Source organism: Mucilaginibacter sp. SG538B, assembly GCF_013376065.1.
GTDB classification, from domain to species: Bacteria; Bacteroidota; Bacteroidia; order Sphingobacteriales; family Sphingobacteriaceae; genus Mucilaginibacter; species Mucilaginibacter rubeus.
Window position 1 is genome coordinate 922,742 of record NZ_JABMJI010000002.1, and the last position, 57,671, is coordinate 980,412.

Below are 57,671 nucleotides of genomic sequence, written 5' to 3' on the forward strand. Positions count from 1 at the left end.
AGTAAAGTTGCACAAAGGATACAAAATGAAACGCCGGAAGAGGTGCGTATTTTTGTACGTCAATATACAGACATCGTGGTAAGAATTAACGAGATTCTTCAAGAAAAGGGTTATACCCAAAAAGATTTGGCAACGAAAATGAATAAAAAGCCCTCTGAAATTAATAAGTGGTTAAAAGGGAATCATAACCTGACACTTAAAACGCTTGCCAAACTGGAAGCCGAATTAGGGGAGCCATTGATATATACTTCACGTGAGCATGTTCACGCACATGTTTAATAATTAATGTATAATTTGAATGATGCGGATCGAATTTTCACATATCGGCAAACAGCTTTCCACTCGCGTCGCTGGCTCCGCTATGCGTAAACAGATCATCCGTGGAATTGAAAAAAATGAAAAGATTGTATTTGATTTTTCCGGTGTGGAAATCGTCTCTAATTCTTTCGCTGACGAATGCTTCGCAAAGTTAATGATTCATTTCGACCTCCCGGTTGTAAAAAAACATACCACCTTTCAGAACGCCTCGCCTTTTATAAAGGCAGTTATCGCCAATTCTTTTAAGGAGCGGCTACAGATGATCCACTCCCATTGATTATTGGCACCACCTATGCTATCTTAAATAAACTTGTGAAAATTACTCCTCAAAAGGGTCATTAAAGGGTTTAATTGAGAAATACAGAATCACCAATTGCTCTTCGGGGCTATTGCAAACTCTTTCATTCAAAAATAAAGACATTATAAACCTCAATCAATTTCTTCTTCCGTTAGAAAGAGCTCTTGGCCAATATATTTTTTCTTTAGCGCCTTCATGTCCCTGCTGACCTTGGTATCGGTTATGCGTGCATATAACTGGGTCGTATTAATGCTCTTATGCCCAAGCATTTGTCCTACAGTTTCGATTGGAACTCCGTTAGTCAGAGTTACCGTAGTTGCAAAAGTGTGACGGGCACAATGAAAAGTCAGCCGTTTTGTCCAACCCATCAGGTTAGTTATATCTTTAAGGTAGGCATTAGCCTTTTGATTACTTATTTTAGGCAAGATAAAATCCTCATCCAGAATTCGCGGATAATCTTTATAGTGTTCAACAAGACGCAAGGCCGGGCTCAATAGGGGAACTCTTACGCGATTGTTATTTTTAGTTCTGTAGGTCTGAATCCAAAGTCCGCCATCCTCGCCTTTCAATATATCGGCCCTTTTAAGCTTAACGGTATCTGCATTCGCGGATAATTTTTATAGTGTTCAATAAGACGCAACGCCGGGCTCAATAGAGGAACTCTTACGCGATTGTTATTTTTCGTCCTGTACGTCTGAATCCAAAGCCCGCCATCTTCACCTTTTAATATATCGGCCCTTTTAAGCTTAACGGTATCGGCATAGGAAAGACCGGTGTAGCAACTAAAAAGAAACAAATCCCTTACAATATTAAGCCGGCTCTTCCTGAGCCGTTTTTTTGCAAGCTCATTAAGTTCATTGCTGGTCAGATATTCCCTATGTACTTCTTCATGTCTTACGCGGTAGGCGATGAATGGATCGCGTTTTACCCATCCGATCTCATAAGCTATTTTTATCACAGTCCTTAATTTTTTGACCATCTGTATAGCAGTATTTATCTTAACGCCGTAGTCTGTTTTAAGGTAGTATTCGAAATCACGCACAAACCGATAATCTATCTCATCCAAACGAATATCGTCAGTTTTATTTTTCAGGGCGACATACTTTTTAATAACTCTATATACCGTCTTGTATTTGGCAAGTGTTCCTGGAGTATAATCTTTCCCCAGTAGCCCGGCTATTTGATTTGTATGATAGCTCCACGCTTCTGACAGCATTTTTGGCGGATCAATTTCCTCGCCCTGCATTAACTTGCGGATATGCACTGCCTGAAATGGCTTTCCCGAAGTGTAAAGCCCAAGCCTGCAGGAATAGGCTCTTGCATAGAGCAAATCTAACCAGGCATTGGTAACACGGGTATTCTCTTTATTCCCTGTGAGTCGTTTGGTCTGAACATTCCATTCATCACGCTTGCATCTCTTGCCGGTTGACCACTCCTCGCGCTGTCCATTAACATTGAGCCGAATGTAGATGGGTAATAAATCGTTCAGCTTATTTTTAGGTTTCCTTAGAAGAAAAAGTACACTGAATGTCTGGGACTGCGCAAGCGTTATGCTTTCTTTTTCGGACTTTTTTTTTCAGCCCCGGAAAGCATTTTGTCAATGTCCTCCGCTTTGTAAAAGAAGATCTTACCTACTTTATTATGACTTATGGTTCCGGCGATCCGCATATTCTGCAAAGTGCCGGCAGATATATTTAAAAGCTTTCGCACATCTTTACTCCTAAGCCATTTCTGCTGTTGCAGGGTTTGGGCTTCCTTGAGTGGTTTTAGGATTTCGAACAGCTCGTTTTTGAAATTCTCAAGGTCCTTTTTGGTCAATAAATCGTCTGGGGTCACATTTAGATATTTAGAAAAACAGGACAAATGTAACGAAAAGTCGGACATAAAAAATGAAATTATTTAGACTTCCCAAACATATGTACATTAAACTCATAAAATAATCCAGAAAAACGTTATTCATGACAGAATTCGGTCTTTATCTTGCCAAAAAATCCGTTAATAAAGCGGAGATTTCCCGTAAGACAGGAATAGGCAAATCAAGATTAAGCGAATTAGCCATGAATCCCTCGGCAAGGTTAAGAGCAGACGAGTTGTATTTGATCGCGCTTGCAATTGATTCAGATCCGGCCGAAATTTTAAACCACTTATTTAAGGGTCTAAAACTTAAGGAATAATCTGCCATTTAACAACGCATTACGGTTCTTTTCCCAAAACTGAGCTCTTTTTGCAACAGCAGATAATGTATCTAATAATTATTCTTCGCAAATGTTAATACAAAAGTTGTTATGCATGACAACATTAAACCGAATTATCGATTAACAAAAAAAGCTGTGCGTAATTAAAACATCGCATTTACCGAAAATGTAACGGTCTTAATTGCTTAGGTCAGGTAAGCCGATGATACAGGAGGCTACCCGACTCCACATGTTGACGATTAGTGGAGCATCATTCAATATTTTTTGCAAGAGTTCATCAGTCAAGGCAACCGATTTGTCTTTGCGCAGGTCTAGCAGAGATAAGACCTTTTTGTCTTTCTTTTTTTGCGCCCGCTTTTTCTCAGCCAAAATTGGAGTGAAAATATCCAACCACTGTTGCGAGAAATGGTAATAGTCAATATTATATTCTTCGTTAACGATCCGCGGTTCGAACATTTCCAGCACCTGCCGGATCAGTTTCCTCCGTGGCAGGTCTTTTTCAGCAAGTTTAAACTGTTTCTCCAGGATAAATTTGGCAACTTCTATCGCTCTTTTCCGTTTACTGGGTAGTATATTGATTTCGTTATCCAATAATAGTTTAATATAGTGATCTAGTTCTTTTTGGACAGGCTCGGACCACTTCATTTCCCAGTGCTTGGTGCCACTAATGTGTTGCCGTAATTGCTGACAAACCTCACCAAGTTCGACCGATATTTTTTTCTCAGCATCGACGAAATACCAACGGGGCGATATGGCTTTGATTCCTTTAACCGCTAAGAAGATCCAAGGGCGTTCTGAATGACCGATACTTAATTTTACTTTTACGCTGGCATCAACATCCTTCCAGGCTTCATAAGTTTTTAAATCGATCAAGGTATCTTCACCCTCATACAGATCGTGAACACTGGTAAAAGCGTCCTTGACACCCGCCCATAAATACTCCTGGTCTTTATTTTCCTTAATGGCCTTGATCATCTCTTCTGGCTTGATCACATGGTCTAAATGCTGCCCCATGATTTCGTCCGGAATAGTGAAATTTGAGCCGATCAGGCTTTCGGTATCAAAAGAAGTTTTGATGAGGCGCTCGTCAGAACGCAAGGCAAACTCAACGCTATCCATCGGCCAGTAAACTTTGACTTTACTATGTGGGCTATCGAGTCGGTCAATGCGGCCAATGCGCTGCTCGGCGATACGCAACACGCTGGGCATATCCAAGAACATTAGAGCCGAGGCTTGCTGCAAGTTGACTCCTTCGGACATGGAATCTGAGCACAGTGCCAGGACATTCTGACTAGTCGAGCCCAAGTCGAATTTTTTGAGAATACTGGCGATAGCCGTTTTAGTGGAGGCCCCGGTAACCACATAGTGCTCGATGCCATTATCCGGGTGATAGGTTCGAATTAATTTACCCAGGAAGTCGAGTGTCAGTACCGTGCTGTCAAAAGCTAATACCAAAGCGTGTTCATTAAATAATTTAAGTAGCTCGCTGATCTTTCTTAGTTCTCGCGAGAGGCTCAGCTCGATTGACAACTTCGCTATCTGCTCATAAATATTGATCTCTTCCCGGCAAGCCTGCTGGTAGGCGGTTAGATCAGTAAGCCATTCCGGGCAAACAGACTTCAACTGATTTTTCGGCAGTGCTGTGCTGAGTTTATTGATGGTCGAGATCACATTACCGGACTTATCCTTGCCAGACTTGAACTTGTATTCTTCCAAAGCGGCATCCGTTCCTTTTAAATGCTCGAGTAAGGCTGCTTTAGAAGAACGCATCTTAGCCTGAATATTATATTTGGATAAAGCCTTAGCTGCCCGCAAACGCAAATCGATGTGATACTGTTCGTCTTTGACCTCCAAGTCATCTGGCTTCATGACACTTTGCAAATAAATCAGTCCTTTTAATTCTCCGGCAAGCCGGTTGATTTCTTGGGCAATGCGTTGATCTTCTTTGGTTTCCCCAGTCTTATAAATCTTGGGGGAATTTTCAGGGTAACGGCATTGTTTACCTTGCCGGTTAATATACAGTTCGGGTTCGCGATCGATCAGCTTATTCAATTGTGTTTTAGTCCGGCGAACGATGAATTTTTCGATATAGGTTTTAAGTGCGGCGAACTCTGGCGAATTGCTTTTAATGTGCCGCTGCCTTTTTAGCTTTTTGAAATCTTCCAGTTCTTGGTCGCCTAGGTTATCCACGCCTAGCAGTTCGATCAGCCGCATTAAATCTTTTGGCCGTTTATTGATCGGGGTAGCGGTTGCCAGAATAATATTATCTGAAGTGTGCTCTGCCACGCTCATGCTCCGGAAAGAATGCAAATTCAAGAAGTTATGAGCCTCATCTACAACCAAGATATTGGCGTTACGTATTTCCTTCACATATGTTCCGTGACTGTGTCCTTTAGTATAACTCAAAGCTCCCATAGAAATCTGGCCGCTTTGTGAGAATTCAATATCTACAAACTCCTTATGCCAGCTGTCCTTAACCAAGGGTGGGCAGATCGTGACTGCGTAAGACCTATTTCGCCGACCAGTCTCCCATAACCAATGGTACAGTACTAATTGCAAGGTACTGATCATCTTCGTCTTACCGGATCCGGTTGGATCAGCGATCAGTACACATCCCTGAGTTTGTAGAATATACATTGCCTGACCTAAACCTAAACGCTGTGATGGCCATAATTTCAAACTGTTTAGTTTATTATATAGCTCTGGAATATCATTTAGCCAGGGTTTGTCCACCAATTCGGAGATCGCGCGTGCCAGTGCCTCCTGCCAAGTCACCAGCTTGAGCAAATTTTTCAATAACTCAATAATAGTATCGTTATAGGGTTTGCCGAGCTGATAATAATTTTCCGCAATCTGTTTAATCTCCTGGTACTGTTTATGCTCTCCCGGTTGCGACAAATCATTCGCGATCCTGATATTAGCCTCATGTTGCAAGGTCAGGCCATTCTTGCTAAAATTTGCAGAACCCAGGATCGTATGTTTGTCGCCAACATAGATCTTGGCATGGAGCCCATCCGATAAACGAAAACAGATCCGGCCGCCTTTAATCAACTCAATCACTTTGATCACGACCCCACCGTTTAACAAAGAATAATGTTGACCCGCCCAATACTCCCTTACATCCTTATCGAGTTCCGCACTCTTCCAAAGCTTACGTTCCCGAAGCTCCGGCTCAAAACCCAGTACGATCCGCACATCCTTCAAGTGCCCGAACACTACTTTCCCCCCAAACAATTCAATAATATGAGCCAGAGAAGTGAACCCAGTTACCACCAAATAATTCTCGCTTTCAGCAATGTCTTCCATCACTACCTCTAGCACTGTGCGTCTATCAACAAAGTCCTTTAAATTCAACGGAAAAGCATGATTATCTGGCCATACCACCAAAGGTGGTGGCGGATTATCGAAGTCCATGACTTGCTGGATTATCGGAATATTGAGCTTAGGTCGTGACACTTTATTGGATTAGATCATTGAAGATAATGAATTATAATATTATATAATACATGTAGAACAACACTGATAAATTCGTATACAAGACTTATAATGACCAGACGATCCAGAGGGCTGTAGACCGCCAATTTGTGCCGATGTGAAATTAACTTAGCTATCAAATACTCAGTTGGTCGAGGTGTTGAGAAATTAATTGACCGCGATTCAGAACGGGGGTGATTAACAACTGAGAAACATTCACAATATCGCGAATATCTGTTACTTTGATAATGTTCAGTTATCCTTCGTTGATGTATAATAGTTATATCTTTATATCATTTTTTGAAATACACATTCCATACGTCGTTAAGCTTTGCAAGGTTCTTGAATGCAGCGACATTGATCTGGCCATGATATATTCATGCTCTCTTTTATAAATTAGATTTGCCAAGTTTCGTTACTAAGTTTGCAAGCGATGGATTTCTGCCTTTTACTTTAAATGACCAATACAGGCAGCATAAGCCCTTTTAAATTATTAGCAGAAAGAAATAAACTCGACGGAAATTGAGCCCGGTGTTTATCGAATATCTTTAAGAATCTAAAGCATCAACAGCTAGTCCAAAATGGATTCCTTCCCTGCGGTTTTGCCACAAATGTCCGGGTAACCCGTTACTCCATTAAAGCACACAATTTTTTGCATTTCCTCATGTTGACTGAAGTAACCCAGTTGGTGCGATAAAACTAATTCCATAACAGCCTGGATGTTTTCATAGGTAAGCGCAGTCATTAATGAGCCGGCATTACTGGTAGCATCTAACCAGTAATGTTTACCACAAATATATGTCTCCACTAAACTATCGAGACTACCGAAATATAAATTGATCAGCTTCCGGTTTACGCCGGTTGCATTGGCAATGTTAGATTGGTTTAATGAAATATAGCCTGAAGTTTTTATGATAGAGCCAACGGCCTCGATCAGTTTTTTTGAAAACTCTTTGTTATTGGTTGTACCGCGATAAGTATCTCTTGCCATATCAAATATGGACTTTTGATTTTTTGACATGAAAAATCAGGAGTCTGGGAATGAAAGTCAACAAGTTTTTTTCTGTTAGGTTATCTTTTAATCAAAATCTGACGGGATCGGAATGTTTTCCTGGCTGGCAATACTAATAAAAGTTTGCTTGACGCCCGGTTTTTTAATGAAAAGGTTTTGCAATTCCCGAATCAGCCATTCTGACGGGTATCCGCTTTGTGCATTCTTGCAAATAGATCTTACCGTTTCCACGCGTACAGGACAGTATTCTACCATCATTGCAATAAGGTCACACTTTTTATTTACCCATAAATACATTTTCAGATCTTCTCTGATGATGGCTTCATCAAAGACGGTATTGAAAAAGCCATTGCTTATTAATGTGGATATGTCCGTTTCATTCATCGGCAACTTGTGGTTGTTTTGCTGGTCATAGATATCGAAAAGAACTGTATTGACAGTCGTGATTTCGCCCGGAGGGATTAAGTTTTCGCGTAACAATCCGCAATAAATGGTGAAGGGATTAATGTTGATGTATTTATTGAACATTCTTTTTTTCCAGATTTCCCTGATATCTGCTGTATCGTAACCCATATGCAGTATCCGAGCCGGAAAAACATTTAGGAAACGCAGGTCCCTGTCTTCATCTTTAAGATAAACCTGCAACCCGGTAATTACCCGCTCATCAGTAAGGTTTAATATTTCGTTGAAAACAGCTGATGAGGCAGCATCGTCATACCACATCCTGCCGTCAATCACAATTTTAAGCCTCGGAAAAAATTGCGCGTATTCGTCAGTCAGGATGCTTGAAGGAATTTCCCGGATCAATGGACGGACATCTGTACCCGGAATGGTTCTTTCATCATTAAAGTGATCGGAAAATTTATTAAGCAAACCTTCCAAACCACCGTTAACAGCCATTTTAGGGACATTACTCTTGATGAAACTCCAGAAGGCTTCCGTGTAGTGCCCGTTGATTTCATTGTCCTTGTAATGCGCAGCATCGTTCCTGCGGCTTCTCCAGTATGCCAGTTGTTGTTTAATGTCTTCGGATAAACGGAAGATTTCTTTGGCGCTGGCACTGGTTCCCTGTTTAAGAGAATCAAATACTGCATTTTCCCATTTATCGTGATTGTTAATATCCCGGAGTTTGGTCTGCCATTCAGCCTCCACAAAGTCGGCGGGTAGCTTTGACCGGTTCATCCTATCTTTGATAATAGAAAGAAATCCGATATAAGTAGTCAGTAACGACGCCCGGTAAGCGCCGTTTTGATAACATATTACAGCCTCATGGAACAACTCAGCGATATTATCCGAAAAATGCTGCTCTTCGATCCACGTTTCAATGGGTAGTTTCATGGCGCAAATTTAGCAGTTCATGTTGTATCTATTTCTATCAACGGCTATGGAACCAGCTTTTTATAAATGATGACATGACTCGGATACTGAGCAGCATGGGATTCCATAGTTGCCCTCATGACATCTTCACTTACCCAGAAATAATTAAGGTCGCCGTCAGTTTCGCAATAGGCCTTGTAAATCTTCGGCCCGTCATCAATGCCTTTTGACAGTTCCATAATGTGCGATTGTTTTCTGGCTTTAATTGCTTTGAATTCTTCCATGGTGATTTGGTTTTACAGGTTATTTGAATAAACGGTTGAATGGTACTGTGGCCCTAACGCCGAATTCATTGGAATCGCCGAAATGCGGGCTTTTGCCAAGGTTGTTAAAAGCATCCCCGACGATAAGATAAGCCTCCAGATTCAGCTTTGCTGTGAGGTTTTTACTGTCTTTAAAAGAAAACAGAACACCTACGCCGGTGTCCATGTAACCGGTTTGGTTATCCGGTTTGTACAAGGTTGGGAAAAAATGGATAGCCGTATTGCCGCCATTAAACAGCCAGTAATAATTGGCATAGACGCTCCATTGCTGGTAACTTTTGATCTTACCTGGGTCCGTGTAGGCGTTGAACTTCTTTGCGGCTTTCCGTGTGGTATCCCCGGCAGCATTTTTGAAACTGGCTTCCTGGCTAATCTCCTCGGTTTGTAAAAGATCGATATTGTTATCCTTTGACCGCAGGGCACCTATACTTAACTGCCAGGCCCGGCCTTTCAGGTCGTTTTGTTTATAGGTGTTGAAAGCCAGACCCAGCTGGAAAGTGGGCAGATTGGGGTTTTGCAGCTGTTGACCAAAAGGCAGGCTCTTGTCAAAGATATAATAGTCTTTCTTTCCGGCTCCGGCGATCAGTGTGAACCAGTTAAAGGTGTAATCCATCAGCGTAAGTGCCGCCTGTATCTTGTCGTTCTTATCATTGGTCAGCTGCACCTGCTGATTCCGGTAAAGCCAGACCGCATCAACATTTGCTTTAAGGACTGACATAGAATCGATCTGATTGTTCATTTTTATTGTGCTCTTGTCAATCTTGGGAATGTCCGTTTGCAGCGTTTGATATTCTGTCGCGGCTTTATCCTTATCAGCAGCAGTGACACTCGTATCGCTGAGTTTTTTTAATGCGGATGCTGCCAGCGCTTCTTTCAGAGCCTTCTGTTGCTGGCTGACTTGAATTTGCTGTCGGAGTCCTGCAACCTTACCATCTATTGCCTTGAACTCGTCCGAATAATGCTGTATGGTGGTGTTACGGAGGATGTTATTATAAGTCATTTGCTGAACCGCATCTGACGCCTGCTGTCCGTCAGTTACTTTTTGATTGTCCCACAGCCGGAAATTCCACTCTACAGATATGCCTGCTGTGGTGTTCAACTTTGTGTCCTTGAACACAGTCGCAAAGTTTCCGTCAACAAGCGCGCCACGGGCAGTAACAGACAAAAAAGAAGATCGGGCACTGTCGGGATTTCCTAACGGGATAGTGCCTTTGAACGTCAACACGCCGTTCACCGGCTCAAGGGAAGCGTAGCTGCCGATAACACCCGCATTGTTACCGGAACCAAGCAGGGTGGAAAATGAACCATTATCGAGTTTCCGCCAGTTGATCGTGACCTTTTCGATTTTAGCTGCCTGAAAAGTAACTGGGACCGGCGATTTGGTACTATCGGTTTTTAAAATCTTTTCCTGTGCGATACCTTTCGAGACAGAACAGATTAGAATTAAACATAATGGCAGGCCAATGATTCACCTGTTGTTAAAACATAGTGATACCGGTTTCATTGTGTTGGTTATTAGGTTTTTAAATATACTAATAAACAACTTTCACAAGAAATTCAAGACTGTTTTTATTTATAAACCGGTTTTATTGGCCAGTCACAGGAAAACTGTGCTGTTTGATTTTACTTTGGTTTCAGTTTGATGCCAAGTCTTTGCATAAAATGTTTTGTAAGCAGCTCTGACCAGGCGATTTTCTATAGCCATTTTGCTGTTGATAAAAGTACTGATGGCATAAGCCCTGTAAGATCTGTGACCGATTTTCTCTTCAAGCCATTCAAAGACCGGCTGATCCTGGTCCAGGGCATTTCCGATGGCGTCAATGTCCGTTATGGTTGCCAGTTGCAGGTTAGATGCAGCCGAACCATAATGCCGATCAAGAATAGGCAGCAAACTGGAGTTAATCACAAAAATATCTTCATATCCCACCAGGGCATGAATGATTTTAGTTACCCCTTGAAAACGGGTATCGCTGATTTGCCCGTTCAGAACGCTTGCACCGAACACTGTCAATTGCTCCATAGCCTTATTTAAACTCCCTTTTTGCACCTCTGCATCGAGCTTCTGGTGGTCAAAAAAAGTTCTCGCCTCAACAGTTAACAGCGTAGTTTTGACCTCGAACAAAATGCAGGTTTTACCTTCGATAACGGCAAAATCCGGTAGTTTGGCTTTCGGTAATGGTACAAAGTCGTAGTCAAGGTCTATGAAGAACTTATTTCCTTTAGCCATTTTGAGTTGTTCACCTACATACGTGCGGTAAATTTCCCCGAAGGCGTTGCGGAAATGGTTTTGTAAGGCCTTGTTCGATTTTGCAGCATTTTCCCTTTCCTTATCACCCAACAAATAGAACATCCCGAGGCTAGCCCGGTCCAACAGGAATTTTGCTTGGGGAACAACATAGCTGTCCCGCCGGAAGTGATCAGAACGTTCTACGGCGATGGCCGGCATCTGGTTGAAAGGATCGAGAAAATAGATATCGAGCAGTTTGTTCGGTGTTTTCCAGTCTTCACCCCGTATAGCCCTGCGGTAATCTTTTACAGTGCCACTGGAAAGCTCCAGGAATTTAAGCTGGGTCTGTTTGGTGACGATGTTTTTTAAATCGGGTATTTCAACATTCATTTCGTAATCAAGTGTACCGTTCGACATCATCCAGAGCGCAGCCCCGGTTGCCATAAATCCAAATGCATCCATCTGGAAATACTCATTCATTTTTGCATCGATATCATAATTTAATTTCATACGGGAAGGAATGTCTATGAACAGCAGGTATGCCCGCCCGATAATAAATAAACGGTCTGTCTGAAGCGAAATTTGCCAAACACTCTGTCGTCCGAAGAAAACATCCCAATCCAGTGTATCACCATTTTTTACTTCCAGATCGTCCTCTAATAGATCCTGCACCATATCCAGAGCTTTCTCAAACGTACCGTTTCTGACATCCAGCACGGGTGCACCGTTCCGGTGGCCATTGGCTCCCGACAGAATCAAAAAACGGGCAAGCCGCGTGGTGTAAACGCTGATGGCTTTATAACCCGACAAATTAGGCGATGCACGGAGCAGCCAGTTATAAATTACTGGTGAAATATTTTCTTTATGCCATCCGCCGGCCTCTCTGTATTTTAAAACGGCATTGATAGCACCAGTGAGATACAGGCTTTCCGACAAGTGAAATTTCCGGAGGTATTCATAAAGCTCTTTGAGCTGATAGGTTTCTTTCATTGGATAAGGGTTCGGTATTGAGTTATAATGTGATACTACAGCGGGGATTGGGGAGAGGGAACAGCGGTGAATGTGCAGACCAGCGCCCTGCATTTATTTATTCGGTCAATCTCCATTTCAACAAACCGGTAATGTGTTTCTTCCGTAAGCTGGACCCCGGTTTCGGCGATGATAACATTCAGGTGTACCAGCCACCGTTGATCTTCGAGACCGATAGGAAACAACACAAAGCCGACAATCAGCGGGGTACTGCCTGTTTTCCGGCTGTCGCTGATGATCGACCGGATATTTTTGGTAATGGGTTTGGTTGCTGCCCGTACGCCCGCAATAGACCAGTTGGTATTAGATGTTTTTAACTCGATGCGAAACCGCTCACCTGCATAGGTTTCAAAGGCGATATCAGGCCGTCCAGGCTGGCCGTCGTCTGACCGCTCAAGCTGAATATTTTCGTACTGGTTTTGAGTAAGGTAATGCGCCAGTTCAAATTTCAGCCAGCCTTCAAACTTGGCTTTTTGCTGCATGGCAAGCCTTAATAATGATTTGTTGTCATTCAGGATGGCGCAGATACCGGTCAGTATCACTTCATTCATGGCTGCTTTCGGGATTTGATTTGTTTGATATAGTGGAAGTACAGCTCTTTTTTGGAGAGTTCACCGCCAAGTTTTTCAAAGTGATGACCGAATTGTTCATCCCATAATTCCAGCCCCATACAGGCAAATCCCCAGGACAGTTCATTGTCCACGTCGGGCAATTGTTCCAGGGCGTTGGTCAATCGGTCCTCCGCGTCGGGATGCTTTTCACCGCTGGTGGTAGCTTTGAAAAAAAACATGGACAAGATTCCGATAATAATGCCGCCGGATACCGCATATATAGAATCTTTTGTGGCGCCCTTTAACGAATTTTTGATCGCTGCATTATCGGCTTCATATTCAAATGCCTGGTAATAAGATTCAGGGGTGTTTTCGTCGATTTGATCAATGTGTAATTTAAGGTGGGTGTATTCATGTGATAAAATGAATTTTACTGCATCAGTATAAAACAGCGATGTCTGTTCCGGATAATTCCTTTCTTCTGCCAGGTATATTTCGGGATTGGGCAATTGCTCCTTATCCCATCCTGAATAAAAAGCGATCAGTGATTTTCCATAGTCGAACAATGCTCTCGCTTTTGCAATGTTCGATTCGCTTACCGGGTATTTTTCATATCCCGCAATCTTATTCATCGCCGGATAGTCGACGGTTTCAAGGTAAAGGATATAAATCGCATAGGTAATGCACCATAAATAGGATAAAAACGTTTCGTGCAACTGGATCATTCTACTTTCTTTAGCTACACGTGGTGTGTGAAACCCTGTGTCATGACGTATGGCTTCTTCCGCAAATACAAAATCTATTTTGGGATTGAGTTTTCCTTCTTCAATCTGTTTTTTGAGTTCAGTCAGAAAACCGGGATAGCTATGCCCGAACATCATCACCAGCATATTATTATTCACACGGATGGGCTGTGTGCCGGGATGTGTCTTTTCATTATACTTATTAATAGTTCCTTTTTTCTGGTACACCCAACTGTTCATCAGTTCTTTAAATTCTTCTGCCGTCATATATATTCAAATATAACTTATTTCTGTCCCGTTGCCTGCGGCTCGGGTTCTGCGCTGTATCTGTCAGGTAGGATGCCGCTGCGATCCATTAGGTGCACCCTTAATTTTCACTGTCGTTCAAAACAAGTGCTTTTCTGGCGCAACAGCACCGGCGTTCAGGATTTGCCCTGAATACCTCCGTACTTACGAAACACCGCGAGAAGTCCGGCTTTTTACCGCTGTTTCCAAAAGACGGAGAAAAAGGAAAAAAGTTGGGCATTTGACAATAAATAGTTATCAGTGACCGGTTCAGAAAATGAAAAAGGATAATTATTGAGTGGTATTTCATACAGTAGCTTTAAAGTTATTAACCAATAAACATAACTGTTCATAAGTCTTTTAGGTATTTAATTACGGTAGCGTCAAATATTGTTAACTTTGATAATGCAAAAACTTCAATTTTCTGGTCACGAATCTTTTGTGTGTAAGCAACTATGGCTTAAAAAAGGTTATGATTTCGTAATCGAAAATGGTGATTTCAGTAGCGAAAACGCCGTAATACAACTCGGTGTAGGAAAAAACATGGTGGGTTCAATTGCTCATTGGTTAAAAGCTTTTAATATTGTTGATGCGGATAACCAACCTACAACTTTGGGCCGTTTTTTATTCGATGCCGAGAGCGGTGCAGATAAATATTTAGAGCACTTATGCTCAATTTGGCTATTGCATTACCATCTGGTTAAAACAGGCAAGGCTTCTATATATTATTTGTTTTTTAACGAATTCCGAAAAGGAAAACCCGAATTTACCAAACCTCAATTATTGAGCTTCATCAGGCATAAGTACCAGGAATACAATCAGAGGACGTCAAACGATAATACTATCATGTCTGATATTAATCTCTTTATCAGGCATTATTTAAAACCATTATCAAAAACCTACAAAATTGATATTGAAGAAGATTTCTTGGGACTGATGATCGATCTTGAAGTGATGGAAACTTTTAAGTCTTTAGACGCCGACGACCATCTAGTTGACTGGTATAAAGTGGAAAACAAGCTCCAAACGGATATTCCCGCTGAGTTGATCCTCTATAGCATTTTAGACAATGACGGTTATGGGGACTCTATATCATTGAGAGATTTACTCGTTGGACCTAACTCGCCAGGAGCGATATTTATGTTATCAGAAGAGGGCTTGTATAACAAATTATTGTCTATGTGCACAGCGGATATTACACTGACCGATACTGCTGGCATCCGGGAATTACAATTTAAAACTAAACCTAACAAGTGGAACATATTAAATGGGTACTATCGCAATTAAATATTCACCCTCTGTAAATATATTAAGGGATCGAGAACAGAAGTTTGATTATATACAAACCGCTAACGCTCAAAAGACGTTTCAAACTGTCTTTAACAGCTTGGCTACAGGTGCGAAATCCCACATCATTATTGGGGCCTACGGAACTGGCAAGTCTTCCTTTTTGCTGGCATTTGAGCAAACAATATCAGGCAAAGCAAATTATTTTAACGACAAACATCAACTACCGGGTGCGAGCTATCAATTTCTGAACATAGTTGGCGAATACGACTCCTTAGAAAGGCATATCGCTTCACTGTTAAACTTATCTGCTCCACATTCGGTAAATGATATTTTGGCGGCACTCGATCATCAGTATATTTTATCCGAGCATTCTGGCAAAGGCTTGATCATCGTAATAGATGAGTTCGGTAAATTTTTAGAGTATGCTGCAAAGACCAATCCTGCTTCGGAGATATATTTCCTTCAGCAGCTAGCAGAATGGGCGAACGATCAATCAAAGAACGTTGCGCTATTAACTGTCCTGCACCAAAATTTTAGCGCTTACTCTCTATCCTTGAATAATTTGCAAAGGCAGGAATGGGAAAAGGTAAAGGGGCGCTTCAAGGAGTTACCTTTTAACGAGCCGGTAGAGCAATTGCTATTCCTAGCATCGGAGCGCTTAAATGAAAAATTTCCGATCAAAGTCAGCGATAAAATTTTTGATAAATTATTCAAGATTATCGCAGATGCGAAGGTTTTTCCATTAAAAAACTACTTCGCTAAAGACTTTGCAAGTAAGTTATATCCTTTTGATATTTTGTCAGCCGCGGTACTTACGCTGGCATTGCAAAAGTATGGGCAAAATGAACGCAGCCTGTTTTCATTCATTGAAACTATCGGGCAATTTTGGCCGAACTCATTAAAAAAAGAGTCGGTTGATTTTATTAGTGTCACAAATCTGTATGATTTACTCTTGAATGATCATTACACTTTTCTAACGTCGAAATACAATCCCGACCATGCCCAGTGGTCAGCAATGAGGCGCACACTCGAACGCATTGAAGGTGTATTTAGTAATGCAGATCAGCAACATCAAGCGGAGAGTTTAATAAAATTGATTGGACTACTCAATATATTTGCCACTTACAGCGCAAGATTGGAACCGCAATTTTACTATGACTACGCAAAATTGGCGCTTGGCATAAAGCAACCTGAAGATATTATTCGGCAATTGGATAAAAGGAAGCTTATCCGGTTTGTTAGCCATAATTTTCGGTATGTGCTTTTTGAAAGCACCGATCTTGATATCGAAGTGGCGATTGATAATGCAGGTAAACTAGTAGAAAAGGTTACCAATATTGTTAATCACCTGAATCAATACTTTGAATTTCCATTTATTTCAGCAAGAGCGGAATATTTTCGAAAAGGTACACCGAGATTTTTCCAATTTAAATTAACCGAAGCCCCGGTGGCGGTAACACCAGAAGGCGAGATTGATGGCTTTATTAACTTGATTTTTTCGGAAAGCCCCGAAATGGAAGCGCAGGTTAAAGAGTTTTCTTCAAAAACCGATGAGGCGATTTTATACGGCTGCTACCGTAATACAAGTCAGATCAAAGAAGTTTTGTTTGATATTCAAAAAGTAAAAAAAGTTATTGAGTCAAACCAGGATGATCGTGTTGCCTTAAAGTTACTTGATGAAGAGTTGCAAATCAAAATTAAGCAACTAAATCATTATGTTTTAGACAGCCTTTACTCAGATAAAAAGCTGATCAAATGGTATTTTGCAGGCAAACCTTGCGATATCACCAATCGGCAAACTTTCAATCAGATATTATCAGGGATTTGCAAAGATGTGTATCCCGATGCACCTGTCTATAAAAATGAATTAATCAACAAGGCAAGGGTATCAGGGCAAATAGCACTTGCACGAAATAAATTAAATTTAAAGCTACTTCAGGAACTTAATTTAGCCAACGTTGGGTTTACTGACCAGGAATTTCCGCCTGAAAAATCAATTTATTTATCATTGCTGAGGCATACCGGTATCCACCGGATAATAGGGGGGCAAGGGTATTTGGGTACGCCAACCGATACTTCATTTTTGCCGTTATGGGAAGCTGGATTGAAATTCTTGCAATCAACGAAAAGTAAAGCAAGGAGTATCGAAGAGTTTATTCATGTTTTGTCAGCTAAGCCGTACAAATTAAAGCAAGGCTTGATTGATTACTGGATACCGATTTTTTTGTTAGCAAATAGAGACGAATATGCGCTTTATGCCAATCAAATCTACGTGCCTGAAATCGAATATGACGTGTTGGAGTTGCTGAACAAAAAGCCGATGCAATTCACCGTCAAAGCTTTTAATATTGATGCAACAAAACTTAAATTATTTAATCAATATCGGATCTTAATCAACCAACCTGAAAATAGCAGGCCGACTAATAGGGCGCTGATACAGACGATTAAGCCATTTTTAGTGTTTTATCGCGATTTGCCGGATTATTGCAAGAAGACGGAGCGGTTAAGTAAAAAAACGCTGGCGCTAAGAAAAGTTATCGAATTAGCTAAAGATCCTGAAAAGGCATTTTTTGAAGATTTTCCTGCAGCGTTAGGTTACAGTTTGGAAGACCTACAGAAAAATACAGGGCTTGCAGAAGTCTACATCAAGCAAATCCAAGATGCTATACGTGAGATACGTTCAAGTTATGATTTACTGATAGATAGATTCGAATCACACTTAAAAAGTAGCATTGGAACTACTGAACTTTTTCCTGCTTACCGTGATGTATTAAAAGAGCGCTACAATAAGATCAAATTTCATTTATTGCTATCTCAGCAAAAGCCATTTATCACCCGGCTACAATCTGACCTCGATGATCGCACTGCCTGGCTGAGTGCTTTGGCGCAAGCTTGCGTGGGTAAACCACTCGCTTCTATTAATGATAATGATGAGGTGTTGCTCTTTGATCGTTTTAAAGACTTACTATATGAGTTAGACAATCTTAATGATCTTCATCTAAATTCGGTTGATCCTGAAAAAGAGGAAGTTATCAAAATAGAGTTAACATCGGTAGCGCATGGCTTAAATAAAGGAATTTTGCGAATATCTAACGAACAAATTAAAGAAGCTGAAGCGGTAAGTAGTCAAATCAAAACTATTTTAGGTAGCGATATTGGTTTAAATTTGGCGGTATTGACGGGACTGTTAAAAGATTATTTAAATGAACAAAAAGGTTAGACACGTATTGGGTATTTCGGGAGGTAAAGACAGTGCGGCTTTAGCGATATATCTCAAAAAGAAGCACCCTGAGTTGGACATGGAATATTATTTCTGTGATACAGGTAAGGAATTAGATGAAACCTACGCGTTAATCGCAAACCTGGAAACCTTTCTAGGGAAAAGTATTACCGTTTTAAAAAATGCGGCTAAAAGTACGGAAGACCCTTTTGATCATTTTTATAATGTTTTCGGCAATTACTTGCCATCTTCTAATATCCGCTGGTGTACTAAATATCTTAAACTGCATCCATTTGAGGAATTTGTAGGTAATGATCCGGTGATTTCTTATGTTGGAATACGGGGTGATGAGGATCGTGAAGGTTATATTTCGCGCAAAACAAACATTCAATCAATATTTCCTTTTAGACAAAATATTTGGAGTGAAGATGTTATAGCTAAGGTATTAAAGCCAGAAAATATCGGTAGCCTCAATACCTTGATCTCGTTAAATAATTATGGCCTATCAGCGAGAGCTTTGGAGATTATTGATCGGCCTTTAACGATGGGTTTTACCTCCGACCAAAAACTGGCATTATTACTCAGCGAAGGTGTTAAGGAATTTAACAGATTGGTATTTGATTTTCTCAAATCAACGAGCTACCCATTGTCCATGGAAGAATCCTTTGCTTTAGTTGAAAACGATGACATCCTGGTTAGAGATGATATCTTTGATATTTTACGTAACAGTGGTGTCGGGGTACCTCAATATTATGAAAAGATAAAATTTGAAGTGGATGGAGTGGTTGGCGAATATGCTAGGAGCCGTTCAGGCTGCTATTTTTGCTTTTTCCAGCAAAAAATAGAGTGGGTTTGGTTGTTTGAACAACACCGGGATCTATTTGATAAGGCCATGGCTTATGAAAATGAGAAAGAAGGGTTTACCTGGAATCAAAAAGAAAGCCTAGTGGAGTTAAGCAAACCCGAAAGGATTGCTACGATAAAAAGAGAATTCCTCAATAAAAAGCGTAAGAGTAATTCGCCATACCTGCGTGATATTTTGGATGATTCAGAGGAAGAGGGCTGCGCCGCATGTTTTATTTAAATCTTTTCAATGGCAGAGCAGCATTCAGACCAACTCAGTGTAGATAATTTTAGGTTCATCGAGAACTTACAAACAACTGCCAGACAGCTAGCAGTAGTCACTGAGACTGTCCGACAGTTGAATAATAAGCAGTTGCCAAAACGATTGTTGGATGAGATGCTGATTTCTTGGAGCTTAAACGAGGAACTCAAAAACGAAGCTTATCGGCAGAGCAAAGGCAAAATCACCAATAACGGAAAGAAAACAGCTGCCTTAAGGTATTACTACGGATTGGCTGAATCATTAGGACTTATTCAAGGATTCAATAATGTCTTTATAGATACGAATATTAGCTACATTTTGCTCTATTTATTAAGCGTCAATGAAGCTGAGCAAACTAGTCAGTTACTGTCATTTCAAGAGCGTATATTTTATCTATTTCAACTTCTACAAACTGATGCAGATGGTATTCTGCTATGCTTAGATCAGCTAACAGAAAGCCTCGGTAAATCCCAGAGCGACCTTCAAAAATCTTTTAAAGAGGTTTTAAATAAACGGCTAGCTACTAAGCAAGAGCGTATATCACCATCATATCGGCATTTGATTACCAATAAACTAAGAGCCGTAAATTATATCTGGCGTAGCCCAGAAGTTTACGCCGAACACATCATTGCGCCTCGCTATGAGTGGCTTTCGACCCTTGGCTTAGTGGAAATTTTAAGAATAAAAGGATCAACTAAATATAAACTTTCGGAAGTTGGAAAACGCCTGTTGCAGCTCTTACCCAATATCGGGCAAGAACATAGAATAACGGATATTTCTGAAGTGTGGTTAAATAAAAGCTTCTTTGATACCGTCGGACATATATATTCCTTAAAAGACATTGAATATTTTTCGGCACTACCAATACAGACACGAAATCATTTGCTTGGCGAAGCTTTGGAAAAGGCAGCAAAAAATGTAAAGTCTAGCGTCGGTTTTCGTTTGCCGCTAAACAGTACATATCTTTTCTTAAGTATGGAATTGTTGGTCAATAAGAAAACTATTATTAATTTTAGTCAAATAAAGGAGGCTTTAGAGTCCTCTTTTATATACGATAATAAATCCTATAACCAAAAGATTAGTGGCCGACTCAGCGAAAGCTACATTACTATCACGATTAATAAATGAACATCGATTGTATAATTGATACAAGCAGCTGTATTGTACTCTCCAATTCAGAATTTCAGCAAACATCCTTGCTTTCGCATCTGAAGGAACGCTCCAATTTTCAGTTTAGCCATGAAGTTGAAATCGAATTGAACGATCACCGGGACAAAGGTTTACCATCCTTTCTTTTTCGTGGTAAAAAGACATTAAGTACTCGTCTTCATACCATAGAAGAATACGAAAAGAGAATGGTCGGCAAACCACTTACTTCAAGAGTTCAAAGAAAATTGACCGGTGAACCGAAAAATAACAAGGGAGAAATTGACAATTATGCAGTCGCCATAGATCAGGTTCATCATATCAAAAGAAGTGGACTCATCTACATTACCGACGATAAAAAAGCTATCAATTCTTTCGCCACCGAATATTCCGAAGCTTTTCCGGCCATTCGTTTATGGACATCTTTCGATGTACTTTTGTTTTTATATGCGGACAGTATTATTCCATCACGAGATATCGCGCTGGAAATGCTTCAATCGTTAATATCTTTTACCGCCCGTAATATGGGAAATCATACGGAAAAGACAACTAATGAATTGACAAAAAAAAGAATGAGTTATGTTAAGCGTATTGATCTAATCAGTAAGCTCATAAAATAGATAATTATGGCAACACTAAATGATATTAACCTGAGCTTTAATCCCTTTAAGGATACAACGGCCAATAAGGACAACCAACATATGGTATGGGCCAGTATGAAAGATGTTAAAAGCCGGATCGAACGCAGTTATCAGGATTGTATAGCTAACAACTCAAAGCAAATAATTTTGAATTGGGGTCCGTGGGGCGGTGGTAAAACATTTAGTGCCTTTTATTTTATAAAGGAAAAAGCCAACACAGATAATATTCAGCATATCTACATCAAATGTCCTAAAGAAGGCACTAAAGCAGCCGATGAGTTATTTTCAGCAATCATAGATAGCATAACGTTTGATAATCTTAATCAACATATCAAAGCGCTGATATTAGCTGTGGGTGAAGAAGCTTTAATTGAATATTTAGCTCCGAAAGCCACAAAGGAATATGCGAAAGCTATTGCGTTAATAGGTTCTGAAGATGCAGAAACCGTTGGATTGATGAACCGCTTTTTGTTTTCTGGTCTTTCAAAAACTGAGTTAAAAAAATTAGGGCTCGCCCGAGACATCGTTTCAGACAGCGACAGCGCGAAATTCTTGACGGGCATTTTAGCTTGCTACACGGGGACTGAAGCCATAAACAATGGTCGCATCGTGATTTGGTTGGATGAAATGGAGGATTTGATTTATTACGCTCCTAAAAATTATAAGGTATTTTCCCAATTGCTGCGGGATCTAATGGATAATATTCCAGATCGTTTGCTGTTCTTTATGAACTTTACTCTAGCCGAGGGACAAGAAACAGTAATTCAGGTCATTTTGGGCGAAGCTATTTGGTCAAGAGTTACCAAGCGTATTCGATATGTAGAATTTAGCGAGGCTGACGGACTTGAATATATAACTGAATTGCTGGCTGCCGCAAAGACAGATAAAGAAGCTGAAAGTCCTTTTAATGCTGAAATCGCGCAGCTCGTAGTTAATACAATCCCAGCCAATGATTTGACTCCAAGAGAGATAAATAAGGCGGTTAATAGCTTGATATCCTATTCTATGGAGCACGATCTTCATCCAGTGACGACGGAATCCTTCAATGAGTGGTCTAAGGATCATGCCGATAATCTAAGTTAATACAGACCCATGCCACCTATCACTCAACATAAATTTCTATCTGGTGCCATGTCCATTATTCAAATGGGCGAAGAGCAAATTGGGCATCCTTCAACCGCGATTAACGAACTGGTAAAGAATAGCTACGACGCTGATGCTGACAAATGTTGGGTTTACACGCAATACGATAAAGACCCGCAAAAGAATTTCCTTGTCATAAAAGATAACGGCTTGGGAATGGATAAGGAAACCTTATTCGGCAGCTGGTTAATAACCTCACGAAGCAGCAAAAGGGATGAAGATCGCGAAAGCCGTCGTAGCGAGATATATGAGCGGCGCTTCTTGGGTTCGAAAGGTATTGGCCGATTGGCAGCAATGGCATTGGGGCGATATCTCACTGTCATTACCAAAAAAAAAAATGAACCGCTGTACAATTGGCTTCGGATTGATCGTGAATTGTTTCGTGTCGAAGGGCTGCTTAACGATATTTCTTTTCCAGGTGGGCAAATCGATGATTTTAAGCCATTGTTTAGTGATGGGGCGTATTTGGAGCAATTCCAACTTAATAGGAATGGTAATTTGATCAATATTGTTGGTGCAACACCATTTTGGGATTTTGAAGAAGGAACGATGATCGTCCTCCAGGATGTAGACAATTCCGTAAAGACTATTATCGAAGAGGAAGTAGAATATAGCAATCTTGAAAATACTACGTTTTATAAAGCATTAGTTGACTTAATTACACCGCTTCGATTGAATGACCAAATTCAAAATGATTTGGTTTCGGAGCATATTATTGATAATAAATTAAAGATCAGTAATGGCACAGATACCTTTGAGCTCTTTTATGGTACAAACTTCATTGTAAATCATAAAAAATTAGGTGCTGAATTTGAGGAAGTAAAGTCCTCGCAGATCATAGACTTTTACGATTACCGGGTTTTTGGAAAAGTTACTGATAGCTGTGATGTGTCTGGTAAGTATGTTTGCCGACGTGTCGCTACGGATCTTCGTGATGAGGAATTCGCTATTGATGCAAAATATGTATTGTCTGATGAGGGAATACGAATTAGAAATCTTTTTGATAATGATGACGTACCGTTAAAATATAAAGATGCCAACGTTGGCGAATTTTATTTTGACATAAGGATCTATGATTTGGATGATGATTCCAAAGACAATATGGTGAAGTTGTTAAAGGTTCCAGGGCGGCGGGAAGCAACCCAATTGATGAACCAGTATCTTGGCCTCAAAGTCTCAAAAAATGGCTTTGGTGTTAAACCTTACGGAGAAGAAGACAAGGATTGGTTAAGCTTGGGCGCTCAGCGTGTGAAACGGCACCAGGTAAGTATAGGTCCTAATCAAATATTAGGTTATACATTTCTTTATTCACCCCAGAACGATGGGTTAAGTGAAAAAACAAACCGTGAAGGCTTTTTTGAGAATAAGGCTTTTATTGTTTTTAAAAAGATAATCAACGGAATTTTAGAAGAGGCGGGCAAACGCCGTGGTAGATATCGTGCATATCATAATCTAGGCCGCGGCAGAGCGATTTCTAAATTGGACCGTCCAGATTCTGAAAAGTTCATCCAATACATTGCATCACGCACCGAAGACCAGGAACTCAAAAAGTTCGCTGAGCAATTTGTATTAGAAACCAATACCGCATTAGACAACATGCAAGAGTCGTTAACGCTGTCCCAGCGCTTAGCGACCTTGGGAACAGGCTTGGAACTAGTTTACCATGAATTATCGCAGCCACTAAGTGCTATCGGAGGCTCTTTAGAATCTTTGAATAACAACATCAAAAAGATAGGTGATCAAAAGTTAAAAGCTACGCTGGCCAATAGAGCGGATAATATTCATGAAGCACTTGAAATAATTGAAGAATTAAAGGACTCTTTAAAACCAGCAATCGGTAAATCCAGAGCGATAGACTTTAAACCATTAGATACTTTTATGAAAGTACTTCAAATGTTTAGAGAAAAGATTGCAAAGGATGGCATAAAAATCAATGTTGACGCTCAACTGAATGATTTTTCTTTTAAAGAGGTGGAGTACCCGTTTTGGATTGCTTTTTTAAATATTATCAATAATGCGATGTACTGGCTGGATTTCTCAGATAAAGAAAAGATGATCAACTTTCAACTGATTGATGCCAATACATTTTTGATCAGTAATACAAGTCCGTTAATTCCCGAGGAAGACTTGGAAATTATTTTTGATTACGGAATTACCGGAAAAAAAGAGCGCAATGCAACTGGCCTGGGTTTATCCTTTACGCGAAGTATGTTAGACAGTATCAATTGGGAGATTGAAGCCACTAATTTTACTTTCGGTCCGGGCTTTTACTTAAAAAAACCTAATAAATCTTAGCACTTGATAATATGGATGCAGTACTAATCCTTGAAGATCATGACTCTGTAATTAAATCATTGACACAGTTGATGGAAGACATTGAGCTTCCATTAGATCTGATACATTGTAAAACCTATGATGAATATGAAAAAGCAATAGGTGACGAGGCTAATAAAAAAAGAATCAAATGCCTCATTATGGATCTTTCTAACAATAAATCAGAAGATCAATCTAAAAGCTTTAAATCGATTGATTACATCAATGATCAGTACGCTAATAATCGTATTCCAATTTTTGTACATAGTGCTTATCTGAATACTTATGAAGGTTTAGCAGATCGTGGTACGGTATTCAAAGTGTTAAAAACTACGAAGTCGCCAAAGGAAATTGTTGATCTCCTTAAGAAGTTTTACGATAGCGGTTTTTTGGACATATTTTCTAATGGTGGAAGTCTTGAAAATAAAATCATGAAGGAAGTGCATAACTCCTTTGTTGAACAGTTTAAATCGAACGAAATAGCCCAAATAATAAGTTCCATTGAGAGTGCCGAGCCTGCGGATTTTCAGGCAAGAATCAAGGAGGTTTTCGAAAGAATTGCCATCAGGTCAGTATATCAAAATCTGATAAGCACGAAAGAAAATTCTGCCGCGGTTAGGGTAAATACTATTGAGCATTACTACAGGCGAAACGCTGGCTGTGCGATTTGGACGGGCGATATTTTCAAAAACAAAGAATCCAACAATCATGTGTTTATCGCAACGCCTCGTTGTAATTTAGCTAACAATAATTTCAATCAAATTTTAGTCTGTGAAGTAAATGAAGTTGACGAAAAGAAAATTGCTGAGTTCAAGAAAAAGGATGGTGATAGTAAGATTCAGAGAAGCATTACTGATAATCTCGTTGGGGAAAAATTAAGATTTCTGCCTAGAACTCCTCAATTCAAAGGCGGGTATGTTGATTTTGTTAATACATACACGCTCGACCCGCAGATTATAACCAGTAATTACGAATATGTGATTTCATTGGTGGACGATCTTACAAACGATGTTGTTCGTAAACTTTCGACTTATCTTTTACGAGGCGGAATTGCAGATACACATTATGCAGAAGCAATCTATTACTTCCAGGATCTATTTCCTAAACCGGGCGCGATTAGTTAATGTTTATAGAGCAAATTACTTATTAGATAATTACGCAGGTAAAATTTATTCAATAAAGAATAACTATTTATTATCATTATTATCAATTTGAATTTAGATTGACCTTAGCAAGATCCTGCTAAGATTTTCTTTTGATATAAAAAGGCTTAGTAAACGCAAGTTTTACCTTCGTTTTACTTTTTCAAATATTGCTATGACCTCTTGCATGCAATTTTGTATTTAGTATATTTATAAATAGCTATTAATCAGCCATTTTTATTATTTTCCTTTAATTAAATGACTTTTATTTTAAGGTTAGGTGTCGCGTTAAGAGGCTGAAAACAAGCGATAAAACATAAAAAGCACTTACAAATTCATGTAAGTGCTTGATAATCAGTGGAGAATATCGGAGTCGAACCGATGACCTCTTGCATGCCATCTAAGGGAAATATCGCCATTTTATTTGGTTAAGTTTCTGATTTTCAATCTACTTTAGAGTCGAACCTGTTCGAGGAGAACACGAAAGGGTACGTAAGTGTTTTAATCTGATCGTCTTTTTCATACTGTTTTTGTTAAGTGAATAAATGAATTATGTTGCCATAACACGCTTATAGCAATCAAGTGCAAGATGGCAAAGGAATAAATGGGTGGTGTGGTGCCTGTGGGTTTATGCCGGAAGCTCTTGCACGCTTCAGCAGCTATAAGCGTAACTTTGCCTAATAATTCATTATATCATTATCATTCAATGTTAGCCTATAAATAAATAAGGACAAAGCACCCTCACTCTTTGCGCTATCTGTATACCAAATTAACGATCCCAAAATTTCAAGATTTTCCTGTTTTAAGGGGGATTGGAAATTCGTGGATTATAGAATGACAGTTGGAAACCATAATGAACTCCTATAGTGTAGTCGAACTCTTTCTATATTCTTTACAGGTAGCAATTTTAAAGGACGACATTAATTGATATAATCGGTCTAAATTAATCTCCTGGATCAGCTTGTATCAAAACTTTATACTCTTCCCTCGGGTTATCGCTAACACCTTCATCGAGTTCGTTCAATACTCTTTGAGAGTGTTTCAAGTCAACAGTGTATTGGTCAACCCCGTGTTGATAGATTTCGGCTAACGCTACTAGTGATTTTCTTGGTTGAGAATGAATTCGCGTTTCGTTAGTTGATTCATATTAACGTTTTCATTCAACGGTAATTGATGATACCTTTAAAAGGTAGATAATAGCAGCATGCGTTTCGAAAGTCCCCGGCTTTATTGTTTAGTTGGCGCTTACCAATCTTGTTTATCTACTATCAAGTCACGCTGCGCTTCCACTTTCGAAAGTAGTTCGGCTAGACCGGTATGCAATTCGGCATGGTGATTATCTGAAGAATATTCAACCATCTTCAAGTTCATCGTCGATTCTAAGATTTTGTTTACAGATCGTGAGTTTTGTCCTTTCGGAATTACGAAGTAATGCTCTCTGCTGAAACTAAATTTGTAGCAATAGTCTTCTAGCATCATTCTAATGTCAGGGTCATTGGTCCCGCAGCCAAGGAAAAGAAACGTATGTGTAATAGCCAGTGCATCCATTATGGTATAGAAATTTTTAAATCGTGTTCTTGCGTTGGCATAGTCACTTCGTGTAAAAATCACCTCATTTACATCATCGATAGTCCCATGCATCTTTATAATCAAGCGCTTGTGGTTTCGTATTGTGCTGGCTACGTCTGCATCTGTATGTCTTTTTATTATTACAGTGCCATTCGAGGTTGTCGAGGCATATGTATCGTATATTCTATCAAAGTTAGGTGTAACTACAATCTTTGAGTCCAACTTGAATATCGTTTCGTGGATGGGAGCAGGCGGATAGCCAGGTGTATGATACTCATCCATCATAAAATCGTTGAACGTGTTCCTCGTCAAGGTATTTTTTATTACCTCACAAGCCGTAAGGTAGTCATTTGACCTAATAAGTTTAGTCACATCCGCCCTAACAGATGTCTTAGTAATTTTGCTATTCGCGAAGTCGAGAAATTCAACCCAGGTCATCGGACGTTTTCCTGCTGCGTTTGAAGAGTTTTTAGAGATGCCAGAACCAATGACAATTATGCATTTTCTTAATGCCAATTCTCGAATTAAGTAATCATCCCAAACTATCATTGCTCAAGAATTGAGAGGTTTACATCAATCTTGTTAACAATATTGGTTATTGTCGTTAGGAACTCCTTTACCTTTGAGAAGTGTGCACCAACTACACCGTCGTCAGCCTTAAGACTAAATAGGGGTGAATTAGCTGTTTGCGACAAAGGAATAAGACTGTGAAGGGTTTGAATTTCCCCGAGGTTATATTCAATAGGTTCGGTGGTACCATTTATGGGCACCAAATGCTTGGCTATATTTACTGGAATTTCCTTGATTATCTTGTCAAATGCCTTAACTGCTCTCTTTTCGCCATTGACGGACTTCGCTGTATATTGTTGGGTAACATATCCTAGAAATTTCAAATGCGGTGATATAGGATTTCCTCTTATAGTATATTGCTCCATCTCTGATTCAGAGTATTTATCTAGTCCTATTTTGAAGCTTTTTTGCCACGACTTTACTGTTAGCTCGATGTTTTCAATTGCTTTCAAACTGAAAATGTCTGACGACATTGGTAAGATAAAGTAATCGCATGCTAATAACACTGATCTATTGATTGCTCCAAGAGAGGGACCTACATCGAAAAATGCATAGTCATATCCCATGGCCTCCAACTTGATTAGTAAGTCTTTGAATATCATGGTAGTATTTAGGCCTCGTGGTTCACCGTTGATCCCTTCGAACCAATCTTTAGAAAGAAAATCCTCATAAGTAGAGATATTGGGATCGCCAGGTATTATATCTACCATGAAACGGGGGCTACTATGTATAGGCAAATCCTTGCTAAAGTATGTGCTAGTCTTTCTATATTCCTTAAATAGGTCGTTTATAGTCTTCTCGGAATTGGGTTTCTTATATAGCTCATAGATGTCATCAAAGGGAAGTAGGTAAATTGTTGCGTTGCTTTGAGGGTCTGCATCAATGATGATCACCTTCTTTCTTTTATGTGTTTTCAAATAGGCTGCTATATTACATAGCAAAGTAGTTTTACCAACGCCACCTTTATTGTTGAATATGGAAATTGAGATCATTCAGTTAGTTATTGAATACTGATTAGGCAAAGTAAAAATAACTTTTATAAATTAATTTCATATATTATTTCATAAGTTTTCACTGATGATCAGCAGCACTAAGGCAAGGTGGAGATTGAGTAATTGTAGAGGCTCCCAATAGGGATACCCAATTGGGAAATACTACCTTGAAACGAAGTTGAACGATGTGCTGATGATCAGCTAACTTTGTGGTGAATTACACTTTTTATCTCAGTTTATATAATAACCTAACGGTATCGCATATTTATTGCTTCATTGTACTTTTACATCACGGCTTTGATGTTAAATATTGGAATGCAGCCGAGGTAACTACCAAACGCCAATTAAAGAATTAAAAGCTTTATTATGATCAAAGGCTATTAACTATGTGATTAACAAACTCCTTTCCGAATGAATTAAGACGAATTATCCCTTTGTTGTAGCCAATTTCTCTTTCACTCAATGTAATTTGACATTTCAAATCACTTAAATATTCATCTTCGACTAAGGGCTCATAGGTATTAGGTTGAGTTAGTAGCAGTGTATCAGTTCGTTCTAACAGCCCTAATCTAATTAAATTGTCAATGTACAATGGGATTAGATCTATCCTCGATATGTTGTAAGGTCGATGAAAAATTGTGAACGTTGAATAACATATTATGTAACCGTCATCCAACTTTTTCTTTACGTCAATAAATGGATATATGTCTGAAGATACAAAGCATTTAAGTAGAATAGCTTCATCGGAAGTCATATTTCTAATGATATCAACATAGCCAGGGTGGGCTTTATGTACTAACTCACTATTCATTGATGTAGCAATCAGGTTTGCATACAATTCACGTATTTCGCTATCCTCTCCTGTATATCTAAGAGCTTCTATAGTGGGGCCCGCTATTTGTAGCGGCGGCGTAATGACGTTTTCTTGAGGAATATTTTCGAGTTTTTGCGCAACCCTCATCTTCAGCCATTCCTCTATCCTCTCATACCCCCAAACTAAACCTCTCAAAGGGACTAGAGCAATATTAACAGCTTTGGTGATTGTTTCAAGTGATTTACCAATTTGTTTAGCTGCCGGTTGTACCGCATCCTCATAGACGGGTACAGCTTTAACTAAGCCCGTCACTGCTTCTATTGTAGATTTGACATTACTATCTTTTATATCTTCTTCGGCCATATGCATTTAGTTTTAAGTATTCTCGTTTGTGTCATCGATAGAATTTAGTCCAACGTTTGCTTTCTCTTCCTCTTCGTCCAATATGGCTTTCGATTTCTTATTGAGCTTTTTAGCAAGATTAGCAAATCCGGGGATTTTTTCAAGTTTTTCAAAAGCAGATGCCAATTGCACACTTTTATCTAAAGCATCCATTAAAGGATGATCTGCTTTATTGTAGTCTGAAATTAACTTCCCTGGATTTTCCGAACTTACTTCTAAAATATTATACAAAAGTTTGTTTTTTAAGTCATCTGAAACTTTGGTGTTTGCAATATTATTAATCTGTGTCGATAGACCCTCAAACGTCTTGCTTAACACTTCTTTGTGGCTATATTCCTCACTTAATCTTTTTGATAAATTCATTTTTCTATTTGAGGAATAAGCAACCCAAAGCACAGGGATGTACAGTGGCAAAATAGATAGCACGAGCCTTGGCATATCCAATAGCACTTTGTCCAGCGGTTTATTATTAGTGTATGAAAGATAGCTGACGCCAAAAGGAATCATGGAAATGAATACTAAACAACATATTGATATAAGAAAAGCTATGTTTAATCGCTTGTATTCGTCAAGCTCGACTTGTTTTTTTTCAGAATAAGCAGAACTTAAACCTGCTGTTAAAGCATTTGGCAACAAGGCTTGAATTTTGTCTTCCAAAGCTTCGTATTTAAGTCCCCATTCGAGGATATATTCATCATAAGACTTTTTTGAATTTTCTATAAGTGTCTCATAATCTTTCTCTGTTTGTGACTTTACTTGATTGATGCTATTAACTGACGTAGTAATTTGTTGATCTAAGCCATCATAGGCTTTTGCAAGTTTGTCTTTTAGCCCCTCAATTGCTGTATCTTTTCCTTCTTGTGAATCTTTGTAGCCAAAAACCTCATAGTTAAGTTGATCAAAATCTTTTTTTCTTGATACTAATAACTTATGTAAAGCTTCAATTTTTGACGCTGTTTCTTCACTATCTGACAAAACTTCATTTAACTTGGACAAACTATCCGTTAAGTCGTCAAAATTTTCAAAAATATCTTCTAGCTTTTGAATATTTTCTTCTATGTCGGATTTCCTCGTTTCAATATCAGCATAGTTTTTATTAATACTGTCAATGCTATCCTTCGCCTCTTTTGCTTTAGCTGCAATTTGAGCATTCAGATCATCGACCGAATTTGCTATAACGGTTATTTGGGTGTGTTTTTCTTCCGTATCGACCAAATATTGAAGTATGGTATTTTTCGATATTTCGCTTTTATTACGATACTCTGATGCCATTTTTGAAGCTTGTTTAGCTTGGCTCGAATAGTCACTAGCGTTTTTTGCTACTTCTTGACTTATTCGTTCATGAAGCTCGTCTTCAACAGCGAGAAGTTTCTGCCATAATTTTTTTCTTTCTTCGTCAAGATATTCGTTACTTGGTTTAGCCATTTTAATTCGGAGGTTTAGATAAACAATAGTTTTAATATTAAATAGGAGATAAATATACGTTTTTGATAATTATAGTAATATGGGGCAATTAATCTCTATTCCGTTTAAAAGCAATTTGGATGCGCTGTTCGCTTCGGGAATTAGCGAGGCAACTTCATTTGGTGGAAAGGTTGTAGGGGATAAATGGAGTGGATTTTTCTCAATTCCAGCTTTAGGGGGAACATTTGAAGGAACATATAAAGTAAGTAATAATATTATTCAATTTGACTTAACAAAAAAGCCTTTTATGATTTCGCATTGGATAATAGATTCCTTTCTGAAAGCACATATTAAATAGCTCTAGTGATATTACTAGCAAAAATTATCTAAATGCAAAACGCCAAGCTAATTAGCTTGGCGTTGGTTTTATTTGTATGAATAAATAGTTGTTTCTTTATTCAATTCTATATTTAATAAAATCTCCGTATCGGGTAACTTTGCGAGTAAAATACTTCCGAAAGACTGAATGAGTTCAATTGGTTGAGATACAATATAAATGTTAAGGATATCGATGTTATTTGCAGGAGCAAAGCTATCAGCGTTGATGTCCACTTCTTTTATTTCCAATTCGCGATCATTTAAATCCAGAAACCGAAAGTCGCTTGCTATTTGCCTTGCGAATCTTGATCCAAAAGTCTGTTTTAAATCTTCGTTCAATTGTGCCTTGTCGTGCTTATTAAGGATATATCGAAACCGACGAAGCGAATCAATTTGATATCGTTGTTCATCGAAGTACGCATTATACCATTCATTCAAGCCAAATGCTTTAGCTTCCTCTTCAGAAGAAACGGATAGCTTTTTCGATAATTGGATAAATTTGTTAGGCATATCAAATTAAGTAATAGTGGTTTATCGCCCACATGTTGGGCAAGTGAATCCAGAAGTTGGCCCCATTATTCTACGTGTTTGATCTCCAAATTTCTCGTACAACTGGCCCTTTTCGAAATAGCCTTTGTTTTCATACTCTTTGATTAATTGTTTAAACTCATCTTGTTCAGATGTGTTTAGCTTTAGAAAGCTATTAAAAAGCACAGTTACGTTATTTGTCATATATTAAGATTTAAAAGTTTCCGCATATTTCACAATCACTCGGTTCCATAGAAACTGGTACGATACCACAGCCTGAGCATACTTTTTGATACTGCCGTAAAGAATAACGCATGCCTTTTTTAAATTCTTTGCTCGTGAATGGGTATCTATCGTCTTGATCTTCTCTGGATTGTGCTTTAGTTATAATTATTTCGTATGCATGGATAGTTTCAGTTATCTCTTGACTTGGAAACTTCGCTAAATGAGTAAAATCTTCAGCTAGTTGTCTGTTACTTATGGAGCTTTCGAGATAATAACTTTTCTTGTCATCCCATTTGTAAACTAGTGCTAAAGTTGATAACACTAATTGAAAAACAGCGATCGGTGTTAGTATCTTAAGGAATATAGAAGAGATTGGTGAGTCTAAACCATACGAAGTAACAACAGCCCCAACTAATACTGGAATCATTACGCCAAGCAGTGTTATTGCTTGCGTATATTTTTCTCTCTCTCGTGCTCTTACTCCGTAAATAAAAGCAGTACCATAAAGGTGAAAAGCTTTTTCATGACAAGATCGTTTGAGTTCATCTATATTAGGTGTGGTCATAATATGATAAGGTATTTTTAAAGCTATTAAATAGTTATTGTTAATGCAAATATTCTTCTATTAATGCAAGAATAAGTCGTTTACTGGATAATAAAGCGATTATTTAGGCCGCACTATTACGATTACTTTCATCCCTTCTCTTTCTCTATTTAAATCGTTTTCAAATCCTCGAGGATTATTTATATAGCCGTCAGGGTCATAAACAAAACAAATCAGTGTTTGACAAAGAGGGTGGTTTCTGTAACGTTCAATATCAATTATGAGCTGATCTGCAACATGCTTGTGCTTTAACGAAGAGCGTGTTTTCTTGACTTCGATAACCATTTTAAATTCTCTCAACGCAAAATCAATCCTGCTGCTTGATCCAGCATAGCCAGGAGTCCATTCTTCTTGCTGTATGTCCTCGAAATGCATTTTAAGTAAAGCGTGCAACAAATCTTGAACATCATATTCATCGGTTACATCCAAAGTTGCTCTATCATTATATCTACGTCTTAACTGGACTGCCACCTTGTGAAAGGTGTCGAAAATGTGTTCCAATATTAACAACGGTTTAGTAGATTGCTTAATTTCAACAAAGATTCCTTTTTCGATATCTTCCATTAATGACTCGAGTAAACTGATCCCTTTGTCTACAGTGGACGGATAAGCTCCATTTAAGGCAGATTTTAAGCCTGTGTAATAATGATTTGAAGCAGTCAATGTAGTATTAATGTAATTTAGAACCTGTGATTGCCAACCTTTAAATCTTGCATCATCAACAACTTCATAATCGGTATGCATAGCATGTTTAGTTGATCTAGTTGAGAGAACTTTTCGGCCATTCTCTATTAGTCTCTTTACTTCGTCTAGGCTAATTGTATTCATAATCCAAATTTAGCAATTCCGAAGTGTGTGCTTAACTTGTGCACACTATAAATACTTCATATTAAAGTTATCTGCGAGACTCTGCAAGTATGAGCGAAGGTCAGTGTTAAGTTTTACAATGAAGAAATCAAATAACTCTGGGTAGTCGCGAATTTGTAAAACGGATAATTATATTTACTGAAAAGAGCGAGATGATAATTGGCAAATCTTACAATAGCGAATTTTTATATAAAGGATGGAGCGTAATGATAATTAAGCCTCCTTTTTCAAGTACTGTATATGTAAACTATTGGCCCGGAATTGACTTAGATAAAGTTAAGGCTATAGAAAAAACAGACAAAGTTTTATACGATAAAATCAACTCTGTTTTCGGTAGGGTAAAAAAAAGCATAACCCTTCAAGCAACCGGGCGAAATCCAGACATGGGTCTTATTCTATCACAAGCAAAAAATTATGTTGATAGGAATTTAGGAGTGTTCGACTTAAATGAGCAATTAAATTTAATTTAAAATAATTCCGAACCGTCCGCGAATAGAGGAGAGGATCTTTGTGGGGATAGCACAACGTGCGGCCACAAAGAATGCTTCACACAAAAAACTGGCGTTGCGTTTGACTCTATTGTATTTGCTTGAACTTTTTAGTTCGTTCATTCAAAACCCAATACTGTTCTTTACAAAATGCACAATCATCCGTTGTGTATCCAGGATTAATAATGACCAATCTACTTAAGCGGTTGAGCTTAAATCCAAGTGAGGCATCCGGTCCCCTATAAATTAGCCCCGTTTTTAAGTCAACAATTGCTGATTCCTGACAAGGTGAGCCACAACCCCATGAAACGAAACAATAATGGCCACCGAAGTTTAGTCCCGTTGTTTGAAAGTCCTCTATGGGTTTCTTCGAATAATAGATATTGCTTATGGCTGTTCTGTATCTTTCGGCCAATTCATTTCCTTTTATCTTGAGACTTGCCTTGTTTCCTTTGTATAAGCTAACCTTGTATTGATTAAATGAAGGTGTTTGAGCATTGCTGCTAATGTAGATTAGGCTAAATAATACTATGAAGAGGAGATAAAGCTTCATGAGGTTTTTACTCAAATATATATTGAACACCTTGTATTTCAAAGTCTGCAAGCCGCTGCGAGTTTGAGCGAAGGTCTGTGAAGAGAGAGCCGACAGGCGACTTCACAGAATGCTTCACAAGGTTACTGGCGCTGCATTTGATTATTGGGTTGAAGCGTTAGCCTTTCAAATGCTGTGACAGTACCGAAGCCTGAGCGATGAAAGCAGGCGAGCCTAAAATGGTGAGCGACTGGCTGAATTAATCTTGAACGTTGCAAGCGTCACCTGGTCGAATAGACCAAGTGAAAGCGTAGCGTAAGTGAAAGGTTAATGAAGGCAGAGAGAGCTCATGTGATGAACGACTTTGCGTGCTCAAATAGCATGACAAGCCGCATCCGTGTTGGAAAATTGGTGGTGACATTTTTTTCAATTACTATTATATATACCCCCTTTAAAGAAAAAATGTCCACCAATTGAGCGTTGGGTAAATGCGGTGTAGCGAGATGTGCTGAAAGCTTATCGAGCGTAACGAAGCTTGGCGTGATATTGTGAGGGAGCTTAGGAGTGAAGAACACCGATGGACCTGGTGTGTGAAAGGCCTCTGCGCCCAGCCAACAAGCAAAGCTTTCCTTTGCTCACTTAAGCAACTATTGAGCCTAAGGAAAGCTTTGGCTTGTGGTTATAAATTAGTCTCTTGCGGCCATAGTAGCATATAAAGCTAAAACCACTGTCAGTACCGCAAAACTACCTCGGCATACAGTAGACCAATTTCTAAAGTCTATATCCATCTGTATAAAACTACATATAAGATAGATTACCACAGATGGAATTAACCAAACAAGAAATCGGAAACGAGTATCAGTCATGACGTTATTAAATAAAGGTGAGACGAAAGGTTATTTGATGGTCGGATATAATTTTTCCGCAAAGTATCTACCTGCTATGTATTCGGATAGTGATTCTGAAACGAATAAAGGATTGGCTTCCTGAGAATAAGAAGTAACATTGCCGTCTAAACTGCTTTGCTTTGGTTTTGCTAAAGTTGAAGCGTAATCAAGTGTTACATAGGATTGGGTAGGAAAGAAACCGGGGATTATACAGTTCACTCTAAGCTGGCTCCTAAGTGTTATCGGCGTATTGGTTTGCAGTTCATACGATACCGATTTTGAACCATTTGAGATATTTGCAGTTAAATTATATTCGATGGCCATGGTATTATCTGCAATGGTTTTCGAAAGTACTTTAGCAATGTCACCCGTGTTTATTGCCGTCAACTTAATGTTGATAGCCTTATTAAACTGGTCTGTGGTTAAGAATGTGTTTTGCTTTGTTATAATTAAAAAACCAGTCCATGGCCATGGTTGGTTGACGGACTTATAAAGTTCTGTGCCATAGGTTAAAGAGGTTTTAGCAGGTTGAGCTAATGCATTTCTCTTAAATTCCATAGTAAGAGTAGCACCTTTCACTGTGACCGTATTAATGTTTCCTGAACCGGTTACAGTTTCAATAGCCGCCTGGAATAATGCTTTATTACAGTCTCCTGTTGAATTGTAATCGGAATAGTTAACATCGAGCGAGTTTACATCACTTCCTTGGTGTATATACTTAGAATCGATGGCTTGGCTTAATGGGGATTGGATTACCGGAGTAGAATCATTTTTTTTCGAGCATGAGAATAAGATCGAGGCTCCTAAAAGGGCGAGGATAAAGTTTTTTTGCATTTAAGGTTATCTTAAGTTTAGGTTACCGAGCAGCCTCTTCGGTAGGTTTATAAAACACAATAAGCGCAAGGACTGAACTAAATTTGTGCTTTAGAGGCTCGGCAAAAAGCCCATGTAACAACAAACAAGCCAGCACCCTACGCTTATTGCGTGGGCGTTGGACTCATCTGTTCTCGTTACATTATTGAATTTTGCCGATTCCTAAAGCAAGAACAAACAAAGCTTAACGCTTATATTTTCGATATGGTGATATGTCTATGTGATGGTATGTTTGCGGTTTCCTCCTGTTTTTATGCGAAGTTAATAAACAGCCGTGACACTATGCCACGGCTTTCATAAGTTTTCTTTTGTTCACCGTTTGTTTATAGGGTATAACTTCTAAAGCGTGATTTTTAAGTTTGCTATCCTCAATGGCTTCATATAATGAAGAGCAATCAGTTATAACGTATTCTGTATTGATGCAATCTTCGATGTTTAAGGTAGTTTGCTCAATGCTTGTTAGCCTGTAAAGAATGCGGACAAACTTTGCTGTCATAATTGAGTATTCGCATTCCTGTTTAAATTGCTCAACGCCGAAATGAATTGAATAGTTCTTTCGGTCATGGCATTCAAGTGAAAGGTAAATGATTGGGTTTACGAGTTGATGTAAAGTAGTGTTTAATGTGTTCTCCCCTGATTGGCCTTTTCTGATTAAAATGCAGCGTAGCTCATGCCGTTCGATAGTCGACATAAGTATTTTCGCTGCCTTAACTATTTTGAAGTAAGCCGTTTTGACTGCTTTGTTTCGTTGAGTTTGTTGAGTGGATTGATTTTTCATATTGTTATGAAGTTGGTTTGAAAATGAAAAAGCCAAGTGCGTTAGCACATGGCTTTAGGTTGAAAATAAGATGGTAAATAGCCTGTTTAAGAGGTCGTAAGCACATAGGTAAACCTGCTATCCTGAAAGGCTAAAACCTGCTTGAAATAGGTTGTAAAGCCTTCTTTGAGTATGCGCTCGCTGACTTCTGCGTCGACTTGAAACTTGCTTATCAGCGCTCTTATCTGTTGTTCATAAGGGCAGTTGTGAAACGCAAATTCAACTTTGTAATGGAAAAGCGGATCGCATTCAAGATAGAAGTAAAAGCTGCTTGACATAAACGCATGCATAGTTTGTGCATTTTCCGTGCTGCTCATGCGGTAGTCTCGTTCAAATGCTATTTGAGGCGATTGAGCCAAAAGGAGTTTAGCTTTACGTAATGCTTCCATAAAGTAGCCTTCAATATGAATATTGAGTCGGTTTTGATGCTGGTCTTTAGACCGTCTCTCCGCCAGTATCCAGCATTTGGTAAACCGGGGCAACGGCTTAACATCGGCAATGCTTAGTAGTAAATGTGCTTTCTTACTTAAGTGCTTGTATCTCTCGGTCATGATTTGTTGTTTGGTGCTTATTGGTGATTGTATTTTTACAGGCAAACCACTGATCAATTGAACTTGCCTCACCTGCCTTAAGAATGCAGGTTGCTGCCTGTAAATAATCAGAAGCAGGATTATTTGAAGATAACAGGAAGCCATTCTGAAAACGGAGCAAGCTGCATTTTTAAAGGCTAACAGGGTGTGGGCAAGATCGATTGAAAAGGAATTAGTTGTAAATCAAGACTGAGAGGGGCGATTATATCCAGCCTGGATGTGGCCGCTCGAAGCATAGAAAAAAATTCTGTGTACGTTTTTATAGAGAATGACTTTAAACTCAACTTGCAAGCCAATTTTAACAATCGGAGGGGGGGCTTATAAAAAGGGTAGTGGATGGTTTATAAATAGGCCATTTCCTGTGGGAGACTGTATCTATACTATTAGTTATTAAAGATATAGAATGTCTTATAGTTAGAGTATCCGACAGAGTATTTATGGTTTCCGTTGGGTAAGTCGCTGATATTTAGTATATTTGCATTGATTCTAGTAGCTCGCGCGCCTTTGTTCCTCATCTTTTGCGCGAGGCAATTTTATATTCCTTTACATTTAAAATGAATACCCGTTTTGTTTTGCTGCCTTGCAACATTAGTTTAATAAAAGATGGATTACATTATTTAGATTTACTTATTTACGTAGCCATTAGATCTTTCCAAAACGGAGGGACAGGTTTATGTAAACCGTCATTTGAAACAATAGCCGCCAGAGCAGGTGTTTCAAAGAAGCTCGTCAGCATGTCAATAAAGCGGCTGGAACGTTCAGGCCATTTGATAGTTAAACGTTCCCCGAAGAAAAAAGTCGCAAACCTATATGCCTTTAAAGAGACAGATGCATTTGCTCAGATACCGTATGACATCTTTGATTCGCATGATTTAACGAGTTATGAAAAAGCCATGTTATTAGCGATCAGGCAATGTTTTAACAACCATTCACTTGTCCTGTACGGCAATTTGAGTTTCATAGAAGACATGACCGGACTCAAATACAAGGTCATCTATACTCAGTTTAGAAAACTGGTTGACAAGCAATATATACTTGAGGTAAAAAAGGGTCGAGATTCAGGCCGGGTAGCTAAAGAGTTTCATTTGGCTGAAAAGATAAATTGGAAGTACTATAGAAAGCCGATAGCTATTAATAAACCTGATAGTGGTGACAGTATGCTGTCAACCATAATAATTGGTTAACAGATACTATTTAAGCCCTCTGTGAATGTCAAAGAGACGCTTCAATAAAATATAAGCTCGCTCTTCATTCCGTTTCTTGGGGCTTGTCTTATCTCCTGTATTTCTTTTATGGGTTACTAATTTTGATTGCTTAACCTCGAACCACTGTCCTATGTCAGATGCTTTGGCTTTAGCAGGAATGTTGTGACGATCATAAATCGTCTGTAGCGTCTCTTTTATTTTTTTTAAAGATATTCTATATCCTGTTGAAAAATTATTGTAAACACTATCTATTACAGGATGGCTGTTCTTCCCATCTTTAACATCATAGTCAATTAGAGCTTGCTTGATTTTTGATATGCTGTAATCAAGTTCAGCTAATTTCTCACGACCTAATTTGTCAAAGGCATACCTAATTAACGGTGTTGGATCTGTTAGTTTATAGGTTGCAATGTCATACTCAAAATTATTCCCGCCGATGGGATCGAGATCCGTTAATTGAAGAACAATCTTCTTAATGTTTTCTTTTGAATAACGCTTCCCTTTCCTAAGATTCAATTTTTGTTCTGTATTGTAAGGTGCTATCCGTTCGTTCAAAAAGGTCTCAAATGATGGGTTGTCTTGGCTCGTGCTGATACCAACACGTTCATATGCTGCCATTAAATTTATGGGGGAACTGTAGTAGCCCTTTATGCGCTCTTCTTCATAGATTTTATCTATCATGAAATAATCAATGTTGTACATCGTAGAATATGAATCTGAGTCAGCTTCGCGCATAGAGTTATTACGTTTAAGGTGCCATTTATTCGCTACGACTTTGTGAAAAGGAAGCCGTTCCAAGATGTCAACATAAATATTTCTTTCCAACGGATTGGGGTTGGAGTACATTAATTTTAAAACAGTATCATATACATTCCTTCCCGCTCCTAGCCATTCTGTTAGCTGGCGTTGTGGCATATAATTCAAAGGCTTTCTATTATATTCAACAAGATGTAAAGCTTCAGCATAGATAGGGTTCTGTTTTTCTGATATCTTCCGAAATCGCCCGATTATTTGAATGATATCCGTGTAAGGATCAAGATGTGTTTTGGCATCTCCAGGAAGAGAAATCATGATAACTTGTGGAGCTTCGTTAAGTATGATATCGAGCCCGTTATAAAAGCTTGAGGTAAAGAAATTATATTTAGAACACGTCTCTGGTGTAAATTTAGAGAATGCTCTATACGGTTCACCGGCGGCGTACTCTTGTGTTTTCAAATATACCGCACTCTCTTTTGAACAGAATATTACAGAATCGTTTCCGATTTCGAGTTTCTGAATCAAGTCTTGAATTCCATTGATGCTGTTGAAAAATACAAACTGATTTATTAATGGATAGCGTTCAAAACAATCTTTCAGTGCAAATATTAGATTGTCATGAAACAACACCTCCACATCCTTAGTATATGCGTAAGTTGGTTGTAGTTTTATGCTCTTGAAGTTTTTAAACCTGGGGTCACTTGGTTTTATAGGCGTAGAAGAAATCATCGCCTTGTCTTTAAACTTAAAGAAGCTATCCAACGCCATTGTGATATTTGGTCTAAATGCAATATCCTGAATTTGCTTATGCTGTTCATCTGTCAAGACAAAATAGTCGTTGAAAGGTGATATCCCGATTCTTTTAAAGGCCTCGAGTATTTTACTGAAAGATTCAGGTGTTGTAAGAATTTTCTTATATCTAGTTTGGCTTTTAAGATATGCCGCGATTCGATCTGCTGAAACTCCCTCGTAAACCGGAAATGTATTACAGGTTTCGGCATGATAGCCGTGCTTGTTGTGTATCGTAGCCACATTCGGCAAGATTATTATACTATTCCGATGGGCTGTAATTTCCGTTGTCGTGGCCCCAAAACCAGTAATAACCTTGTTTATTATAGTATCCGACGGTATTAGCGGAATATAATCAGGAAACCATTTTTGGGGATCATCACAATAAATAGTTTCGTCGGCTTCAAAAATCAATGGCTCCATAATAGAATGAGAGCGGACTGCCTTTGGCCTACTCTCATCCAATTATAGCAATTAATCTACATATCAAACATCTTATTTTCCCACGTTTCAATCACTCCCTTTTCAAATTCATCAAGGTAGGTTTGTGTTTGTAGTTCCGTAGTGTGTCCCAATGCTTCACTTATTATCGCAGTTGCTACGCCTGATTTCTTTAGGTTGGTAGCATAACTGTGTCGACTGACGTATGTAGTCAATATCAATTTGGGTTCGCCTATAGCTATCGCTAAGTCTTTAAGTTTATTGTTTACAAGTTTAAGTGCCGATTTCTTGCGCTCGTACTTTTGCTTAGCTGTTTTAAATATGCTGTCCTTGTAAATTGGAAAGACATAGTCATCCGGTTTTGAATACTCGTTTCTATATTGATTTAAAAGTTCTTGGGAATACGAATTGACCGTGATGGTGAAGTGTTGCCCTGTTTTCTTCCTGGTGTAGTGAATTTCATTGTCGTAAATATCTGACCACCTTAAGCCCGCAATGTCAATGAAGTTCATACCTCTTGTGTAGTAACTGAACATGAATATACTTTGCGCGAGATGCGATGACGAACCTTGTTCGGTCTTATAGTTTTTTAATTTTGTTATAATATCCTTTGATACGGAGCGCTTCCGGGTTGTATGATTGAGCCGCTTATTTACCGAGTATCCTTTTTCGCCGAAAGGGTAGTCCTCTTGCTTAAAAAGCTTATCAGCTATGGCTAAATTAATTATCCGCTGTATGTTTCTAATCTTTACACTAATGGAAGTGTCTTTCAAATTCTTATTGTTACGTAACCAAGATTCGAACGCTTCTAAGAAACGCACATTCACATCCGTTATATATGCGGCAGGGCTGTATTCTTTGAGAGAGCTTTTGGTAAATGTGAATACCGAAGCTAATCCTATTTTCTGTTGCTGTTCAATGCCTTGGATAATTGTATCATAATAATCTTGAAGCTTAATCCTGCTTTGTTTTGTCAATTTTTTTCGGTTTCCTCTAAGGTCTTCCTCAAAACGATCGAAATCAAATTCGACATCACCTCTGTCGTAGTCACTCAAGATTTTCCTTGCTAAAGCAAGCTTGTCAATGATAATAAGGTTCATAGCCTTGTAATCCCTAACTGCTTTTGTAAAGTGTCCTGTAGTTCTATCTTCCGATAAAATCCACTCCTCGATTTTACATTTAAAGGTTAACGTTTGATCGAGAGAAAGACTGTTGAGAGTGTAATACCTTCTTATTTGGTTGTGTGTTACTCGCAATGCTATCGAGTAAAGGTCATTAAGTAGTTTCTTTTTAGTGTTTAGGATGATTGCTACTGTTGCCATAACTATTTGATTGTTAAGGCGATATTTTTTAGATAATGTGCATTAGAGGGTACACCTAAGGGTACGCCAACACGTAGCTTGAGAGCTACTTCCAACAAAAAAGCCCATAATCTACATTTGCAAATGCTTGATTATGAGCCAGTTTCAGTGGAGAATATCGGAGTCGAACCGATGACCTCTTGCATGCCATGCAAGCGCTCTAGCCAGCTGAGCTAATCCCCCGTGGTGGGCTGCAAATATAGAATTTTGTGAATTAAAATGAAATTCTATTGTTATTTATTTTATCCAATCCTGTCTCAGCTGCCATTACTATCGGTTTGTTTAATTTAAACTTTAAATATATATGCTGTTGGTTTGCCTTAATTTTCCGGCGGAACGAAAGCTTAATAAAAAAGTAAAGCCCCTGATGGGCAGGGGCCTTTACTAACCAATTATAAACCTAAATTATGAGAAGACTACTTTATGTATTGTGTTATTTTTAACACGGTGTAAAAGTAACACTAAGTTTTGATATTCGGAAAATATATTTTGTAATTGTTTTGTAAGTTTTATCAATTACATTGCCATCCGGTATCTTATTGTCAAAAATAAGAATAAAACATTATTAAATTACCAATTTTTTCAAATTATTTTATAATAATCGCCACATCGTTCATTTTCATCAAAAAAAGATTCGGTTTTATTTATAAAGTTTACAAAAATTTAATTTTAAATGATTTTTAAAGTAAAATTAGGATCCAAACCTATATTAAAATTAAATTTCAAAGCATATTGTATGCTTAAAGCAAAACAATCGCCAATTTTTCTTTAAAAAACTCCAAAATACCACCTTTTTTATGCCTTAATACTGCTTTTAGCTCTTTAAAGAACGATTGCCTGCTAAAACAATTTATGTTCTAAACGCAGTTACATAATAAAAATTACTTTACAAAGGCTTTTTTTTAAAGATGCTTTAACACTTTTGCAGCAAAAATATACTGCCTTTTAAAATATGTCATCAACACATACCGCAAAACAACACCCGCATCTTACGCCATTAACTTTATGGATCATGACCATAGCTACAGGTTTGGTGGTAGCCAACATATATTATAACCAACCATTACTGGCCGATATGGCGAATACTTTTGGCGTAAGCGATAAAAAAGCGCAGCAAATATCGCTTTTTACGCAAATTGGCTACGCTACGGGTTTATTATTTATAGTGCCATTGGCGGATATGCTTAAGCGTAAGCGTCTTATTTTAATTGATTTTGTGCTCATGATCATATCGTTAATAGCCAGCGCCATGGCGCCTTCCGTAACTATACTTATGATAGCGGGTTTTTTGGTAGGCGTATCATCGATTATTCCGCAATTGCTGATCCCAATGGCGGCCCACTTAGCCAAGCCACATGAGCGGGGTAAGAAGATTGGCTTTGTAATGAGCGGCTTACTAATCGGTATTTTACTGTCACGCACGCTAAGCGGTTTTATAGGCGAGCATTTCGGCTGGCGAAGCATGTTTTATATAGCCGCCGGGTTAATGTTGCTCATCTGGGTTATGATATTTTTGTTTTTGCCCGAAATTGAACCCGATTATAAAGGCAATTACGGTAAATTGATGAAATCATTGATCCATTTAGTAAAAACCCAGCCTAAATTAAGGTTGGCAGCATTCAGAGGGGCTTTATGTTTTGCCGGTTTCAGCGCATTTTGGACAACGCTGGTATTCCTGTTAAAACAGCCTCAGTTTAATGAGGGCAGCGCCGCTGCGGGTATGTTTGGCCTTGTTGGCGCCTTCGGCGCAGTAGCCGTTGGCTTTATGGGCCGCCTGAGTGATAAAATGGACGCATACAAATTATCAATTTATACACTTTCGCTCATCCTGATCTCTTTTATTGTATTCTATTTTTCGAGCCATAGTATAATAGGGCTCATCATCGGGGTTATTCTGCTTGATATGGGTGTGCAGGCTACTCACATCTCTAACCAGTCTATTATTTTTGCATTGATCCCGGAAGCCCGCAATCGTATCAATACAGTGTACATGGTGTCTTATTTTATAGGCGGGGCTTTAGGCACGTTCTTCGCCAGCTTAGTTTGGAAAAACTATGAGTGGAACGGAGTGTGTGCTATTGGAGCTGCCTTATCAGTAATAGTGATCATAGTGCATTTGTTAAACTACAAAAAATCGTCCGCTACTGCTACCGATGTTCGGTAACGTATGCCTGTTTATCTGCTTTGAATAGTTGCCGGTATTGAATTGATCAAAAAAAGTAAAAATTTCTTCTAAAAAAATATCCCTGTATTACAGTCATTTACATCGTATTGTAAAATAAATCTGAATTTTTAATGACTTTTTTTGCTCTCCGATAAAAGTTTGGCATTGATTTAGATTAGTACTTATCAAACGCAGTTGTTATGAAAACAAAAGACAAAGCGGTTAAACCTGAAGAAGAGAAAGAGTGGGAAAACCCAGTGGAACCGACAAAAACTTCAGACCCACGCGATGAGGAACAAATATTAAGGCAGTATAAAGAAGCAAAACGCCGCCACGATAACCTCACCGAAAACGGGAACGAAAAAAAGAAAGACTAAAACGAAGACATTAAAATATTAAAACATTCAAAACCTACAACATGAAAACGCAAAAACAAACATCAACCACCAAACTAATAGCAAGCTTTGATAATGCACTTAAAAACATCATCATGAGCGACTTAAAAGCTATCAAAACTAAAACGCCCTATTTAACGCCGGCAGCTTAAACTAAATATAAAAAACATCACCTACACTACATCTACCTATGAAAGCATATAAACCAACCCCCGCAATAACTAAATTACTTGCACGCTTTGATGCCGAATTATTGGAGCTGTTGAGGGAAGATCTGAAAAACTACAGGGCCAAAACCCAATTCATGAGCAACAACAAGCAGGTAGCAGCACAGCAAACGCTGTCTGCCGCTTGATCAACATATATATATCTACCTATCGAGTACTAACATCACCTATGAAAACGTGGAGCCCTGCAAAAAACAGGGCTCTATTTTTTTTAGTAAAGCCGGGCAAGCTTAATGCTATCTTTGTATAATATTAAATAACAATATATTAACACTTTGGTCACCTAAAGGAAATGCCTGAAACGGTTATTTGGGTAAAGCGGCGGGCGAATGACCTATGCAGTTAAACACCATATTGCACCATCTATTTACGCGTGGTACCGTTAACCAGGTGATGAACAAATCGGTTACGGTCAATTGATCCTGCACGAGCAGGAGCTAAAGACTGATTCTCTGTATGGTGTATTGCTATCTGTGAAATTACATACTCTACATAAATACAAACATTATGGACCAGGTTAATTATCCCATAGTAACAATTGTAGTTATTGCTGTTATTATTTTGCTGGTTTGGATCATCAGGCGAAACCAGAAAGATGAAAAAAAGCTGGAACAGGATATCATCCAATCCGAACTAAAACCAGAAGAAAATAATGATAAGGAAATAGAATCCTGAGCTTGTTGTTAAAAGCAACCTGGCGAAATAACATATCCCAGCGTCAGTGCGTACAGCAATAATGGTCTTTTCCTTTAAGGAAGTCGCTGAATTTACTATGATTTCCTATCTGCTTCAGTATATTTAACAATTAACCCGGCTGTTTTGGCTGATGCCCCCGGCTGCCCCATGCGCACATCAAGCTCTTCATAATTATTGAGCATGTTTTGGCGATAGGTTACATCATTGACAATCAGTTTTAACTCTTCACCTATCTTGTGGGCCGTACACTCTTCCTGGATCAACTCCTTCACTACCGCTTTATCCATGATCAGGTTAACCAGCGATATAAATTTGAGTTTAACCAGCATGCGCGCTATGGCGATGGTTAATTTCCCGCCTTTATACACCACTACCTGCGGCACGTTAAACAGCGCGGTTTCAAGTGTCGCGGTGCCGGAAGCTACAACAGCTGCATGGGCACGATTCAGCAGATCGTAAGTGCCGTTGAATACAACGGGGATCTCGGCGCCGTTTAAGTACGGCGCATAATAATCAGCCTGAAAAGCCGGTGCACCGGCAATTACAAACTGGTATTCAGGAAAGTAGGCCGAAGCCCGGATCATATCGGGCAGCAGTCTGCTGATTTCCTGTTTGCGGCTGCCGGGTAACAGTGCTATAATTTTTTTTACGCCAAGTTTATTTTTTTGCAGGAAAGCAGGGTCAGGATCAAATGCCGAAACCGCATCAAGCAAAGGGTTGCCTACGTAATCAACATCCATTCCCCACTCTTTGTAAAACGCCACCTCAAAAGGCAATATGCAAAATAGATGGTCAACAATGCGTTTGATTTTTAACACCCGCTTCTGGTTCCAGGCCCAAACTTTGGGCGAAATATAGTAGTTAACCGGTATGCCGTTAGCTTTGGCGTATTCGGCTATTTTGAGGTTAAAGCCGGGAAAATCTATCAGGATCAATACGTCGGGGTGGTAAGCAGAGATATCCCGCTTGCACGATCGCATGTTTTTAAGAATGGTTTGCAGGTTGGCAACCACTTCAACAAAGCCCATAAAAGCCATATCGGCATAATGCTTTACCAGTGTGCCGCCCTCGGCCTGCATCAGGTCGCCGCCAAAAAAACGGAAATCAGCACCAGGGTCAAGCGATTTGAGTGCTTTCATCAAATTAGCCCCGTGCAAATCGCCCGAAGCTTCGCCGGCTACCAGGTAATATTTCATTATAAGGATTGCAATTTAAAAATGAATATGGCCAGCATAAACAAAAGCGAGATCATAGCGATACCGTTTCCCGTTTTATCGGCCCCTTTTCCATAAAAATAACGGATGATAAACAAATTGATAGCAAAAGCTACAAAGTATGGAATGCCCGGCTTATGCATGAAAACCAGTTGATTTTTAAGCAGAAATCCAAAAACAAACAGACTAACACCTGGCAGTATGGCGCCAATGAGCAGGCCTAAGGATACGTCGTTTTTGTTTAGCATAATTACAGGTTGAATTTCCAGTTGTTTAAGTAGGGGATAACGTGGTGTGCGGTCATATCAAACTGCACCGGCACAACCGAAGCATAACCCTGTTCCAAAGCCCACACATCGGTATCCTCGCCGCCATCATTTAATTGAAAAACGCCGGTAAGCCAGTAATAAGGCCTTTTATGCGGATCTATGCGTTCATCAAATTCTTCGGCCCATTTGGCAGCCGCCTGCCTGCATATTTTAATGCCTTTAATGTGTTTGGTCCCAGGAAAGTTTACATTTAACAAACTGGCTTGTGGTAAACCATGGGCTAAAACCTGTAAAGCAAGTTCTTTTACAAACTTGATACAAGGCTCAAAATCGGCTTGCAAAGTATAATCATCTAACGAAAAACCTATCGACGGGATACCCTCAATGGCTCCCTCAACCGCTGCCGACATCGTGCCCGAATACAGCACATTGATAGAGTTATTAAGGCCATGGTTAATGCCCGAAACACAAAGATCAGGCTTTTTACCTTTAAAGATCTTGTTAACAGCCAGCTTTACGCAATCAACCGGAGTGCCCGAGCAGCGGTACATTTCAATGCCCTCGTAAATGTCAACCTGGTCAAGCCGTAAAGGTTTGCCGATGGTAATGGCATGCCCCATACCCGATTGCGGGCTATCCGGAGCAACAACTACAACACGGCCAATTTCGGCCATAGCATCCATCAGGGCTTTGATGCCCGGCGCGGTGATGCCATCGTCATTTACAACAAGTATGGTGGGTTTGGTAACTTTCATTGGGCAAAGTTAACAATCCTCAACAATGTAGCCGGCCCGGCTCATTCTACTTTTAATTTAACCGAGTTTACCCAAATGGCATCCCTGTCAAAACTGGCTTTGAAATTCCGAAGCATAAAGTTTTTATCAGCTTGTATTTTGCCCCTGAAAACCTGTTTGCCGTTTATGTTTACAACAACCGGTTGCTCCAGGTTTACCATTAGTGGGCTAATCATTATCTCTGTTTCTTTTACACCCGATGTTTCAAGGTTGAATATATTATTGAAAAATGTCCCTTTAACGGCGGCGCTTTTGTTCAGGCCCTGATACTGCCGGTACCAGGTATCAATTTCTTTTTTGATCTTATCATAATTAGGAAAAGTAAGTGACTGATGCCAGGCAGCACGATTAAGCCCGGTATCGATACCCGTTAGTTTTATCCATGCGTACGAATTATAAATTTTATCGCTATAGCATTCCCAATAGATTTTGTTTTTGAATAAGTTACGGCTCACACTATTTATAAATACGGATGTATAAGGAAGGTCGGTGTTTAAATGCTTATCGTAATGTTGGTAGCCGATGTATTCTTTGTAAATCAGACGATCATGCCTATCTTTTAACCAATCCATAATAATGCGGGTTTGTTGGATGGGGCGCAGATCGTCGAGGTCAGAATGTACCACGTATAGCGGACTGTTTATAATGTTTCTGATATAAAAGTCGCGGGCAAAGATATTGTCGAACATTGAATTATACGCCATAAAGCCGGCGAATTGATTTGGCGTGTAAAGACCCAAACCAATGGCGCCGTCCGAGCCATCTGAATGCCCTAAAGCAAATATTTTGCTGTCATTGATGTTAACTTGCTTTTTTACCGAAATTAATATATTGGCCAGTGTTTGATAGGTAAAATTTGGCACATCGCGATCGCGAAAAGCTTTTTTATTTAATACCCAGTTGAAGAACTTTTTAGGGTCACCAATCGGCCTGATAATGATGTTGTCCTGCTTTTTAAGGATGGCAAAAATGATATCATCGTCAAATTTTTGAATGCTGTCTGCATCGGCGAAACTACTTTGGCCAACGGCACCATGAAGTAATAATATACAAGTGGTTTTACGTGTGTTACTATAAGAAACAGGCACAAACACCCTGAACGGCACTTTACCAAACAGCGAATCAGTATAGTAGAAAAGATAGTCTTTGCCACCTTTTATATCCGGGTAATCATGCCAGTTGCTAAGCAGTTTAAAGGTTGAATCGGCGTCGATCTTATTGTTAACCCGGATCTGGCTGATCCTTTTCTCGGCGTTGGATGCGGCTTTTTCTAAAGCGTTTTCCTGTGCAGATAATGTAGATGAGAATGTAAAAAATAAAATAAATAAGATTAGATGGTTGAGGTTTAGTTTCATGTTTTGTAGTTATAAGTACTTATATGACACGCCTGCATCGGAATAGTTGCATATATAATATTTAATAATATTGGGTTTATTTACATGGCGGCTATATTGGTAACAAAATGAATTTTAGTTATATTTGATTTATGCTGACTACAGATAAAAAAAAGAAATACACCGTGGAGGATTATTTGATGCTTGAGGAAGGTGCGCCATTTCAGCTGATCAACTATGATTTAATTATGTCGCCTTCACCTATTCCTGCCCACCAACAGTTATCTGCTAAAATTATACAGCTATTGTCTAACTTTTTAGATAGCATAAATGATAATGGCTTTCTTGTAAGCGCACCAATGGATGTAAAATTTGATGATGGAAATGTACTTCAGCCCGATATACTTTACATAAAAGAAGGCAGGATTGCCGACCTTGTAAAAGACAGGATAGAAGGAGCCCCAGATTTAATCATCGAAATCCTTTCTCCTTCTACTGCTTACTATGATTTAAGGCAAAAAAAGGATGTTTATGAAAAATACGGCGTAGCAGAATATATCATTATAGATCCGGTACAGGAAAATGCCGATATGTATAAGCTAACACATGAAGGTTATAGTTTAGAGCAGAAAGCGCTTAAAACAGAAAACCTAACTTCAATAGTAATTCCAGGTTTTAAACTGGAGCTTTCAAAGCTATTTAAATAGTGAAAGCCCCGTTACTGAGGCTTTCAATTTTATAAACTGTTTATCCACTTCACCAGCTCATCGCGGGTTTTGCCCGTTTTTTGCTGAAGCTTGCCAAGTGTTTCATCATCTTTACCTTCCTGCCAGGCAAGGTCATCGTCGGTAAGGTCGCCGTAGGCTTGTTTTATTTTGCCTTTCAGCTCGTTCCATCCGCCTTTTATTTCTAATTTATCCATGATGTTTTTTATTTAGATGTGTCAGGATAACAGATGGGATAGGAGGATGGTTTTAAAAGAATCGACAGGAAATCAAGAGTCAGGACTCAAGAAAAAAGAATGGAAGAGGGTGTAGAGAACGGTTTAAGCTTTCAACTATTTTCCTTCTTTCTTAAAATCTTCGTACGAATGTTTTATGTACTGAACAATATCATAATCGCTCCAACTTCGTACCTGTTGTATTGAAGGCCAATATTTGATCACAAAAATTCCGGCTTGCGTGTCATTGAGCGGAGTATTATTTTGAACAACCCGCTCATTAAACCGCATGTTTATCTCCTGCCCTTCGAGATCACGTACCGCCGCTTTTTTAAATCTCCTTGCATTGATCACCTCGCTTTTAAAATTTTCGTAAATAAAGGTCATTGGCTTAAGGAATAAATAATAATAATGAGGCGTCCCGGTATAAAACACCCCTTTGCTTCTATAAATAAGCTGGGTTTCGGTGAGATCTTTTTTCAAAGAGTTTTCTTTTATCACAACTTCTTTTAGGCCTATTATTTTGTTCAAAAATGCTATTGCTGTGTGTGAATCATCAGTTATAACTTCCTTTGTTTCAAAAAGATCATTTGAAAGCTCCAGTGTGTCTCCTGGATTGGCCGTTATTTTAAACTCGCCAATATCGTTAGTTATTGTACGGCTTTGCGTGCGTTTGTTGACAATTTTAATATTCGCCAAACGTCTGTTTGAACCGTTTTCGCAAATAATACCATCTGTTAATGCTGTATTTTGAGCAAAAGCCACCCTCAAAAAAACCGACAAAAGCACCGACAGCAATACCCTTTTCATAAGAGGCTCATAGTTAATTACTACAATATCCTATTAAAAACGCACTGTTAAAAGCTTATATGGCTAATTTAACTATAATTAACAAGTTAATCTCCGTTGACAAAGTGAACTATTTTCCGCATTCAGCACTTTTCTTCCCTAATCATCTTTCAGCCAAAAGCCCCGTTCCCGGAGCTTCTCAAATTTTATAAACTGTTTATCCACTTCACCAGCTCATCGCGGGTTTTGCCCGTTTTTTGCTGGAGCTTGCCAAGTGTTTCATCGTCTTTACCTTCCTGCCAGGCAAGGTCATCGTCGGTAAGGTCGCCGTAGGCTTGTTTTATTTTGCCTTTCAGCTCGTTCCATCCGCCTTTTATTTCTAATTTATCCATAATGTTTTTTTATTTAGATGTATCAGGATAACGGACGAGGCCAAGGATGGTTTGAAAAAAAGCCAAAAGCAGAATGCCGAAAGCTGAAAGCCCTGGAATGGTTATCAAAGCTACTTAACTAAATCTCAACCCTAAGCCCGGATCGTGGTTTAGTATGTATTTTCCGTCACTAAATTCCGGCATTACATAAGGGTTATTACTTACTAAAAAGGGGCCGTCAAGGTCAACCCAATCTGCTTGCGGAGCAATGGCTAAACCTGCTAAAGCGGCACAGCTTGTTTCGGTCATACATCCAATCATGATCTTCAGGTCAAGCTCGCGGGCTTTGTCGATCATTTTTTTCGCTTCATATAAACCTGCAGATTTCATGAGTTTAATATTGATCCCGGTATAAACACCTTTGGCCTTTTCCACATCCTCAAAACGCTGAACGGATTCATCGCCAATAATAGGAATAGGACTGCGTTCGGTAAGCCAGGCATTACTATCGGGATCAGTTTTGAGCATGGGCTGCTCTATCAATTGTACGCCTTGCTCATGCAGCCAGTGGGTCATATCCAAACTCTGCTGCAAATCTGTCCAGCCCTGGTTAGCATCTACATAAAGCGGCACATCGGTAACCGAGCGGATGGTAGAGATCAATTCTTTATCTGTATCCCGGCCCAGTTTTACCTTGATCACCTTAAAACCCTCCGCCTCTTTTACTTTTTTAATGATCATTTCGGGCGTATCTATGCCTATTGTGAAACTGGTAACAGGCATCAGCGCAGGGCTGCTGTCAAGTAATTGCCAGCAAGGTTGTTGTTTTAGTTTGCCATCCAGATCATGCAGGGCAATATCAATGGCTGCTTTAATAGCCGGATTGCCGGGAGCAATACTGTCGAGGTAATTAATGACTGCTCCAAAATCAAAAGGATAACTAAATCTGCTGATATCAACCTTGCTTAAAAACTCGGTAGCGCTCTGATGGCTTTCGCCCATATAAGGCACCATAGAAGCTTCGCCGTAGCCGGTTTTGCCTTCATGACTGATCTGCACCAGCATAACCGGTGTAGAAGTTCTTGAAAATTTGGCTATCGTAAAAGCATGCTTCAGCTGAAGCTCGTAGGGTTGATATGTCAGTTCCATGTTAAAAACCAAAGCTAAAATTTTAGTACGAAAATCGTGCTTATCTTTGCGGCCATGCCGGCACAAATTTATTCACCGTTCACCAATTTCAATTTCAGCAACAATAAATGTTTCCTTACGGGGCAAAACCTTAATTCGCCCGAGGAACAGATCCAGGTATTTCCGCAATGGCTCATGAGCCGTTACGAACTGGAAGATAAGCCTTTTAAGTTGCTCGACGAAAGCATGGCTACTTATAAAGACCTGAAACTGCCCTGCACAGCCGAAGTTAACGAACGCTATCTTGAACCGCTTGAAAACACAATTGCTGCTGCTTTTGATACCGGTTATGAGGCTGTAAAGGCGCTTGATGAGGATAAACTGTTTCTGTGGGCGGGCAAATTGCTGTACGGAATTATTTTTAATGAGATCCAGGCCGGCATTAAATTGCAGCACTCGCAGGGCGAGGAATTTAACATATCGCAATCCATTATCCACAAGTTCAATAACCTGCACATGATGCTGCAAAGCCTCAATCTGCCGGTTGAGTTTGATGGTTTTAAGCCGTACAGCCTGGTATTATTTAAGGTTGATAATGCTGAAAACGTTTTTGGCTATCGCGATGAGATCAATACGCTTACATTCTCATTAAGGATAAAAGATTTTGGCCTGATCCTTTGCCTGCAGGATAACGGCGCCAACGCCCGCTACCATAAAGAAGCTTTGGATAAAATTTCAGATCACACTCTGCATCCTATCCAGTTTGAAGAGTTGAACGCCCGCTTCTTTTATTCGGCTTATTTATTTAACCGGCTGCCCGAGTACGATATTTTCCATATTGGTGACACCATATCCTTAGAAGCCCTGCCCCTGCGCGGCACCAGCAGCAAACCCCTGTTTGATGACTGGATGAACAAAACCTACGGACAGGTACTGGAAAACTTTTGGAAAAATTGGGGGTTCCTGCTGTTAGAGATCATCAGGAACCCCGAAAAGCCCATGAGCTTTTTATTTAATGCCGACGGCGATTTTATTAATGGCCAAGATTTGAAATTGCCATTGTGATCTGCTGCCAAAAATCGGGCAAAATTTCATGATGAAATATAATGGTGATCATTAAGCCGCTCAGTGCGCCGTAAAAGTGTGCGTCATGGTTGATCTGATCGCGCGAATACTTTGAGGCATAATGGCAATATACAAGATATAATACACCAAATATTACTGCCGGAATAGGTATCGGTATCGGCAATATCATCATTTGAGCCAGGGGATTATATAATATCGCACTAAAAATAACCGCGCTTACCGCACCCGACGCACCCAAACTATAATAACTGTAATGATCTTTGTGTTTGAGCACAGTAGGCATGTCGCTTAAAATTAAGCTTACAGTGTACAATATGGCAAATTGAACGTGGCCTAATAACGGCTCAAGCCCAAAAGCAAAAAAGTAAAACGACAGCATATTGAAAAACAAATGCATCCAGTCGCGGTGAATAAGCCCGCTGGTGATGATGGTATGAATATCCTTACCGCGCGAAACGGTGTAAGGGTGAAGCATCATACGGCCATAAAGGTTATTGTTTGAAAAAGCTAAAAGCGAAGTAATAATTGTTATTGCGAAAATAGCACAGGCCACCGGGGCCGTTTGTAAATATTCCATTTATTTAAGGTCGAGTTTGGTATTAGTTAAAAGCCTGCCCACCGGGTAGCGCATAAAAGTTTTTTCAAAGTAAGGCGAATTACGGTAAACAAAGAACAATTGCGCACCGGCATTATTGGCCAGCTGTGGGTCTTTCGCTTTGGCATCGTCCAGTTTTTGTCTAATCGATGGATCCTTTTTCAGCAGATCGGCGGCTATATCTTCAAAAACATAGTCCGAAAAATACTCTTTTTCGCCCAGCACCGAATCAAAAAAGTTCCACGCAAAAAACGAGTCGACACCCTGCGGTTCCAGCGTTTCCACGATATAACGGTTTATCGGCTGATTAGTATATACCACATAATCGCCGGTATAAAATTTAACCGGCATATCCACCGGGTTAAGTTTTACGCCGGTATGCAGGTAATGGCCCTCAAATGGCCGGGCCGGTGTTTTCAGATCGGCTATGTAATACATTTGCAGGCTAAGCGTGGTGTCATGTACCAGTTGTTTCATTTGCACCCCATTCAGCTTAAACAGGTCAATCACCTTACCCCATGCCTGCGGAATTACATAGGCAACAGGCTTATCGGCAGTGGCGGTAACTTTATAGGTGTTGTAATATTTGATGGTTTTGGTGTAGGGCTTATCCCGGTCATAATATAGCCTCGGCAATCCGCTCACGCCGCTGGTTTTATAGCCTGCCTCATAACCTTTAAAAGTAATAGTATCAACCTTACTTTTATCAACCATCCAGCCTAACGCAAACGTTTTTTGATTGGTTACCTGCTCATCGGCCTTGCGTTTCAACTCTCCTATCAGTTTGGCATCGCGCTGGTTAATTTCAATAAGGTGCTGCATAAAATCGTAAGTGGCATACACGCGCTTATCAAAAGGCTTCAGCATATGTGTTTCGGTAATATAGCTAATGATGTTATGCTGGGCCGTAAAGCCGGTAGCAAAGCGCGGGGTTTCCAGAAAGCTAACAATTCCCGAATCCGGTAAACCCTCTTCACCGGCGCCGTAAGGGATCATTTCGTACCCGCTCTTTTTCATTTTGCTGTACAGGTACGGTGTAAGTGTTTTGGTGGTATAGTCGGCCAGGATGGGGTTTTGCTTTTCCTTCTGGGTTTCGATTAGCGTCATCACATATTGATAGTCGGCGCCATCGCTGGTGTGGTTATCTAAAAACACTTCGGGTTTCCAGGTAGTAAGGATCTGTGTAAAAGCCAAAGCATTGCGGCTATCGGTCTTAATAAAATCGCGGTTAAGGTCGAGGTTGCGATAATTACCCCTAAAGCCGTAAGCCGATGGACCGTTCTGACTTACACGGCTCAGGCCACGGTTAAGATTGCCGTCAATATTATAAAGTGCAATCAGGCATATCACCACATCTTTTGGCAGGGTATTATTTTTAAGCAGATCACGCACCAGCATCATGCTTGCATCAATGCCTTCCGGTTCGCCGGGGTGGATGCCGTTGTTGATGAGCAATACCCTTTTGTTTTGTTTTTTGATAACAGCCGGGTCAAATAACTTGTCTTTTGAAAGCACTACAAGTGTTAAGGGTTTACCCACATCAGTAGTGCCATAGTTGATCAGCCTCATCTGCTGCGGATACAGCTTGTTAAGCTTTTGATAGTAATCGATTACCTGGGCATAGGTGGCGGTATAATTTTTATCCTTACTTAGTTCAAACGGGGTAAGCTGGGCTTTTGCAGATAAGGCAACGAAACAGGCAATCAGGGCGGCAAAAACTATCTTCATAAGTAAATACGTTGCTCAAATATAGTTTAAGTGTGGCAAAGGAAGGGGCTGTAAGGTGATTTTTACTGGTGAGGTGATTTAATTTATCGTCATGCCGAACTTGTTTCAGCACCCCATACGCTAAGTTTCAGACTTGCTTAGAGGCGACCTGTGTGTGGGTTCCTGAAACAAGTTCAGGATGACGGGAGGACCGTTTTATAATACAGCTATCTCCGCCTGCACTTTCTTAGGCAGGCTTTTAACCACTTCATTGTATGAGTGGTCAATCATTTCGCAGAGTTGTTTACGGCTGAGGGAACCGTTCATTTGCACGGTGTTCCACATTTTTTTATTCATGTGGTAACCGGGCTGCACTTCGGGATGGCGTTCGCGGAGTTCAACAGCCCATTCAGGATCGCATTTAACATTGAACCTGTCGCCGGTTTGTAAACCGGTTAACAGAAAGATCTTTTCGGCAATTTTAAAAACCAGGGTATCCTCACCAAAAGGGAAACCTTCGGTCGCGCCCGGTTTTTGCAAACAATAATCACGCAGTTCTTCTATATTCATCGTCTGAAGTTTCTGACCAACTTGGTATAGGATACCGTATTGCCAAAATTATATTTAAAACCGATGCTATATTGAACAAACTGGTCGGCCGCGTTGTTTTTGAAAATCTGAGGGTTGTCATTGTATCCGTCAAGCCCTTCGCCAAAAGTATAGCTATGCTGTATACCCAATGTTATGGTGTAACCTACCTGGTCATAGTCATCGTAAATCTTAAATTCATAACCAAACCTTATCGGTATCATCAGGTTAGTACTTTTATCTTTCCCCTCGAAACCTCTTGTTTCGCCAACCGGCCCATTATTTTCATATCCTGGCGGGTTTGAACGCTGCACAAAAGCCATTTTGTTTTTTATCGCACCGATGCCCGATCCTATATAAAAGTTTTTAAGTACGTTTAAAACACTACTGTTATCGTAATCAATTATTTCTCCCATCTGCAAATCAGCACGAAGGGCAAGTGCCAGGAAATTATTTTTTGATTTACGGCCAAATTGATCCGTGGCTGGAGTAAGCCCTCCGCCTTCAATG

The 57,671-nt window shown here is 39.5% G+C and carries 58 protein-coding genes, 1 tRNA gene and 1 pseudogene (2 of these 60 running past the window's edge); 21 read left to right on the plus strand and 39 right to left on the minus strand.

Annotation, left to right across the window (positions count from 1 at the left end):
• A protein-coding gene (locus tag FHW88_RS13425; RefSeq protein WP_176626012.1) for a multiprotein-bridging factor 1 family protein crosses the window boundary here: on the plus strand, positions 1–279 show its 3' portion. It extends 6 nt beyond the left edge of the window; 279 of the gene's 285 nt are visible here — the last part of the coding sequence; its start codon lies beyond the left edge, outside the window; its stop codon occupies positions 277–279.
• 19 nt (positions 280–298) lie between these two features.
• Positions 299–595, plus strand: a complete 297-nt coding sequence (locus FHW88_RS13430) for an STAS-like domain-containing protein (RefSeq protein ID WP_176626014.1) — start codon at positions 299–301, stop codon at positions 593–595.
• Positions 596–747: 152 nt separating this feature from the next.
• On the opposite strand, the gene FHW88_RS13435 is transcribed toward FHW88_RS13430, so the two are convergent.
• The 4 genes and pseudogenes from FHW88_RS13435 to FHW88_RS13450 all read right to left on the minus strand — a co-directional run bounded on the left by FHW88_RS13435 (position 748) and on the right by FHW88_RS13450 (position 2,452).
• Positions 748–1,185 carry a site-specific integrase gene (locus FHW88_RS13435; protein WP_176626015.1) on the minus strand — a complete coding sequence of 146 codons (438 nt, stop codon included), beginning with the start codon at positions 1,183–1,185 and terminating at the stop codon, positions 748–750.
• Positions 1,182–1,862: a tyrosine-type recombinase/integrase gene (locus tag FHW88_RS13440; RefSeq protein WP_176626017.1), complete on the minus strand. Its 681-nt coding sequence runs from the start codon at positions 1,860–1,862 to the stop codon at positions 1,182–1,184. The genes FHW88_RS13435 and FHW88_RS13440 overlap by 4 nt, the downstream gene beginning before the upstream one ends.
• Positions 1,863–1,943: 81 nt before the next feature.
• Positions 1,944–2,168, minus strand: a pseudogene (locus tag FHW88_RS30420) (Arm DNA-binding domain-containing protein); the annotation flags it as partial.
• A complete protein-coding gene (locus FHW88_RS13450; protein WP_176626019.1) occupies positions 2,165–2,452 on the minus strand; it encodes a helix-turn-helix domain-containing protein in 288 nt (95 codons plus the stop codon). The gene FHW88_RS13450 and the pseudogene FHW88_RS30420, both read right to left, overlap by 4 nt.
• 122 nt (positions 2,453–2,574) lie before the next feature.
• Here FHW88_RS13450 and FHW88_RS13455 point away from each other — a divergent pair, with 122 nt between their 5' ends.
• Positions 2,575–2,790, plus strand: coding sequence for a helix-turn-helix domain-containing protein (locus tag FHW88_RS13455; RefSeq protein ID WP_176626021.1), 216 nt, complete (start codon positions 2,575–2,577; stop codon positions 2,788–2,790).
• A gap of 198 nt (positions 2,791–2,988) precedes the next feature.
• Here the strand turns inward: FHW88_RS13455 and FHW88_RS13460 are convergent, their stop codons facing one another.
• From FHW88_RS13460 to FHW88_RS13495, 8 genes are all read right to left on the minus strand, one after another.
• Positions 2,989–6,225, minus strand: a complete 3,237-nt coding sequence (locus FHW88_RS13460) for an SNF2-related protein (RefSeq protein ID WP_176626023.1) — start codon at positions 6,223–6,225, stop codon at positions 2,989–2,991.
• Positions 6,226–6,856: 631 nt separating this feature from the next.
• Positions 6,857–7,276: a TetR/AcrR family transcriptional regulator gene (locus FHW88_RS13465; RefSeq protein WP_176626025.1), complete on the minus strand. Its 420-nt coding sequence runs from the start codon at positions 7,274–7,276 to the stop codon at positions 6,857–6,859.
• 87 nt (positions 7,277–7,363) lie between these two features.
• Positions 7,364–8,635 (minus strand): hypothetical protein, encoded by a 1,272-nt coding sequence (locus FHW88_RS13470; protein ID WP_176626027.1) that lies wholly within the window; start codon positions 8,633–8,635, stop codon positions 7,364–7,366.
• 44 nt (positions 8,636–8,679) lie between these two features.
• Positions 8,680–8,898 carry a hypothetical protein gene (locus FHW88_RS13475; protein ID WP_176626029.1) on the minus strand — a complete coding sequence of 73 codons (219 nt, stop codon included), beginning with the start codon at positions 8,896–8,898 and terminating at the stop codon, positions 8,680–8,682.
• Positions 8,899–8,917: 19 nt separating this feature from the next.
• A complete protein-coding gene (locus tag FHW88_RS13480) occupies positions 8,918–10,171 on the minus strand; it encodes a hypothetical protein (protein ID WP_176626031.1) in 1,254 nt (417 codons plus the stop codon).
• A 363-nt stretch (positions 10,172–10,534) separates the two neighbouring features.
• Positions 10,535–12,154 carry a hypothetical protein gene (locus FHW88_RS13485; RefSeq protein ID WP_176626033.1) on the minus strand — a complete coding sequence of 540 codons (1,620 nt, stop codon included), beginning with the start codon at positions 12,152–12,154 and terminating at the stop codon, positions 10,535–10,537.
• A gap of 35 nt (positions 12,155–12,189) precedes the next feature.
• A complete protein-coding gene (locus tag FHW88_RS13490; RefSeq protein WP_176626035.1) occupies positions 12,190–12,744 on the minus strand; it encodes a hypothetical protein in 555 nt (184 codons plus the stop codon).
• On the minus strand, positions 12,741–13,754 hold the full coding sequence (locus tag FHW88_RS13495; RefSeq protein ID WP_176626037.1) for a phage exclusion protein Lit family protein: 1,014 nt from the start codon (positions 13,752–13,754) through the stop codon (positions 12,741–12,743). Before FHW88_RS13495 ends, FHW88_RS13490 begins: the two co-directional genes overlap by 4 nt.
• Before the next feature lie 423 nt (positions 13,755–14,177).
• Between FHW88_RS13495 and FHW88_RS13500 the strand changes: the two genes are divergently transcribed.
• Genes FHW88_RS13500 through FHW88_RS13535 form a run of 8 tightly spaced genes read left to right on the plus strand, consistent with a single transcriptional unit; the run spans position 14,178 to position 25,754 of the window.
• Positions 14,178–15,059, plus strand: a complete 882-nt coding sequence (locus tag FHW88_RS13500; RefSeq protein ID WP_176626039.1) for a DUF4007 family protein — start codon at positions 14,178–14,180, stop codon at positions 15,057–15,059.
• The gene (locus FHW88_RS13505) at positions 15,040–18,282 is read left to right on the plus strand and encodes a hypothetical protein (protein WP_176626041.1); all 3,243 of its coding nucleotides are present in this window, start codon (positions 15,040–15,042) and stop codon (positions 18,280–18,282) included. Before FHW88_RS13500 ends, FHW88_RS13505 begins: the two co-directional genes overlap by 20 nt.
• Positions 18,266–19,366 carry a phosphoadenosine phosphosulfate reductase family protein gene (locus tag FHW88_RS13510; RefSeq protein ID WP_176626043.1) on the plus strand — a complete coding sequence of 367 codons (1,101 nt, stop codon included), beginning with the start codon at positions 18,266–18,268 and terminating at the stop codon, positions 19,364–19,366. Before FHW88_RS13505 ends, FHW88_RS13510 begins: the two co-directional genes overlap by 17 nt.
• 9 nt (positions 19,367–19,375) lie before the next feature.
• Positions 19,376–20,515 carry a hypothetical protein gene (locus tag FHW88_RS13515; protein ID WP_176626045.1) on the plus strand — a complete coding sequence of 380 codons (1,140 nt, stop codon included), beginning with the start codon at positions 19,376–19,378 and terminating at the stop codon, positions 20,513–20,515.
• Positions 20,512–21,153 carry a hypothetical protein gene (locus FHW88_RS13520; RefSeq protein WP_176626047.1) on the plus strand — a complete coding sequence of 214 codons (642 nt, stop codon included), beginning with the start codon at positions 20,512–20,514 and terminating at the stop codon, positions 21,151–21,153. The genes FHW88_RS13515 and FHW88_RS13520 overlap by 4 nt, the downstream gene beginning before the upstream one ends.
• Positions 21,154–21,159: 6 nt before the next feature.
• Entirely contained in the window at positions 21,160–22,257 is a 1,098-nt protein-coding gene (locus FHW88_RS13525) for a hypothetical protein (protein ID WP_176626049.1), read from the plus strand.
• A 9-nt stretch (positions 22,258–22,266) separates the two neighbouring features.
• Entirely contained in the window at positions 22,267–24,612 is a 2,346-nt protein-coding gene (locus tag FHW88_RS13530; protein WP_176626051.1) for a sensor histidine kinase, read from the plus strand.
• Between the two features lie 11 nt (positions 24,613–24,623).
• Positions 24,624–25,754, plus strand: a complete 1,131-nt coding sequence (locus FHW88_RS13535) for a hypothetical protein (RefSeq protein ID WP_176626052.1) — start codon at positions 24,624–24,626, stop codon at positions 25,752–25,754.
• Positions 25,755–27,017: 1,263 nt separating this feature from the next.
• Here FHW88_RS13535 and FHW88_RS13540 read toward each other — a convergent pair.
• The 4 genes from FHW88_RS13540 to FHW88_RS13555 form a co-directional block, all read right to left on the minus strand.
• Complete coding sequence (locus FHW88_RS13540) at positions 27,018–27,890, minus strand: SIR2 family protein (protein WP_176626054.1); 873 nt, start codon at positions 27,888–27,890, stop codon at positions 27,018–27,020.
• Entirely contained in the window at positions 27,887–28,903 is a 1,017-nt protein-coding gene (locus tag FHW88_RS13545; protein ID WP_176626056.1) for a ParA family protein, read from the minus strand. The genes FHW88_RS13540 and FHW88_RS13545 overlap by 4 nt, the downstream gene beginning before the upstream one ends.
• A 370-nt stretch (positions 28,904–29,273) precedes the next feature.
• Positions 29,274–30,080 (minus strand): DUF4393 domain-containing protein, encoded by an 807-nt coding sequence (locus FHW88_RS13550; RefSeq protein WP_176626058.1) that lies wholly within the window; start codon positions 30,078–30,080, stop codon positions 29,274–29,276.
• Between the two features lie 12 nt (positions 30,081–30,092).
• On the minus strand, positions 30,093–31,544 hold the full coding sequence (locus FHW88_RS13555) for a coiled-coil domain-containing protein (protein ID WP_176626060.1): 1,452 nt from the start codon (positions 31,542–31,544) through the stop codon (positions 30,093–30,095).
• A gap of 79 nt (positions 31,545–31,623) precedes the next feature.
• On the opposite strand from FHW88_RS13555, the gene FHW88_RS13560 reads away from it, so the two are divergent.
• Entirely contained in the window at positions 31,624–31,881 is a 258-nt protein-coding gene (locus FHW88_RS13560) for a hypothetical protein (RefSeq protein ID WP_176626061.1), read from the plus strand.
• Positions 31,882–31,949: 68 nt separating this feature from the next.
• On the opposite strand, the gene FHW88_RS13565 is transcribed toward FHW88_RS13560, so the two are convergent.
• From FHW88_RS13565 to FHW88_RS13580, 4 genes are all read right to left on the minus strand, one after another.
• Positions 31,950–32,411, minus strand: coding sequence for a hypothetical protein (locus FHW88_RS13565; RefSeq protein WP_176626063.1), 462 nt, complete (start codon positions 32,409–32,411; stop codon positions 31,950–31,952).
• A gap of 21 nt (positions 32,412–32,432) precedes the next feature.
• Positions 32,433–32,633 (minus strand): hypothetical protein, encoded by a 201-nt coding sequence (locus FHW88_RS13570; RefSeq protein ID WP_176626065.1) that lies wholly within the window; start codon positions 32,631–32,633, stop codon positions 32,433–32,435.
• Positions 32,634–32,643: 10 nt separating this feature from the next.
• Entirely contained in the window at positions 32,644–33,219 is a 576-nt protein-coding gene (locus FHW88_RS13575) for a mobilome CxxCx(11)CxxC protein (protein WP_176626067.1), read from the minus strand.
• Positions 33,220–33,318: 99 nt separating this feature from the next.
• On the minus strand, positions 33,319–34,086 hold the full coding sequence (locus FHW88_RS13580) for a hypothetical protein (RefSeq protein ID WP_218117192.1): 768 nt from the start codon (positions 34,084–34,086) through the stop codon (positions 33,319–33,321).
• 191 nt (positions 34,087–34,277) lie between these two features.
• Here FHW88_RS13580 and FHW88_RS13585 point away from each other — a divergent pair, with 191 nt between their 5' ends.
• Positions 34,278–34,595: a hypothetical protein gene (locus FHW88_RS13585; RefSeq protein ID WP_176626069.1), complete on the plus strand. Its 318-nt coding sequence runs from the start codon at positions 34,278–34,280 to the stop codon at positions 34,593–34,595.
• Positions 34,596–34,701: 106 nt separating this feature from the next.
• Here the strand turns inward: FHW88_RS13585 and FHW88_RS13590 are convergent, their stop codons facing one another.
• The 4 genes from FHW88_RS13590 to FHW88_RS13605 all read right to left on the minus strand — a co-directional run bounded on the left by FHW88_RS13590 (position 34,702) and on the right by FHW88_RS13605 (position 38,273).
• Positions 34,702–35,166 carry a hypothetical protein gene (locus FHW88_RS13590; protein ID WP_176626071.1) on the minus strand — a complete coding sequence of 155 codons (465 nt, stop codon included), beginning with the start codon at positions 35,164–35,166 and terminating at the stop codon, positions 34,702–34,704.
• Positions 35,167–36,041: 875 nt separating this feature from the next.
• A complete protein-coding gene (locus tag FHW88_RS13595) occupies positions 36,042–36,866 on the minus strand; it encodes a hypothetical protein (RefSeq protein WP_176626073.1) in 825 nt (274 codons plus the stop codon).
• Between the two features lie 319 nt (positions 36,867–37,185).
• Positions 37,186–37,683, minus strand: a complete 498-nt coding sequence (locus FHW88_RS13600; RefSeq protein ID WP_176626075.1) for a hypothetical protein — start codon at positions 37,681–37,683, stop codon at positions 37,186–37,188.
• Positions 37,684–37,769: 86 nt separating this feature from the next.
• Positions 37,770–38,273 (minus strand): hypothetical protein, encoded by a 504-nt coding sequence (locus FHW88_RS13605; protein ID WP_176626077.1) that lies wholly within the window; start codon positions 38,271–38,273, stop codon positions 37,770–37,772.
• 593 nt (positions 38,274–38,866) lie between these two features.
• Here FHW88_RS13605 and FHW88_RS13610 point away from each other — a divergent pair.
• Complete coding sequence (locus tag FHW88_RS13610; RefSeq protein WP_176626079.1) at positions 38,867–39,496, plus strand: helix-turn-helix domain-containing protein; 630 nt, start codon at positions 38,867–38,869, stop codon at positions 39,494–39,496.
• A gap of 6 nt (positions 39,497–39,502) precedes the next feature.
• Here the strand turns inward: FHW88_RS13610 and FHW88_RS13615 are convergent, their stop codons facing one another.
• The 3 genes from FHW88_RS13615 to FHW88_RS13625 form a co-directional block, all read right to left on the minus strand.
• Positions 39,503–41,485, minus strand: a complete 1,983-nt coding sequence (locus tag FHW88_RS13615) for a hypothetical protein (protein WP_176626081.1) — start codon at positions 41,483–41,485, stop codon at positions 39,503–39,505.
• Between the two features lie 56 nt (positions 41,486–41,541).
• Positions 41,542–42,825, minus strand: a complete 1,284-nt coding sequence (locus tag FHW88_RS13620) for a site-specific integrase (RefSeq protein ID WP_176626083.1) — start codon at positions 42,823–42,825, stop codon at positions 41,542–41,544.
• A gap of 148 nt (positions 42,826–42,973) precedes the next feature.
• A tRNA-Ala gene (locus FHW88_RS13625) sits at positions 42,974–43,047 on the minus strand.
• A gap of 769 nt (positions 43,048–43,816) precedes the next feature.
• On the opposite strand from FHW88_RS13625, the gene FHW88_RS13630 reads away from it, so the two are divergent.
• From FHW88_RS13630 to FHW88_RS13645, 5 genes are all read left to right on the plus strand, one after another.
• Entirely contained in the window at positions 43,817–45,028 is a 1,212-nt protein-coding gene (locus tag FHW88_RS13630) for an MFS transporter (RefSeq protein WP_218117193.1), read from the plus strand.
• Between the two features lie 200 nt (positions 45,029–45,228).
• The gene (locus tag FHW88_RS13635) at positions 45,229–45,405 is read left to right on the plus strand and encodes a hypothetical protein (protein ID WP_175490072.1); all 177 of its coding nucleotides are present in this window, start codon (positions 45,229–45,231) and stop codon (positions 45,403–45,405) included.
• A gap of 41 nt (positions 45,406–45,446) precedes the next feature.
• The gene (locus FHW88_RS30175) at positions 45,447–45,575 is read left to right on the plus strand and encodes a hypothetical protein (protein ID WP_255485329.1); all 129 of its coding nucleotides are present in this window, start codon (positions 45,447–45,449) and stop codon (positions 45,573–45,575) included.
• 38 nt (positions 45,576–45,613) lie between these two features.
• Positions 45,614–45,778, plus strand: coding sequence for a hypothetical protein (locus tag FHW88_RS13640; protein ID WP_158604167.1), 165 nt, complete (start codon positions 45,614–45,616; stop codon positions 45,776–45,778).
• Between the two features lie 379 nt (positions 45,779–46,157).
• The gene (locus tag FHW88_RS13645; protein WP_167516292.1) at positions 46,158–46,325 is read left to right on the plus strand and encodes a hypothetical protein; all 168 of its coding nucleotides are present in this window, start codon (positions 46,158–46,160) and stop codon (positions 46,323–46,325) included.
• 95 nt (positions 46,326–46,420) lie between these two features.
• On the opposite strand, the gene lpxB is transcribed toward FHW88_RS13645, so the two are convergent.
• From lpxB to FHW88_RS13665, 4 genes are read right to left on the minus strand one after another with little or no spacing between them, the layout of a single operon-like run.
• The gene (lpxB, locus tag FHW88_RS13650) at positions 46,421–47,542 is read right to left on the minus strand and encodes a lipid-A-disaccharide synthase (protein ID WP_176626085.1); all 1,122 of its coding nucleotides are present in this window, start codon (positions 47,540–47,542) and stop codon (positions 46,421–46,423) included.
• Positions 47,542–47,808: a hypothetical protein gene (locus FHW88_RS13655; RefSeq protein ID WP_090532473.1), complete on the minus strand. Its 267-nt coding sequence runs from the start codon at positions 47,806–47,808 to the stop codon at positions 47,542–47,544. Before FHW88_RS13655 ends, lpxB begins: the two co-directional genes overlap by 1 nt.
• Positions 47,809–47,810: 2 nt before the next feature.
• The gene (gene surE, locus FHW88_RS13660; protein WP_090532475.1) at positions 47,811–48,584 is read right to left on the minus strand and encodes a 5'/3'-nucleotidase SurE; all 774 of its coding nucleotides are present in this window, start codon (positions 48,582–48,584) and stop codon (positions 47,811–47,813) included.
• 41 nt (positions 48,585–48,625) lie between these two features.
• A complete protein-coding gene (locus tag FHW88_RS13665; protein ID WP_176626087.1) occupies positions 48,626–49,978 on the minus strand; it encodes a hypothetical protein in 1,353 nt (450 codons plus the stop codon).
• A 131-nt stretch (positions 49,979–50,109) separates the two neighbouring features.
• Here FHW88_RS13665 and FHW88_RS13670 point away from each other — a divergent pair, with 131 nt between their 5' ends.
• Positions 50,110–50,664, plus strand: a complete 555-nt coding sequence (locus FHW88_RS13670; RefSeq protein WP_176626089.1) for a Uma2 family endonuclease — start codon at positions 50,110–50,112, stop codon at positions 50,662–50,664.
• A gap of 29 nt (positions 50,665–50,693) precedes the next feature.
• Here FHW88_RS13670 and FHW88_RS13675 read toward each other — a convergent pair whose 3' ends face one another.
• The 4 genes from FHW88_RS13675 to FHW88_RS13690 form a co-directional block, all read right to left on the minus strand.
• Positions 50,694–50,879, minus strand: coding sequence for a CsbD family protein (locus FHW88_RS13675; protein ID WP_090532481.1), 186 nt, complete (start codon positions 50,877–50,879; stop codon positions 50,694–50,696).
• Positions 50,880–51,014: 135 nt separating this feature from the next.
• The gene (locus FHW88_RS13680) at positions 51,015–51,707 is read right to left on the minus strand and encodes a hypothetical protein (protein WP_176626091.1); all 693 of its coding nucleotides are present in this window, start codon (positions 51,705–51,707) and stop codon (positions 51,015–51,017) included.
• A gap of 185 nt (positions 51,708–51,892) precedes the next feature.
• A complete protein-coding gene (locus FHW88_RS13685) occupies positions 51,893–52,078 on the minus strand; it encodes a CsbD family protein (protein WP_090532481.1) in 186 nt (61 codons plus the stop codon).
• Positions 52,079–52,192: 114 nt separating this feature from the next.
• Positions 52,193–53,206, minus strand: a complete 1,014-nt coding sequence (locus FHW88_RS13690) for a dipeptide epimerase (RefSeq protein ID WP_176626093.1) — start codon at positions 53,204–53,206, stop codon at positions 52,193–52,195.
• Positions 53,207–53,260: 54 nt separating this feature from the next.
• Here FHW88_RS13690 and FHW88_RS13695 point away from each other — a divergent pair, with 54 nt between their 5' ends.
• Complete coding sequence (locus FHW88_RS13695) at positions 53,261–54,250, plus strand: hypothetical protein (RefSeq protein WP_176626095.1); 990 nt, start codon at positions 53,261–53,263, stop codon at positions 54,248–54,250.
• Here the strand turns inward: FHW88_RS13695 and FHW88_RS13700 are convergent.
• From FHW88_RS13700 to FHW88_RS13715, 4 genes are all read right to left on the minus strand, one after another.
• Positions 54,219–54,848, minus strand: coding sequence for a rhomboid family intramembrane serine protease (locus tag FHW88_RS13700; protein ID WP_176626097.1), 630 nt, complete (start codon positions 54,846–54,848; stop codon positions 54,219–54,221). The genes FHW88_RS13695 and FHW88_RS13700 overlap by 32 nt on opposite strands.
• Positions 54,849–56,594 carry a M14 family zinc carboxypeptidase gene (locus tag FHW88_RS13705; protein WP_176626099.1) on the minus strand — a complete coding sequence of 582 codons (1,746 nt, stop codon included), beginning with the start codon at positions 56,592–56,594 and terminating at the stop codon, positions 54,849–54,851.
• Positions 56,595–56,789: 195 nt separating this feature from the next.
• Entirely contained in the window at positions 56,790–57,143 is a 354-nt protein-coding gene (locus FHW88_RS13710; protein ID WP_090532493.1) for an MmcQ/YjbR family DNA-binding protein, read from the minus strand.
• On the minus strand, positions 57,140–57,671 hold the 3' portion of the coding sequence (locus tag FHW88_RS13715; protein ID WP_176626101.1) for a hypothetical protein. Its footprint extends 221 nt past the window's final position; the window shows 532 of its 753 coding nt (coding positions 222–753); its start codon lies off the right edge, out of view; its stop codon occupies positions 57,140–57,142. Before FHW88_RS13715 ends, FHW88_RS13710 begins: the two co-directional genes overlap by 4 nt.

Excerpts from the sequence above, each read along its gene's own strand:
- FHW88_RS13595 (WP_176626073.1), bottom strand. The coding sequence starts at position 36,866 with ATGCAAAAAAACTTTATCCTCGCCCTTTTAGGAGCCTCGATCTTATTC.
- FHW88_RS13545 (WP_176626056.1), bottom strand. The coding sequence starts at position 28,903 with ATGATCTCAATTTCCATATTCAACAATAAAGGTGGCGTTGGTAAAACT.
- FHW88_RS13620 (WP_176626083.1), bottom strand. The coding sequence starts at position 42,825 with ATGGCAACAGTAGCAATCATCCTAAACACTAAAAAGAAACTACTTAAT.
- FHW88_RS13460 (WP_176626023.1), bottom strand. The coding sequence starts at position 6,225 with ATGGACTTCGATAATCCGCCACCACCTTTGGTGGTATGGCCAGATAAT.
- FHW88_RS13540 (WP_176626054.1), bottom strand. The coding sequence starts at position 27,890 with ATGATAGTTTGGGATGATTACTTAATTCGAGAATTGGCATTAAGAAAA.
- FHW88_RS13605 (WP_176626077.1), bottom strand. The coding sequence starts at position 38,273 with ATGACCGAGAGATACAAGCACTTAAGTAAGAAAGCACATTTACTACTA.
- FHW88_RS13555 (WP_176626060.1), bottom strand. The coding sequence starts at position 31,544 with ATGGCTAAACCAAGTAACGAATATCTTGACGAAGAAAGAAAAAAATTA.
- FHW88_RS13570 (WP_176626065.1), bottom strand. The coding sequence starts at position 32,633 with ATGACAAATAACGTAACTGTGCTTTTTAATAGCTTTCTAAAGCTAAAC.
- FHW88_RS13590 (WP_176626071.1), bottom strand. The coding sequence starts at position 35,166 with ATGAAGCTTTATCTCCTCTTCATAGTATTATTTAGCCTAATCTACATT.
- FHW88_RS13575 (WP_176626067.1), bottom strand. The coding sequence starts at position 33,219 with ATGACCACACCTAATATAGATGAACTCAAACGATCTTGTCATGAAAAA.
- FHW88_RS13640 (WP_158604167.1), top strand. The coding sequence starts at position 45,614 with ATGAAAGCATATAAACCAACCCCCGCAATAACTAAATTACTTGCACGC.
- FHW88_RS13685 (WP_090532481.1), bottom strand. The coding sequence starts at position 52,078 with ATGGATAAATTAGAAATAAAAGGCGGATGGAACGAGCTGAAAGGCAAA.
- FHW88_RS13525 (WP_176626049.1), top strand. The coding sequence starts at position 21,160 with ATGGCAACACTAAATGATATTAACCTGAGCTTTAATCCCTTTAAGGAT.
- FHW88_RS13465 (WP_176626025.1), bottom strand. The coding sequence starts at position 7,276 with ATGGCAAGAGATACTTATCGCGGTACAACCAATAACAAAGAGTTTTCA.
- FHW88_RS13530 (WP_176626051.1), top strand. The coding sequence starts at position 22,267 with ATGCCACCTATCACTCAACATAAATTTCTATCTGGTGCCATGTCCATT.
- FHW88_RS13710 (WP_090532493.1), bottom strand. The coding sequence starts at position 57,143 with ATGAATATAGAAGAACTGCGTGATTATTGTTTGCAAAAACCGGGCGCG.
- FHW88_RS13655 (WP_090532473.1), bottom strand. The coding sequence starts at position 47,808 with ATGCTAAACAAAAACGACGTATCCTTAGGCCTGCTCATTGGCGCCATA.
- FHW88_RS13430 (WP_176626014.1), top strand. The coding sequence starts at position 299 with ATGATGCGGATCGAATTTTCACATATCGGCAAACAGCTTTCCACTCGC.
- FHW88_RS13675 (WP_090532481.1), bottom strand. The coding sequence starts at position 50,879 with ATGGATAAATTAGAAATAAAAGGCGGATGGAACGAGCTGAAAGGCAAA.
- FHW88_RS13520 (WP_176626047.1), top strand. The coding sequence starts at position 20,512 with ATGAACATCGATTGTATAATTGATACAAGCAGCTGTATTGTACTCTCC.
- FHW88_RS13700 (WP_176626097.1), bottom strand. The coding sequence starts at position 54,848 with ATGGAATATTTACAAACGGCCCCGGTGGCCTGTGCTATTTTCGCAATA.
- FHW88_RS13510 (WP_176626043.1), top strand. The coding sequence starts at position 18,266 with ATGAACAAAAAGGTTAGACACGTATTGGGTATTTCGGGAGGTAAAGAC.
- FHW88_RS13580 (WP_218117192.1), bottom strand. The coding sequence starts at position 34,086 with ATGAATACAATTAGCCTAGACGAAGTAAAGAGACTAATAGAGAATGGC.
- FHW88_RS13705 (WP_176626099.1), bottom strand. The coding sequence starts at position 56,594 with ATGAAGATAGTTTTTGCCGCCCTGATTGCCTGTTTCGTTGCCTTATCT.
- FHW88_RS13490 (WP_176626035.1), bottom strand. The coding sequence starts at position 12,744 with ATGAATGAAGTGATACTGACCGGTATCTGCGCCATCCTGAATGACAAC.
- FHW88_RS13610 (WP_176626079.1), top strand. The coding sequence starts at position 38,867 with ATGAATACCCGTTTTGTTTTGCTGCCTTGCAACATTAGTTTAATAAAA.
- FHW88_RS13550 (WP_176626058.1), bottom strand. The coding sequence starts at position 30,080 with ATGGCCGAAGAAGATATAAAAGATAGTAATGTCAAATCTACAATAGAA.
- surE (WP_090532475.1), bottom strand. The coding sequence starts at position 48,584 with ATGAAAGTTACCAAACCCACCATACTTGTTGTAAATGACGATGGCATC.
- FHW88_RS13630 (WP_218117193.1), top strand. The coding sequence starts at position 43,817 with ATGTCATCAACACATACCGCAAAACAACACCCGCATCTTACGCCATTA.
- FHW88_RS13470 (WP_176626027.1), bottom strand. The coding sequence starts at position 8,635 with ATGAAACTACCCATTGAAACGTGGATCGAAGAGCAGCATTTTTCGGAT.
- FHW88_RS30175 (WP_255485329.1), top strand. The coding sequence starts at position 45,447 with ATGAAAACGCAAAAACAAACATCAACCACCAAACTAATAGCAAGCTTT.
- FHW88_RS13440 (WP_176626017.1), bottom strand. The coding sequence starts at position 1,862 with ATGCAGGGCGAGGAAATTGATCCGCCAAAAATGCTGTCAGAAGCGTGG.
- FHW88_RS13695 (WP_176626095.1), top strand. The coding sequence starts at position 53,261 with ATGCCGGCACAAATTTATTCACCGTTCACCAATTTCAATTTCAGCAAC.
- FHW88_RS13495 (WP_176626037.1), bottom strand. The coding sequence starts at position 13,754 with ATGACGGCAGAAGAATTTAAAGAACTGATGAACAGTTGGGTGTACCAG.
- lpxB (WP_176626085.1), bottom strand. The coding sequence starts at position 47,542 with ATGAAATATTACCTGGTAGCCGGCGAAGCTTCGGGCGATTTGCACGGG.
- FHW88_RS13515 (WP_176626045.1), top strand. The coding sequence starts at position 19,376 with ATGGCAGAGCAGCATTCAGACCAACTCAGTGTAGATAATTTTAGGTTC.
- FHW88_RS13485 (WP_176626033.1), bottom strand. The coding sequence starts at position 12,154 with ATGAAAGAAACCTATCAGCTCAAAGAGCTTTATGAATACCTCCGGAAA.
- FHW88_RS13455 (WP_176626021.1), top strand. The coding sequence starts at position 2,575 with ATGACAGAATTCGGTCTTTATCTTGCCAAAAAATCCGTTAATAAAGCG.
- FHW88_RS13670 (WP_176626089.1), top strand. The coding sequence starts at position 50,110 with ATGCTGACTACAGATAAAAAAAAGAAATACACCGTGGAGGATTATTTG.
- FHW88_RS13635 (WP_175490072.1), top strand. The coding sequence starts at position 45,229 with ATGAAAACAAAAGACAAAGCGGTTAAACCTGAAGAAGAGAAAGAGTGG.
- FHW88_RS13690 (WP_176626093.1), bottom strand. The coding sequence starts at position 53,206 with ATGGAACTGACATATCAACCCTACGAGCTTCAGCTGAAGCATGCTTTT.
- FHW88_RS13615 (WP_176626081.1), bottom strand. The coding sequence starts at position 41,485 with ATGGAGCCATTGATTTTTGAAGCCGACGAAACTATTTATTGTGATGAT.
- FHW88_RS13665 (WP_176626087.1), bottom strand. The coding sequence starts at position 49,978 with ATGAAACTAAACCTCAACCATCTAATCTTATTTATTTTATTTTTTACA.
- FHW88_RS13505 (WP_176626041.1), top strand. The coding sequence starts at position 15,040 with ATGGGTACTATCGCAATTAAATATTCACCCTCTGTAAATATATTAAGG.
- FHW88_RS13475 (WP_176626029.1), bottom strand. The coding sequence starts at position 8,898 with ATGGAAGAATTCAAAGCAATTAAAGCCAGAAAACAATCGCACATTATG.
- FHW88_RS13565 (WP_176626063.1), bottom strand. The coding sequence starts at position 32,411 with ATGCCTAACAAATTTATCCAATTATCGAAAAAGCTATCCGTTTCTTCT.
- FHW88_RS13560 (WP_176626061.1), top strand. The coding sequence starts at position 31,624 with ATGGGGCAATTAATCTCTATTCCGTTTAAAAGCAATTTGGATGCGCTG.
- FHW88_RS13600 (WP_176626075.1), bottom strand. The coding sequence starts at position 37,683 with ATGAAAAATCAATCCACTCAACAAACTCAACGAAACAAAGCAGTCAAA.
- FHW88_RS13535 (WP_176626052.1), top strand. The coding sequence starts at position 24,624 with ATGGATGCAGTACTAATCCTTGAAGATCATGACTCTGTAATTAAATCA.
- FHW88_RS13680 (WP_176626091.1), bottom strand. The coding sequence starts at position 51,707 with ATGAAAAGGGTATTGCTGTCGGTGCTTTTGTCGGTTTTTTTGAGGGTG.
- FHW88_RS13500 (WP_176626039.1), top strand. The coding sequence starts at position 14,178 with ATGCAAAAACTTCAATTTTCTGGTCACGAATCTTTTGTGTGTAAGCAA.
- FHW88_RS13645 (WP_167516292.1), top strand. The coding sequence starts at position 46,158 with ATGGACCAGGTTAATTATCCCATAGTAACAATTGTAGTTATTGCTGTT.
- FHW88_RS13585 (WP_176626069.1), top strand. The coding sequence starts at position 34,278 with ATGATAATTGGCAAATCTTACAATAGCGAATTTTTATATAAAGGATGG.